Source organism: Thiobacter sp. AK1 (genome assembly GCF_039822265.1).
GTDB classification, from domain to species: domain Bacteria; phylum Pseudomonadota; class Gammaproteobacteria; order Burkholderiales; family Thiobacteraceae; genus Thiobacter; species Thiobacter aerophilum.
Map to the genome: position 1 here is coordinate 227,566 of NZ_JBAJEX010000003.1, position 42,291 is coordinate 269,856.

The window sequence follows — 42,291 nt, forward strand, 5'->3', positions numbered from 1 at the left end:
ATTGCCGCCAATCAGCATGTCCTGGCCACGGCCGCCCAGCAGGAGGTCACTTCCCGCGCCGCCGGTCAGTTGATCGTCGCCATCGCCGCCTTGCAGTCGATCCTTGCCGTCGCCCCCCTCGATCAAATCATTGCCCGCGCCCCCGAGCAGGACGTCATCGCCTTCGGCGCCATAGATGACGGTGTTGCCGTCCTGCGCCGCGATGTAATCGCTGCCGGTTGATCCCTGCAAACTGTCATTGCCGGGCGTTGCCGCCAGCAAGCGGGCAGCGATGTCTGCCGATTGCCATGTCGTTCCATCCGCGAAGTGGATGCCGGCAAGATTGAGCGCTGAACCGCTGCTGCCGTAGCCAGTGGCCCAGCCGTTCTCGATGCGGACTTGGCTGCCAGAACCCGGCACGTCGAGAACGAGGAAGTGCCGCCAGGGGAAAGCGGCTTCGTCGAAGCTGGATACGACCACATCCTCCGGGCGTATCCCCTCTCCGAATTCGATGACGTCGAGCGACTCCGCGTTGCTCTGCACCTCAATGGTGTCGCGCCCAAAGCCGGCTTCGAGACGATAGATATCGTGCCCCTCGCCGCCCACCAGGGCGTCGTCTCCAGCGCCGCCCACGAGAACATCATCACCGCTGCCACCGCTCAGGGTGTCATTGCCGGCGCCGCCGAAAAGCCGGTCGTCACCGGTGCCGCCCAGTACTACATCACTGCCGTCGCCCGCGTCGATGACATCATTACCGCTCGTGTCCAAAAGATAGTCGCTGCCTGCGGTGGCTGCCGGACGGTACAAGGTTTGCAACACATCCTTGCCCTCGATGACGGTTCCGTCGCCAAAGACCAGGCGGCTGGCGATGATCGGGTTACCGTTCTGATCGATCTTGAACCGGAAACCGCTCAGCGTGGCGGGAGATCCCTTGAGACCCAGCGAGAAGCTGCCGCCGTTTTCGTCGAACCAGACATCCTTGATCAGCACGTCACCGGGCTCAACGTTGCTTTCGAGGCGGATGGTTTGCGGCTGGTCAGTGGAGTAGCTGCCGTAGAAATAATCCTGCCCGGCGTTGAAGCCGAACACCAGGGTGTCGCTGCCGCCGGTCAGGTCATACGTGTCGTTGCCAGCGCCGCCATCGAGCACGTTGCGGCCAGAGCCCCCGGCAAGGAAGTCGTTGCCGTCGCCGCCGTGGATCACGTCGTCGCCATAACCGCCGTAGAGCCTGTCGTTGCCACCTTGCCCGTACACACGGTCGTCGAACGGGCTGGCCTCGACGTCGGTGATGCTGTCTGCCGCCTCACTGCCAATCACCACACCGGAGGGTGACGCCCGCAAATCGAGTTCGCTGCCATCCGCGAAGCGCAGGGTCGAGACTCTGTCCGAAGCATATACCCATCCGGAAATCCGCAGCATGTCGCTGCCGCCCGCCAGACGAATCTGCAGTTCACTGCCGGATACCTTGATCTCGACGTCCTGCGGGCGCACTCCGTCGCCCAGTTGGATCACATCGCGACTATCGCTGCTGGCCAGCGTGTCCTCGCCGCTGCCGAAGCCGAACACGATGGTGTCGGTCGAGGCGCCCGAGTCGTAACCCCTATCCCCGGCGGAGATGACATCCTTACCCATGCCGCCGTCCAGCAGGTCGGCGCCCGAGCCGCCATTCAGAGTGTCGTTGCCGTCACCGCCAAACAAGGCATCCGCACCGTTGCCTCCGTCGAGCTGGTCATTGCCATCGCCGCCAAAGAGCGCATCAGCGCCGTCTCCGCCGTTCAGATAATCATCGCCGGCATCGCCAAAGAGACGGTCGTCGCCCGAGGCGCCAGATAGATAATCGCCACCTGCAGCACCAGAGATGTCGTCGTTGCCGCCGTAACCCTCGATGCTCTCGCTTTGGTTGCTTCCGATCAGCGTGTTGTCGCGGAAATCGCCCAGCCCTTCGGGCAGCATGGCCAGCACGGCTTCGGTATGCCACACGGTGCCGTCGGCAAAACGTACCTCCAGCGCCGAGGCGGGTTGTGCCTGAGCCAGCCAATAGCTCATGTTGAGGGTGTCAGCGCCGCCGGCCACTGAGAATTGCAAGGAGGCGCCAATGCGTGCAACGGAAATATCCCCAGGCAGCACATCCGCGCCCATTTCAATAATGGTCAGCGGCGACTGCGCGCCATCGACGCCCGCGCTGAACGTATCGTAGCCCGAGCCCCGGCCGAAGCGGATGGTGTCGATGCCGGCACTGCCTTCGTAGTAATCATTTCCGGCGCCACCGTCGAGCACGTCGTTGCCATCGCCCCCATTCAGGGTATCGCTGCCTGCCCCACCAAAGAGCTGGTCGTCGAAGCCGCCTCCGGTCAGTTGGTCATTGCCGTCGCCGCCGAGGAGAACATCGTTGCCATCCCCGCCGAGCAGCGTGTCATTGCCGGCGCCGCCATCAAGGACGTCTGCACCCGCGCCACCCGCCACGTGGTCATCCCCTCCGCCGGCAGCAAGCAGGTCGTCTCCCGAACTGCCCAACAAAGTATCATTGCCGCTGGTGGCGACGGGTTGCGGCATCCGCGTTTGGGCCGCGATGTCCGCGGCCGACCAGACGCTGCCATCGGCAAAGACAATGCTGGCGGCACCGTTGATGCCCGTCAGACTTTCGCCGGTGGCCACGATACGCAGGGTCAGCGGCACTTCCAGGCCATCGAGCAAGCCGCCGACGATCTCGACCTCGGTCGCTTCTACATCGGTGCGGACGACAAAGCCCTGGGCATAGGCTGCGTTCTCGATCACATCGTTGCCGCTGCCCGTGCCGAACAGAATCACCGCGCCGCTGTTGACATTGAGGCGGTCATTGCCGGCGCCGCCGTCCAGAATCCCGTCGCCACTGAGGGCGTCATCGCCCGCTCCGCCCGACAGGTAGCCCCGGCCGCTCAGCGTGTCATTGCCAGCGCCGCCATTGATGAAGTTATCGCCCTCACCATCTTCGATGGTGTCATCGCCGGAATCGCCGAACAGGCGATCATTCCCTGTACCTCCGCGCAGCGAATCGCGCCCGGCCCCGCCATGGATCACGTCATTGCCGTCCCCCCCGTAGATGCTGTCCGGCCCCTGGGTGCCGGTCAGCACGTCCGCACCGGACGTGCCCGAGGTGGACGTCAGGCGATAGCGATCGAAGTCGGCGGCGGTGATGACGACGCCGTCGGCCGACTCAATTCGGTCAATGCGCGAGCCGACATCGACATAGACGGCGCCCGGGCCGAAATCGATCCTTGTCTGCCCGGAATGTCCCCAACCGCTTCCCGCCGAGATGATGACGTTTTCCGCCGACAGGCCCGCGCCCAGTACGATACGGTTGGCACCCTCGGTGTCCGAAATCTGGTCGTAGCCGCTGTCGGCATTGATGACGTAAGTGTCATCACCGGCGCCTCCCGCGAGGGAGTCGTGCGCGCTGTTGTACCAGTAACCCCAGTCGTAATCGCGCTCCTGATCCAGATCGCTGGCGGTCGATGCGCCGCTGATCAGCGTGTCGTTGCCGTCCCCGCCATAGAGTTGATCGGCACCGCTGCCCCCGTCCAGCACATCATCGCCGGCACCGCCTTCCAGCATGTCGTCGCCGCCCAGCCCCTGAATGGTGTCATTGCGTCCGGAACCGTAGATATGGTCGGCTCCGCTGGTACCCTCCGGCACCACCAGACGCAATTCGACGTCTTGGATAGTCCATTCGGTACCATCGGCAAACACGAAACGCTCGATGCGATTGGCGGTGTGCCCGAGGCTGAACTGGGATTCGATGCGGACGCGATCATCCGTGCCGGCAACCTCGAGGATCAGACTGTCATACTCGCGGCGCACGACCAGATCATCGGGCGCGATGCCTTCGCCGAAAATCAGGGCATCGCCGCCGCCATTGTTCCAATCGTCGTCGCGGATGGTCAGTTGTCCGTAGCCCGGCTTGAACACATAGCGATCGTCTCCCAGGCCGCCGCTCGCATAGTCGCTACCGCCGAGGCCATCGATGATTTCAGAGCGATCCGAACCGCGCAGCCAGTCAGTGCCGGTCGTGGGTTTCGTCATCGCGTAGCCGGTCACATCGTCGGCCGTCCATGTCGAGCCATCCGCAAACTCGATGGCTTCGATCAGCGGTCGCACGCTGATATCGCCCCATTGGTTCGAGACCTTGGCCGGGATGCGTACCCGGTCCTCGGTGCCGTAGCGTTGCAGCACGATGGCGCCGTCCGCGTCGGCGAACACCTGAAGGTCTTCCGGCGCAATGCCCTCGCCAAAGCGCAGGCGGTCATGCCCTTCGACATCCACGATCCGGTCGCTGCCGTCCCCGGCGTTGAACACATAGACATCGTCACCGCGCCCACCATCGAGCAGATCCGATCCCGTGCCCCCGACCAGGCTGTCGTTACCGTCCAATCCCTGGATGACGTCGTTACCGGCCAGGCCGTCGATGAATTCGTCGGCGCTACCGCCCATGATGAAATCGTCGCCATCGCTCGGGGTGTTCGCCAGCGTTGCGATGGCTTCGGCATCCCACGTCGTCCCATCGGCGAACTGCACGGCGCCCAGCCGGTTGGCCGCATCGCCAAACCAGTTCTCAACGGTAATCGTTTCGCCGTCGGGCAACTGTAAGTAAAGGTTGGCGGCATCGCGCTTGACGACCACCTGTTCCGGACCGATGCCCTCGCCCAGGCTGAGGCTGTCGGTATCGCCCCGGCCTTCGTCGGCGATGATGTCGCTGCCGTCGCCAAGCGCGTACTCGTAGGTGTCGTCGCCCGATCCGCCCGACAGCAGGTCGTTGCCCGGGCCGCCGGAGAGCACGTCGTTACCGGCCAGGGCGTGGATTTCGTCGTTGCCGGCCCCGGCCTCGATCACGTCGTCTGCATCGCTGCCGACGAGGAAGGCATCCCCGCCGCTCGGCGCCACCGGGGCCAGGGCCCAGGCCGTCAGCTCCGCCGGCGACCAGACCGTGCCGTCCGCGAAGACCACGGATTCGATGCTCGGCCCGGTGTTGCCGAACCAGCCCTCGACGATCACGCGTTCTCCGCTGCCGCGCAGCACCAGCAGCAAGTCGGATTCGTTGCGGGTCACCGCCACATCGGCCGGCAGAATGTCCGCGTCGAAGCGAATCACATCCTCGCCCGCCGTTCCACTGTCGGCGATGACGTCGCGGCCGTCGCCGCGCGCAAAGACGTAGGTGTCCGAACCATCGCCGCCATCGAGGCGATCGTTACCCGTACCGCCGGACAAGGTATCGTCCGTCGCATAGCCGATGATGTGGTCGTTGCCCTCGGTGCCGAGGAGTAACCCAGCACGCACCTCGTCCGCCGAGAGACTCCCATCGGAGAAGTCGAAGAACTCGACGACCGCCGCTTCATCGGCAAAGAAACGCCGAATGGTCAAGCGATCCTCCGTGTCGGCGATGCGCACCAGCAGGTCATCACCGGCCCGTTCAAACCGCACTTCATCCCGATACCCCTCCATGACGATGCGGTCGGCATTGCCGATGTCGTCGGATTCGACCACCACGTCGTCGCCGGAGCCCCGCCGGAACACGTAGCTGTCGTCGCCACTGCCACCAAGTAGCGTGTCGCGATCGGCGCGATAGCCACCGTCCAGCCGGTCGTCGCCCGCGCCGCCGTGGAGTTCGTCGTCGTCGGCAAAGACGGCGCTAAAGCCGCCCTCACCACCTCCGTAACCCTCGCCGCCGCCACTGCCTAACCACCAGGCGGGGTCGGTATAGGCGCCATACAGGCGGTCATCCCCCCGGCCGGCGATGATGACGTCGTTGCCGAAGCGGCCGATAGGGATGAAAAGATTGGATGCGACAAGGTAGATGAGACGGAAGGTCGCGGGAAGGGGCGGGATGGGGCGGGAAATTTCGGTAAATCAATGGGTTCGTTGGGTTGTCCACAAGGCGGGGCGTGTGCGCGGATTGCGTGCGACGAAATGCACGCGCTGACGGGGGGATCAGGCGGGTTTTTTGAGGCGCTCGACTTCGGCGCGGAGGTCGGCTAGCGCCCGGCGCAGCTCGGACGCTTCTGCCGCCGAGCGAGCGCGCGCGAAAACATCATCGAGGAAGGCCTCGGCCTCCTGTTCGGTCATATCGGCCAGCAGGAGGCCGATTTTTTCGAGGCGGCGAGCGTATGGGACGGCGGAAAAGTCGTTTTCCGGCGCGGGTTTACGCTCTTTCTGGCCGCGCCCGGTGGCCAGCCAGTCCAGCGAGACGCCTGCGGCGTCGGCGATGCGCGACAGCTTGTCGTAGACAGGCTTTTTCCCCTCAAGGTAAGACCTGATCGTTGCCTCTGGAAGTCCGACTTTTCGAGCGAACGCGGACACGGTGTCGTCACCGATGCACTCACGGAGCCTGGATGCGAGCGTGTCCGATTCCATGAACAACACCTCACGAATCGGACATGAGAATCGGACATCGGACGCGCGAATCGGACATAAATCGGACGCGAATCGGACGCGAATCGGACATGCAAAATGTTTCGCAACTTGTTGTTGACATCGCAACCTCTTGTGTTAGACTATCGCAAACAGTTACGAGGATAGCACTATGGAACGAGAGCGGAAACCTTTAGGTGATGCCACCGCCGTGCGCGGCAAGCTGGCGCTGGCAGGGTACCGGTCGATCAATGAGTGGGCGAATGCCCACGGCGTCAAGCCGGTGACGGCGCGACGGGTGATCTATGACTGGGCGAACCGCGCCGACCGCGAGCCGCACGGAGGCATCGCGCGGCAGGTGATGAAGATGCTGCGGGAGACGCTGGAGGCGAAAGATGATCAGGCTGCGTGACTACGCGAAAGCGCTTGGCGTGTGCAAGAAAACGGCTCTGGCACAAGCGCTGCGCGAAGGGAAGGCCTGCGAGAAGCGGCCTGTGCGCGGCGGGTGGGCGTGGTTCGTGGCGTCGCAGCCTGAGGCGGCGCAAGCGCACGTCGATACGGGCCGCCTAGAGCAGTGCATCTCTCTGGCGCTCAAGATTGACTCCAGCGCCAACGGGGCCGCGCGGCTGGCCGTGAGACTCTACGAGGTGCTGTGATGCAGACCTGGCTGACCCCGCAGCAGATCGCCGAGATGCGGCTGGCTGGCATGCCGACGACAGATCGTCGTGTGCGAACCTGGGCTGAAAAAAATTTCGCCACGATTCGCAACAGGTTGCGAGGTAAAGGCATCGAGATACTGCTCGAGAGCCTGCCGATCGAGGCGCAGCGGGATTACTACGCGCGGCATGCCGCGCAGCAGACCGAAGGAGACCGGATGAACAGTTTGCCCGCTACGCCAAAAGTAGCTGTTGCTACGCCAAATGTAGCTCCCCTCCCCGCCCTCGGCGGCGAGCCTATCCCGGCGGGGGGGTGCCCTCACCCTGCCGATACCAGCCCGGCGGCCACCGGTGCGGGTGGGCTCACCAGCGGGGGTGGGTTGCCGGTGCCGGTCAAACCCGGCCAGAACCTGCCAAAACCGGCCAAAACCGGCCAAAACTTGCCAAAACCGGCTGAAACCGACGCGGATTCCGTCTTGATCGGCCAGATCGTCAGCGCGGGGGTGCGGGATGATGATTTTGCGCGGGTGGAGCGGGCGCGAGCGCTGTATGCCCTGCTGAAACCCTTGATCGACCTGCCGGAGCGCCACAAGGGACGGCGGGCGATGGCGGAGGAGATTGCGCGCACTCTTAATAAGAGCGTGGCGCAGGTGTACCGGCTGGCGCAGATGGCCAGCGGCAAGGACGGGGTGATCCGCCTTGCGCGGCTGGGGCAGCGCAGCGACCGGGGGCAGGCGCGGGTTTTGATTTCCGGGCCGTGGCTGGCCTGGGCACAGGAGGCTGCCGCCGCGTGGGCGGGTGATGATGTGCCGGGGCTGGCGGCGCGAGTGCGCGATGCGGTGCGCATGGCCTGGGTGGGCGGCGCGCCGAGTGAGCGGCAGTGCTGGCTGAAGGCCACGGCGAAGGTGGCGCGCGATCTGATGGAGGCGGGCGCGCCGCGCGCGGTGTGCGCGGGGTTGCTGTCGGTGCCGTGCCCGCGCCGGTATGTGGCTGCCGAGGGGGTGCATTTCCGTGTGGCGGGCAAGAGCTTGCGCGACGGCAAGGCCATTTATGACAAGCATCTGACGCCGGTGCGGCGCACGGCGGCGGCGAAGTGGCCGGGCGATCTGGTGTGCGGGGACATCACGCCGCTGGACATTCCGGTGTTGAGAGACGACGGCAGCACGGCGTATGCGCGGCTGATTGCCTGGCACGATGTGGCGACGAACTGGCTGTGGGTGGACGCGGTGCTGCTGGACAAGGGCCAGGGTATCCGGCGCGAGCATGTGGCGGCAAGCTATGCGCGCATGTGCGAGAAAGCGCCGTTTGGTGCGCCGCGCAGGCTGTATCTGGACAACGGTTCGGAGTACCAGTGGGATGAAATGCTGGTGGCGTGCAAGCGGCTGGCGGAGTTTACCGGGGAGCAGTTCGGCGCGTCAGAAGCCGCGACCACGCCGCAAGAGCATCAGGTGGTGCGCAGCATTCCTTTCCGGCCCCGCGCCAAGCGCATCGAGGGGCTGTTTGGGAATCTCACCGACTGGCTGGGCTGGTGGTTTGGCTATGTGGGCGGAAACCGCATCACCAAGAAGGTGGCCACACTCGGGAAAGGCGTGCAGCCCGCGCGGTTCGAGGCGGTGAAGGACTGGCTGAACCGCACGCTTGCGGACTATCACGTCACGCCGCAGCCGGGGGCGGAGCACATGGGCGGCATGAGTCCGCAGCAAAAGCTCACGCTGGCGATGGAGAGCGGCTGGAAGCCGTGGAAGATTGACCGCATCACGCTGGCGCTGGCGTTTGCCGACTACGAGGCGCGGCGGGTGAACCGCGGCACGGTGAGCGTGGACGGCGTGACCTACTCGGGCGACTGCCTGATGGCGATCGAGGGGCGGGTGCTGGTGGCGGTGCCGCGCATCCTGGGCGAGGAAGGGGCGTACATCCTCGATGTGCGCGGCCAGCGCATTCTCGGCTGGGTGGAGCCGGAGCGGGTTTACGACATCACCGACCCGGCCGGGGCGCGTGAGGCCGGGCGCAGGCGGCAGGCGCTGAAAGTCTTGCTCGCCGAGCGCATCAAGGAAGCGGGCGGGCCGCTGGATGAGGCGCGGCTGGCGGGCACGCGGGCCGAGCTGCTCGGATTGGATGCGACGCTCGCCCAGGCCGAGGCGGCGGCACAGTGGGTGGAGCCGTCTGCCGAAGTGCTGCAACTGCACGAGGGCATGCGCGCTGCGCGGCAGCGGCAGATCGAGGAGATCAACCGGCGGCTTGAGGCGCGCAAGAGCGCCGAGCAGCTCAACCGGCTGGGCGTGGACGACGACCCGGATACCGCGATGGCGCGGGCGATGGGGCTGTGAAGATGGTTCCGGCCCGCCGTAGGCGCGGCAGGCCGGGTGTGTGAGGCAAGGCAAACGTGAAAGGAAGCACGAGCATTATGGCACGTGAGATTAGAAAAACCAAGGCAGTGACCGAGGCGATCAAGCTCGCCGAGGTGGTGATGGGCAGCGACAACGCCATCGGCGAAATCGTGGGGCCTGCGGGCACGGGCAAGAGCATGGCCGGGCGCGCGGTGTGCGAGGCGTACCGGGCGGCGCGCATCGTGGCCTTTGACGGCATGACGCGGCATCAACTGCTGCGCGCCGTGGCGCAGGCTGCGGGCATCGAGGGGCCGGGGGCGGTGGATAGGCTGCTGGCTGCGCCGGAAGGCGATACGCGGCGGCTGATCGTGGTGGATGAGGCGAACAAGCTGGGTTGGAGGCCGCTGGAAGCGCTGCGGTTTCTAGCCGATGAGCGCGGGTTTGCGGTGCTTCTCATCGGAACCGAACTCTACGAGCGGCAGTTTGCCGCCAGCCGCACGCGCGAACTGCTGCTGCAACTGGGCAGCCGCATCGGGGCCAAGCGCATGAGCACGCGGCACCTCGACCGCGCCGAGACCTATGCGCATGTGCTGCGCCCGGCCTTTGGCGATGTAGCGGACAAGGAACTGATCAACGCCTTCTGGATGGGCTGCCGAAAAGGCAACTACCGCGAGGCGGTGGAACTGGCCGAGGAGTGCCGCCGGATCATGGCGGCCAACCAGATGCAAAACCTCACCTCTGCGGTGCTGGAGCTGGCCCTGAAGTGGAGCGCCAACCGGCGCGTGGTAGGGAGAGACGGCCATGCGGCTTGAGGACGTGGCGCTGGTGCTGGGCTGCTCCAAGGCTGCGGCCTCGATGGTGAAAAACGGCAAGTACGACCGGCCCGGATCCGACCTGCCCGAGCGCTACGCGGCGCTTGTGCGGCTGGTGGATGCGGTGCGCGGGGCCGACCGCGACGCGGTGTTGCGGCAGGTGTGCATGGAGTGTGAACGGCAGGACTGCACTGGGTGCAGGCTGGCCGATATTTAAGCAGGGCAGGTGCCGCGTGGCCGCGCGGCGGGTGGTCAGGAATCTTTCTTTGGAGGTGTGTCGTGGCGATTCGAAACGTTGAGTATCTCGTCCATCTTGCGCGCGGTGACGTGCGCGAGTTCGCGGTCAAAACTCAAATCCTGTCTGAGGCGGTCAACGGCCTGGAGGCGCAGCTTGGCCTCGTGGCCATGATGCTTGCGTCCATGCGACGCGAGGAATTCGACTTCCCGGTCGAGATCCTTCGATCGATTGAGCAGCGCATAGAGCAGCGCTACCTTGGGCTCTTGAGCGCTTTTCGTCTCGCAGGCGGAAATGTCCTTCATGAGTTCGTCGATGGCGAACTCGAGTACGGCCATGCGGCTTTCAAGTAAAGCGAGACGCTGCCTGACTTCTTTGTCGTCCATCGGTAAACCATAGCACGAATCCACAAAGGGAAGTGTGAACCAGCAGGGCAAGTGCCGCGTGGCCGCGCGGCTGGCAATCAGGAGTGTGAAAAATGGCAAAAGCAGAAGCGAAGAAGGAAGAATCGAAGGTGAAGGCAGTGGCGGTGCCGGCAGGAGAAAAAATCGACCGAGACGGCGGTGAAATCACGGCGCTAGATGCCGCGACCATCCGGCTGGTGATGCAGGGCTGGGAGCTCAAGAAGCAGATCGACGAGCTCGATGCGCAGATCAAGGCGATCAACGCGCAGCTGATCGAGGCGCACGGGGCGGGCGCGAGCCTGATCGTGCGCGGGGTGTGCCGCGCCAGCATCACCGAGCGCGAGGCGGTGAAGATCAAGGACGCCGAGCGCCTGAAGGCGGTGCTGGGGGATCGATTTGGCGATCTGGTCAAGGTCGAGGTGGCCTACAAGCCAGAGCAGCGGCTGATCGACATGGCATGCGACGGCGACGAGCCGCTGCAACCGGCCATCGGCGCGTGCCTGACGGTGGGCAAGTCTGCTAGCGTGACCTGGAGGGCGGAGAAATGACGGGCCTGGTCGAGCGGATCGAGCGCGGCATGGCCGACTGCGAGGATGCGCTCATCGTGCAGCGGCTCATCGCCGCGCTGGCGAAGATGATGTGCTACGCGCCTCCAGACGTACGCAGGACAGAGGACTATGACGAGTGCGCGATCGCGCTGGCCGACGCGATGGCGCTGCGCCGCCAGCAGAACGACGAGTAACCCGGCCCATGCCCATGCGCGCGCGTGGGCATGCACAGGGTCACTCGATAGATGAGACGACGATGGACGCAAAAACCCGCCGCCGCGTGCTGCTGGGGCTGGCGCACAAGGCCGCCGCGCAGCTGGGCATGGACGAAGACACCCGCCGCGCCGCGCAGATGGCGTTTTGCGGCAAGGCGAGCCTTGCCGACTACAGCGACAGCCAACTGATCGGCTGGTGCTGGGAACTCAAGCGCCGCGGGGCGGAGATTGGCATCCCGGCCCCGCCGCCCAAGGGTGGCAGCGGCTGGGGGCGGCCCACCGAGGCGCAGCTCGCCGAGATCGAGCGGCTGGCGCTGCGCATTGGCTGGAGCGGGCTGGACGACGGCGCGCTGCGCGGCTTTGTGCGGCGCACCTGCGCGGCAGACGATGTGCGCTTCATCACCCGCGGCCAGGCCACTGCCGTCATCAGCGGGCTGCGCCGGTGGCTGGCGCAGCGCCAGCGCCATGCCGGGCAGGAGGTGGCCTGATGCGGCTGCGCTGCCCGGTGTGCCACGCGGAGGCTGCCCTCGAAGCCTGGGCCGAGGACGAGGCCGCGCGCGAGATGATGGCGATTCTGTCCGCATTGGATGCGACGCTGGGCCGCCCGCTGGTGGCGTATCTGGGTCTGTGGCGCTCGGCCAGCCGCGCGCTGGCGTGGGAGCGGGCGGTGCGCATTGCGCGCGAAGTGCTTGCGCTGGAGGCTGATGCGCAGCGGCTGGCTGCGGCGCTGTCGCAGACGGTGGAGCAGCTGCGCGTCAAGCGCGATGCGGGCGATGTGCGGCCTCTCACCGGGCACAACTACTTGAAGCGCGTGCTCGAAGGCATGCCGCAGACGGCAGGCGCGCTCTGCGTCGATGCGCAGCCGCAGCGCAGCGCGGCGACCAGGGTGCAGGCAAAGGCCCATTCGGCAACAGTGGACGGCGTGATGCGGCTGGAGGCGCTCAAGCGCCGCGCGCGTGGGGAGGCCGGGCATGAGTGAGTCTGTACCTGGCTGGCTGCTGGCCGAGGTGGCAGGCGGCATTCAGCGCCTGCTGGTGCTGCGGCTTGACGGCTGCCCGCCGGCGGACGCGGTGGAAGCGATGGCGCTGGCATGGGCAGACGCCCTGCTGGTGCGCGGCGGGGCGTGGGACGAGGCGCTGGATGCACCGCGCATCCGGGCGGCGTTCCGCAGCCTGGCCGCGCATGTGCAGCGTTGGCCCGCGCCGGCGGACATCTGGGCGCACCTGCCCGAGCGGCCCAGGCAGCCAAAGCTTCCGCCGCCGCCGATGAGCGCGGCGCAGCGCGCGCTGGCGCTCGATATGCTTCGCCAATTGCGCGAGAAGCTTTTATCATGATGGGGTTCTGGCATGGCGCGCTGCCATGCCAGAGCATATCGAGGGCGGCAAGGGCTGCGCGTGGCCGCGCGCGCCGGGCAAGGAGCCGCAATGCGTGCCGCACGACTGGACAACTCGCCGCGCCTGCAACGCGTGGCCGAACTGCTCTCCGACGGGCGCTGGTATTCGACGCTGGACATCATCGTCGGCGCGGGCGTGTGCGCCGTCAACTCCTGCGTAGCCGAGCTGCGGGCCAATGGCATCCCAGTGGAATGCCGCCGCGTTGGCAAAGACCGTTTCGAGTACCGCCGTACCGACCTGGCCGCCGATGCGCAAGAGGTGGCGCATGGCGCTGGCTGACACCGCCGAGCTCGAATCGTTGATTGGCCGCGAGGCGCTGGCCGCGCTCATCTCCACCTGCGGCGGGCTGGCGCTGCGCATCCCCAAGAACCCGCCGATGAGCGGGCCGCTGTGCGACCTGCCCCTGCCCGCGCAGCAGGCGCTAGCCTGGCGCTACGGCGGCACCATCCTCTACGTGCCCAAGTGCGACGGCGCAGCCCGCGCCGCGCGCGACGCAGCCATCCGCGCCGCCTACGACGCAGGCGAGCGGGTGCAGGACATCGCCCGGCGATACCGGCTCACCGAGCGCTGGGTGTATGACATTCTGGGGCGGGCAGAGGAGACGCCGCCTGCGCAGGCGGCGTTGTTTTAGCCACTGTCTGAACCGCATCGTGCTGCACGGCAGCGCGCGCGCGGACGATCATGGCGGGGATGAAACCGCCCCGTCTGCCCGCCACGCTGCTGATTGCATCCGCCATCGCGTTGGGCAGCATTGCGCTGCACGAGGGCTATTCCAGCCGCGCCTACGACGACGGCGTGGGCGTGCAGACCGTGGGCTTTGGCTCCACCCGCAAGGAAGACGGCACGCCGGTCAAACCCGGCGATACCGTCACACCGCAGCGCGCCGTCGTCATGCTCGCGCGCGACGCCAACCGCACCGGGCGCGAGATTGCGGCCTGCATCGGCGACGTGCCGCTCTACCAGCACGAGTGGGACGCACTTGTAAGCCTTGCTTACAACATCGGATCGACGGCGTTTTGCAAGTCCACCATCGTCAAGCGCCTGCACCAGACCCCGCCCGACTACGCCGGGGCGTGCGAGGCGATCAAGCTGTGGACCAAGGCCGGCGGGCGCGTGCTGCCCGGGCTGGTCAAGCGCCGCGAGGCCGAGTACCGGATGTGCATGGGGGAGGCCACGCCATGATCCCGCTGCCCATCCTGGCGAGGATCGCGCCCATCGCCCTCGCCGCCGCGGTTGGCGCGGCCATCGGCTACGGCTGGGAGCACCGCGCCCGCGTGGCCGACGTGGCCGCCATGCGCGAGGCCATCGCCCAGCGCGAAGCCGCGGATGCGCAGCAGTTGCGCCGCCGCATCGAGGCCGCCGCCGCAGCGGCAGACGCCGCCATCGCCGAGCGCGACGCCCGCATCGCCGCGCTCGATGCCACCACCCGGAGACTGCGCCATGATCTCAAGACTGCTACCACGGGCCGCGCTTGCCTGTCTGGCACTGCTCGCGGGCTGCTCCAGCAATCCCCCGCTTTCGGACTCAGTCTGCCCACGACCGCCTTCGGCGCTGCTCCAGCCCCTGCCGCCACTGCCGCCGATCCCGGCGAGCATGCCGAAAGCTCAGACGCCGACGTTGCCGGGTGGATCCTCGACGCCGCAAGCCTTTACGAGCAGTGCCGCGCCCGCATCGACGCCATCCGCCAGTGGGACGAGGTGACGCATGGAAGGTGATGTGCTGTTCCTGCAAGGCTGGCCGGTCATCGTCGCCGTCAGCGGTGCGGTGCTGGGCGGGGTGTTTGCCTTGCTGAAGTGGTTTGCCGCGCGGCTGCTGATCGACATCGAGCAGAAGCTCACCCGCATCGACGACGTGGCGCGTGAAGTCGGGCGCGTCGATGCCGAGGTCAAGCGGCTGATCGCCGAGCTGCCGCTGCACTACCAGCGGCGCGACGACGCCATCCGCGAGTACACCGTCATCAATGTCAAGCTCGACCGGCTCTACGAGCTGATCCTGCGGGAGGGAAAACATGAGTGAACGCGACCGCATCGCGGCAAGCATCGACATCCCGCGCGCCGAGCGCGAGGTGCTGCGCTGGACCATCCTGGTCGCGCTGTGGCATGCCCGGCCCTATGGCGCAGAGGAAACCCTGCTGCTGTCGGCCGCCCGCGACGCGATGCTGCGCACCACCGAGGCACAGCTGCGCGCGGAGATGCACAGCCTCAAGCTGCGCGGGCTGATCGACATCCATGACGAGCGCCCGGTGTGGTGGGCGCAACTCACCGCCGAAGGCGAGGCCGTGGTCGAGTACCGCGCCGAGGCCCCGGCTGGTGTGTTCCGGCCGCCGCGGTGGTGAGCATGCACAGCCCCCACGCGCGCATTCGCCCGCTGCCCCCCGAGGGGGCGCATGCCCCCCTTGGGGCGGCCCGGCAGGAGGCATGATGGCCCGCCGCAGCAAGGTCGATACCCTGCCGCCCGCGCTCAAGGCCGAGCTGGAGCGCCTGCTGGCCGACCGCACCCACGGCGGCTATGAGGCGCTGGCGGCGTGGCTCAAGGAGCAGGGGTACGAGATTTCCAAGAGCAGCCTGCACCGCTACGACAAAAGCCATGTGCAGGTGGTGATGGATCGCATCCGCGCCAGTGCCGAAGCCGCGCGGCTGATTGTTCAGGTCGCGCCGGACGAGGCTGACGAGCACTCCGCCGCCGTGCTGCGCATGGTGCAGAGCGCCCTGTTCGACGCCATGAGCCGGGTGACCGCAGCCGCCGAGGCCGCCGACCCCGCCGAGCAGGTCAAGGTGCTCTCCCAGGCCGCCCGCGCCATCGCCGAGGCCAGCCGGGCGTCCATTGGACAAAAGCGCTGGGCGGACGAGGTGCGCGCGAAACTCGACGAGGTGGAGCGCGTCGCACGCAATGCGGGCAAGACGCTGGACGCCGAGACGCTCAGGACGATCCGGGAGGGGTTGTATGGGGGGTGATGCCAGTGTCGACCGGCTACGCGGCTTGATGCGTGATGCAGAGTGCGTCATCGCATCTGGCGGCAGTTACGTGAACATCGTCTCGACACCGCGCGCGATGCGCGCCATGGGGCTACGTGGCAAGATCGTGTGCGAGCATTTTGATGGCCGGCGCGCCTACAGTGTGCTGGCGCACCGCGTCATCGAGCGGGTCTTAGGGGTGCTGGCCGAGTTAGAGCGCAAATGAGCCAGCCCATTCTCTACCCCTACCAGCGCCGCTATCTGGCCGACTCCGCCCGCTTCAAGGCCGGGATGTGGAGCCGCCAGACCGGAAAGACCTTCACGACCACGCTGGAGGCGGTGCTCGACGTGCTCGAGGCCGAGGCCGAGGGCCGGGCGAGCCGGTGGACGATTCTGTCGGTTTCCCGCGACCGGGCGCTCGATGCCATGGACAACGGCGTGAAGCTGCACCTGCGCGCCATCGGCGCGGCGTTCGAGGCGATGGACGTGCCCTTCGCTGCCGACGAACTCGCGCACATGGTGCGCATCGGCAGCCGGGGCAGCTACATCCGGGCGGTGGCGAGCAAGCCGTCCACCGCGCGCGGCATGAGTGACAACCTCATCCTCGACGAGTTCGCGCATCACCAGGACAATCGCGCGATCTGGACGGCGCTGCTGCCGGTCGTCTCCCGGCCTGATCTCAAGCTAAGGGTGATTTCCACGCCGAATGGCAGAGGCGACAAGTTCTACGAGATCATGACCAGCCCGGACGGGCTGTTTTCCCGCCATGTGGTCACGATCTACGACGCCGTGGCCGACGGCCTGCCGCGCAACATCGAGGAGTTGCGCCGCGCCATGGCCGACCCCATCGCCTGGGCGCAGGAGTTCGAGTGCCAGTTCGTCGATGAGGCCACCGCCTGGCTGCCGTATGAGCTGATCGACGCTTGCGAGGATGCCGCCTGCCCGGGCGAGTACCAGGGCGGACCGGTGTATGTTGGCATGGACTTCGCCGCGCGCGGCGACCTGACCGTGATTGCCGTGCTGGAGCAAGTGGGCGATGTGCTGTGGCTGCGCGAGCTGCTCGAATTGCGTGCGAAGAGCTTCGCCGTGCAGCTGGCCGAGCTTGACCGGGTGATGCGCAAGTACCGCGTCATCCGCGCCGCGCTCGACCAGACCGGCCTTGGCGAAATGCCGGTGCAGGAAGCGCAGCGCCGCCACGGGGCCTACCGGGTGGAGGGGGTGCTGTTCTCTCCCGCGAGGAAGCTCGACATGGCCACCGCGCTGAAAGAGCGCATGGAAGACCGCAGGCTGCGCCTGCCGGTGGGCAACGCTGCGCTTCGCGCCGATCTGCACAGCGTGCAGCGGGTGGCCGGGCCGAATGGAGCCCCGCGTCTGGTGGCCGAGCGCACCGAGGCCGGGCACGCCGACCGCTTCTGGGCGCTGGCGCTGGCGGCTTCTGCCGCCGCAGGCGAGCGGCTGGCTTACGGATATGAAGCCGTGGCGCGCCGCCGCTGGGCGGGCGGGCTGGATGTGGGCGCGGACGACCTGCCGCGCGACAAGTGGGAGGGCTACTGATGGACAAGACTACGCTCAAGACCGAATTCGCCGCCCCGGCGCTCACCGGCCTGCGGCAGGCGTGGACATGGCGTCCGCTGGCCAGCCTTACGCCCGCGCAGGTGGCCGAGGTGCTGCGCCGCGCCAGCATGGGCGATGCGCACGACTTTCTGATCGCCGCCGCCGACATCGAGGAAAAAGACCTGCACTACCGGGCCGTGCTGCAAACCCGCAAGCTCGCCGTGGCTGGCCTGCCGTGGGACGTGCAACCGGCGGACGAGAGCCGAGCGGCCCGCAAGGCCGCCGATCTGGCGCGGCAGGCGCTGGAGGCGCTCGACCTGCCGGAGCTTGCGGTGCAGCTGCTTGATGCGCTATCCAAGGGCTATGCCGTGGCGGAAATTCTCTGGGACACCGACGGCCCGCAGTGGCTGCCAGCGGCCATCGTGCCGCGCGAGGCGCACTGGTTCCGCTTCGACCGCGAGAGCGGGCGCAGCCTGCGGCTTTTCGATGGCAGCGCGGACGGCGCGGAGCTTCCGCCCTATAAATTCATCGTCCACACCCCGCGCATTGTGGCGGGCATTCCGCTGCTTGGTGGGCTGGCGCGCTCGGCCCTGTGGGCCTGGGTGTTCAAGTCCTACGCCCTGCGCGACTGGGCCGCCTTTGCCGAACTCTACGGCCAGCCCATCCGCATCGGCAAGTATGAGCAGGGGGCCACGCGCGAGGACATTGCCGTGCTCAAACGCGCGGTGTTCGAGCTGGGCTCGGATGCCGGGGCGGTCATCCCGGCAGGCATGGCGCTGGAGATTGTGGAGAGCGGAAGCAAGTCGGCATCCGCCGACCTCTACCAGCGCCTGATCGAATACCTCGACCGGCAGGTCAGCAAGGCCGTGCTGGGGCAGACGCTCACCACCGACCAGGGATCGAGCGGAAGCCTCGCCCAGGCGAAGGTGCATGACGAAGTGCGCGCCGACCTGATGCGCGCGGATGCGCGCGCGCTCGCTGCCACGCTCACTCGCGACCTGATTGCGCCGCTGGTGCGCCTCAACCTGCCCGACGCGCCGATGCCGCGCCTGCAGCTCATGGTGGAAGAACCGGAGGACATGGCCGCGCTGGCCGAGCAGCTCGCCAAGCTCGTGCCGCTGGGCATGCCGGTGCCGCAGGCGTGGATACGGGAGAAGTGGGGCATCCCCGAGGCCGCGCCGGGCGAGCCGGTGCTGGGGCAGGCTGGCGAACCCTTGGCGAACCCATTGGCGAACCCCGGCGAAACTGCGGGTTCGCCAGCGCCGCAGGCCGCATCCCGTCGCATGCAATCCGCGCACGCCGCGCAGGACGAGGCCGACCCCACGCCCATCACCGCCATGTCCGACCAGATGGAGGCCGAGACCGAACCGGCATGGTCGGACATCATGGCGCGCATCAAGGCAATCGTGGACAGCGCCGAGAGCCTGCCCGCGCTGCGCGATGCGCTGCTCGCGGCCTATGGCGACCTGCCCACCGACGATCTGGCCGAGGTGATGGCCATGGGCATGGCCGCCGCGCACCTAGCCGGGCGATTTGACGTGCAGCAGGAGGCCACCGGTGGATGAAGCCGACATCACCGCTGCGCGGCTGGAAGCCGAGATGGCGCGGCTTTTGACGCTGCGCCGCGCCGCCGGGCCAGAGCCGACCGGCGCGTGCCTGTGGTGCGGCGAGCCGGTCGAAAAGCCTCTGCGCTGGTGCTCGGTGGAGTGCCGCGACGACTGGGAGCGCGCCCATGCCCAACGCCGCTGATCCGAAACTCGCCGCCGTGCTGCGGCGGCCCTTTGCCGAGCAGGTGGCCTTCTTCCGTGCCAAGCTGGGCAACCTGGTGCCCACGGCCAAGTGGGACGACCTCTGGAAAAGCCAGCACGACCGCGCCTTCATGGTGGCTGGCGCGGGCAAAGCCGACCTGCTTGCAGACCTTGCCGCCGCTGTGGACAAGGCCATCCACGAGGGCGAGACGCTGCAAGCCTTCCGCGCGCGGTTTCTGGACATCATCCGCAAGCGCGGCTGGGTGGGGTTCACCGGGGATGACCGGCGCGACCCGTCAGACCCCACCGACAAGGGCGGCAAAGGGCTGGCCTGGCGCACGCGGGTGATTTACGAGACCAACCTTGCCACCAGCTACGCCGCCGGGCGGCTGGCGCAGCTCAAGGAAGCCGGGTTCACGCACTGGATTTACCGCCATTCGGACGCCGTGCTGCACCCGCGCCCGCAGCATCTGGCGTGGAACGGCCTGACGTTGCCTGCCGATCATCCGTTTTGGCAGAGCCACTACCCGCCCAATGGCTGGGGGTGCCGCTGCCGCGTGGTCGGTGCCTTCGGCCCGCGCACGGCCCGCGCGCTGGGCGGCAATCCCGACTACACCGAGCCGCCCGCCGGGTGGGATGCCATCGACCCCAAGACCGGCGAGCCGCCGGGGATCGATAAGGGGTGGGGGTATCAGCCGGGGGGGGCATGGCGACCGTGGGATGCGAACGCCTTTACGCCGGAGTGCGGCGCGGCGTCAGCGCATGGCAAGTCGGCCCGGTGTATACGCGCCGTGGAAGGTCAGCGCACGTTCGAGGATTTTTCGCGCCCGCGCATTCGTGACATTGCCGAATCGTTGCGCAGCGAAGCGCCGTTGCTACTGCCGAAGGCCGCCAACAGGCAGGATGCGCTGGAGCAAATGGCGAGCGCATTGGGCGTGTCCATCGAGCAGCCGCGACGATGGATTGAGACGGACATTCCGGTGCCGTCATTGTCGATGATTTTGGTCGTGCGCGATTATTTGGCGCATATGATCGAAAAAGACCGTGATGCGCGTGAGCGTTACGCCAACTTCATCATGCCAACGCTCATGCGCCCGTTCGAGGCGTGGGCCACCTTGTATGACGATGGCGCGATCAGGCCAAGGCTCATCAGCCTGTTTCGTGGAAAGCGCCAGATCGCCGTGATCCTTCGGATCAACCGGGATGGCAGTCTGTTCTACAACGTGATGAACGCAGACGACAGGCGTATCGACGACTTCCGGGTCGGCGAGCTGCTGTATGGGAAATAACCGCCGTCGCTTCCGCAGACATCCCCGTGCCAGGATGGGTGAAGCCTCGCTAACTCCGGGCGTCTGGTCCTGTCCAGCCCGGTTTCGCTCACGACGGCGGCATCTCAGTATAGCCTACCCCGCCAGCGCGGCAAACCGCGCGGCCTCCTTCGCCCGCACGGCTGCCAGCTGGCCGCGGTCAGCCGCTACGAGGAGACGACCACATGCTCATCATCACCATCGATGACCGCGAAGTCACTGAAGCCCTCGCGCGCCTCTCCAGCCGCGTCTCCGACATGCTGCCCGCCATGCACCAGATCGGCCAGGCGCTGATGGAGGGCAGCCGCGAGCGCATCGCGCAGGGGCGCGACTGGACGGGCGCGACCTTCGCGCCCAACAGCCCGGTCACACTCTCGCGCAAGAAGGGCAGCCGGCCGCTGATCGACCGCGGCAACCTGATGAGCAGCCGCCTGCACTACCAGGCCAGCCGCGATGCCGTGGTGGTGGGATCGAGCGCCATCCAGGCCGCCGTGCTCCAGTTCGGCGCGAAGAAGGGGCAGTTCGGCCAAACCAGGCGCGGCGGCAAGATTCCCTGGAGCGACATCCCGGCGCGGCGCTTTTTGCCGGTTACCGAATCCGGCCAGCTCGACCCGGCGGCGAAAAGCCTGATTCTGGACACCATCACCCGCTATCTATCCGACCTCGACGGGCGCTGAAAAACATCTGGCGCGTTTTAAGGCCCGTAGAGCGATTTTTTCTCCGAGTGGCTACCCCAATATAGGCAGACCGGAAATAACGCAACAGCGGGCCGAGTGAATGGGTGTAAACGGGGGGTTTGTCGTCCTCCCAGACCCAGCTTGGACGCCCACCCGAAAAATCCACCCCAGTCTGGGATTCTGAAGCCCTTCCGGCTACAAGCGACCGCCGCTTCTGCCCATCATGCGCGGCATGACGTACAGCCATCCAAGTCTTGCCGCCGATCACGCCGCCGCGCAGCGCGGGCAGGCCCTGGCGCGCGATGCGTTTTCCGTCGAACTCCAGCCAGCCGCCGACGCCCCTGATGGGGCGCTTACCCCGCCGGAGTGGGTGCACCTCATTCCGGCGGGGACTTTTTCCGGGCGGGACGGACGCGGGCCGTACCGGCTGGATGCGCGGGCCGTGCTCGATGCCTTTGCCGCGCACGGGGCCGACCTGCCGGTGGACTACGACCACCAGAGCCTGGAGGCCGAGGCCAAGGCCGGCCCGGTGCCCGCTGCCGGGTGGATCAAGGAACTCTCCGCACGCGAAGACGGCATCTGGGCGCGGGTGGAGTGGACGCCAGCCGCCGCGCAGCACCTGACTAATAAAGAGTACCGCTACCTCTCACCGGTGTTCCGCTACGACCGAAAAACCGGCCGCGTCGTCGCCCTGGACGGCGCTGGACTGACCCACAACCCCAACCTGTATCTCAAGGCCGCTGCCTCACGAAAGGAGACCCACGCCGTGGAAGACGACATCCTCGAACGCCTCATTGTCATGCTCAACCTGCCGGTGACGGCCACTGCCGACGACGTGGCCGCCGAGCTGCAAAAGCTCATCGACCGCCTGACTGCCGCCGAGGCCGCCGCGCAGGCGGCACAGAGCCGCCAGCCCGACCCCGCCGAATACGTGCCGGTCGCCATGCACCGCCAGGTGGCCGAGCAGCTCGCTGCCTTGCAGGCCGAGGTCGCCCGCCGCGATGCCGAGGCCGCCGTGAGCGAGGCCATGAGCGCGCGCAAAATCGCCCCCGCGCTCAAGGACTGGGCGCTGGCCTACGCCAGCCGCGACCTGGAGGGCTTCAAAGCCTTCGTTGCCGCCGCCCCGGAGATCGTGCCCGAGGGCGAGCTGCGTCGCACGCAATCTGCGCACGCCGCGCTGCTGACCGACGAAGACCGGCTGGCAGCGAAGCTGCTGGGCATCGACGAAGCGGCCTTTGCCGCGCACAAGCAAACCTTGATCAAGGAGTAACCACACATGGCCATCATCACCCCCGCCCTCATCGCCAGTCTGCGCACCGGGTTTTCCAAGGCGTTCCAGGATTCCCTGACCGCCACGCCCACCGACTGGGCCAAGGTCGCCACCAAAGTCCCGTCTTCGTCCGCCTCCAACACCTACGGCTGGCTCGGTCAGTGGCCGGGTTTTCGCGAATGGGTGGGCGACCGCGTGGTCAAGGACATGGCCGCGCAGGCGTACCAGATCCAGAACAAGCTGTTCGAGTCCACCGTGGCGGTCAAGCGCACCGACATCGAGGACGACAACGTGGGCATCTACACGCCCATGTTTTCCGAGCAGGGCCGCGCCGCAGCCGCCTTCCCCGACCAACTGGTGTTCCAGCTGCTGGCCGCTGGTGAGACCACCCTGTGCTACGACGGGCAGAATTTCTTCGACACCGACCACCCGGTCTACCCGAACGTGGACGGCACGGGCACGGCGACGCTCGTCTCCAACCTGCAAGCGGGCACGGGCACGCCGTGGTATCTGCTCGATACCAGCCGCGCGCTCAAGCCGCTGATCTTCCAGGAACGCACCACCCCCGAGCTGGAAGCTATGACCGCCACCAACGACGAAGGCGTGTTCATGCGCGACGAATACCGCTACGGCATCCGCTACCGCTGCAATGCGGGCTTCGGCTTCTGGCAGATGGCTTATAAGAGCAAGGCCGCGCTCGACGCCACCAACTTCAACGCCGCGCTCGCCGCCATGCAAAGCCTCAAGGCCGACGGCGGCCGCCCGCTGGGCATCACACCCACGGTGCTGGTGGTGCCGCCCACCCTGCGCGCTGCGGCCATCGAGCTGGTGAAGAACGAGCGCCTGGCCAATGGCGCGAGCAACCCCAACTTCGGCGTGGTCGACCTGATCGTCTCGCCGTGGCTGGCCTGATCGGGGGATTGAGTGATGGCGAGCAAAAAGCCTGAGGCCGCCGCCACCGTGCGCCTGATGGTGCGCACTGTCGCCGCGCATGGCGAACGCACCCGCTACCGGGCGGGGCTTGGCCCCTTCACCCGCGAGGCCGTTGCGGTGCAGGCCACGCCCGAGCAGGCCGAGGCACTGCGCGCCGACCCGGCGCTGGACGTGACCGAGGCCGCGCAGGAGTAAGCCGTGCCCTATGCCACGCTCGCCGAGCTCAAGCTGCGCTACGGGGCAGATCGCATGAGCGACCTGACCGACCGCGATGGCGACGGCATCGGCGACGACCCGCAGATCGCGCAGGCGCTGGCCGATGCCAGCGACGAGATCGACGGGTATCTGGCTGCGCGCTATCAGCTCCCTCTGCCGACCGTGCCGAGTCTGCTTGTGCGCATCGCCTGCGACATCGCTGTCTACCGGCTGCTCTCGCTGCGCCGCATGGGTGACATCGAGGATGCGCGCCGGCGCTACGAGGATGCCAGGCGATTGCTGGAAAGCCTGGCGAAGGGCACCGTGGCGCTGGGGCTGCCAGCAAGCCTGCCCGATGCCGCGCAGCCGCAGCCGAGTCTGGCGGCAGCCGCCGTCGGTGCGGCGCGGACGTTCTCGCGTTCCGGCACGGAGGGCTACTGATGATTCTCGCCGCCGAGCAAGCCATTGTCGCGCGCCTGAAAGCGGCGCTTGCGCCGCTGCCGGTGGAGGCGCTGCCCTCGCGCGGCTATCGCTTCGCCTCCGGCAAGGGAGCGGCGGTGGTCTCGGCGATGGCGCTCGATGCTGGCGGCGTGGAGGATACCGGCGCGTCGGTGCAGGGCGCCGTGCTCACCATCGAGGTGGCGTTGTTTGCCCGCTCGTTGCGCGACGGCGCGGGGGTGTGGGATTTGTTCGAGGCGGTGCGGCGCGCGCTGCTGTCGTTCAAGCCCGCGCCGGGGGCTACGCCGCTGATGCTGCGCTCGGCGCGGCTCATGGATGCCGAGGCAGATACCTGGACGCTCGCCACGCAGTGGCAGACGCGCCTGCCGCTGGCGCCTGATCTGGACTACGACGGCGGGCCGCTCTTGACCCGCGTCACCTTCGAAGGAGACACCGCATGAAATACCTATACACCGGACCGCTTACCAGCCTGACGCTGCAAGGGCAGGATGTGATCCTGCGCCCGGGCGGCGTGGTCGATCTGCCGGACTGCGAGGTGACCGAGACGCTCAAGGCGCTGGGGCGCATCGCGCCTGTCGCGGAGCCAAATCCCACCAGCAAACCTAAAGGAGAGTGACATGCCCGCGAATTTTTTGCATGGCGTCGAGACCATCGAGATCGACAAGGGGCCGCGCCCGATCCGCACGGTGAAGACTGCCGTGGTGGGTCTGATCGGCACCGCGCCGACCGGCCCGATCAATACGCCAACCATTGTGACCAGCGTCAAGGATGCCGCCGCCTTCGGCGACATCACGGCGGCCAACACGGCCAATCACACCATCCCGCAGGCGCTCGACGCCATCTTCGACCACGGCGCGGGCACGGTGATCGTGGTCAACGTGTTCGACCCGGCCATCCACACCGTCACCGGCGAGTCCGGCAAGACGCCGATCGCCGCGAGCCACATCATCGGAACGGTCGATGCAGCGGGCAAGCGCACCGGCATGAAGGCGCTGGAGGACACTTATAACCTCTTCGGCTTCAGCGCCAAGCTCTTGATCGCGCCTGGCTACGCAACGCTCACCTCCGTCACGACCGAGCTGATCGCGCTGGCGGGCAAGCTACGCGCAATGGCGCTCATCGATGCGCCGTCCGGCATCACGGTGCAGCAGGCGATCGAGGGCCGCGGGCCGTCCGGCACCATCAACTTCAACACCAGCTCCGAGCGGGCGATCCTGTGCTACCCGCACCTCAAGGTCTACGATCCGCGTGCTAACGCCGAACGGCTCGAACCCATGAGCCCGCGTCTGGCCGGGTTGATGTGCGCGACGGACGTCGAGCGCGGCTACTGGTGGAGTCCGTCGAACCAGGAGTTCAAGGGCATCGTCGGGGCGGAGCGTCCCATTACTGCGCGCATCAATGACCCGCAGTCGGAGGCGAACCTGCTCAACGAAGCCGGGATCGTCACCTACTTCAACAGCTTCGGCACAGGCTACCGCGCTTGGGGCAACCGCTCAGCGGCCTGGCCATCGGTGACCCACCCGAAAAACTTCATCAACGTGCGTCGCACGGCGGACGTGCTGCATGAGTCGGTGGAGTACTCGATGCTGCAGTTCATCGACCGTCCGATCAACGACGCGTTGATCGACGACATCCGGGGCAGCGTCAATGCCTTCATCCGCACCCTGGTCGGGCGCGGCGCGCTGGTCGATGGCAGCTGCACCTACGACCCGGCGAAGAATCCGCCAACCGAACTGGCGCTGGGGCACCTCACGTTCGACATTACCTTCATGCCGCCCACGCCAGCCGAGCGCATCAGCTTCGAGAGCTTCATCGACATCTCGTTGCTGAAAAACCTCGGCGGCCAGCAATAAGGAGTGAGTCATGGCAAAGATTGAAATCCACCGCATCACCAACGCCAACGTCTATCTGGACGGCCAGTCGCTGCTGGGCCGCGCTGAAGAAGTGCAGCTGCCGCAGATCAAGGCCAAGATGGTCGAGCACAAAGCGCTGGGCATGGTCGGCACCATCGAAGCTTTCGCCGGATTCGAGAAGCTCGAAGGCAAGATCAAGTGGGCGAGCTTCTATGCCGACGTATTGAAGAAGGTGGCCAACCCGTTCAAGGCCGTGCAGCTTCAGGTGCGCGGCTCCATGCCGATCATCGTCGGCGGCTCGGTCAACCGCGAAGCGCCCATCGTGGCGATGCTCACCGTGGTGTTCAAGTCGCTACCGGGTGGCACCTTCAAGCAGCACGAAAACGTGGAGCTGGAGACCGAGTTCACGGCCTACTACATGAAGCTGACCGTGGACGGCCAGGACGTGACTGAAATCGACGTGCTGGAAAACATCTACAAGGCTGGCGGCGTTGACCTGCTGGCGCAGTACAGCGCGAACATCGGGAGCTAAGCGGTGGAGGTCAAGCTCAAGCACCCGGTCAAGCTCGCCACTGGCCAGCTGCTGGAAAAGATCACTCTGCGCCGCGCCACGCGCGGCGACATCAAGCGCGCGCAGAAGGCCGCGAGTGACCCGGTGGACCAGGAAGATTTTCTGCTGGCCGCCTTGACCGGGCTGACCATCGAAGACCTTGACGCGCTGGACATCGCCGACAGCCGCGTGCTGTCGGATGCCTTTCGCGCTATGGTGGATAGCTGAGGACGACCTATGGGCGGCCGACGCCTTGCTCGCGCGGTGGTTTCGCTTCCAGCCGTCGGAGATCGACGCACTGGAGATGGAGGACTACCTGCGCTGGGTGAAGGAGGCCGAGCGGCAGATCAAGGAGTTGAGTCGTGACTGATCTGTCCATCGGCATCCGGCTAGGCGTGCTCGGGGCGGGCGCGGTGGGCGCGGCCATCGGGTCGGTCAAGGGCGCGATGGAGGGGCTTGGCCGCGTGAGCGCCGAGCTCAAGCGCCGGCAGGACGAGCTGGGCGCAGCAATCCGCCGCCACATGGGGACGCTAGCGCCGCCCACGCTGGCCGCGCTCAACCGCGACTACGAGCGCCTCGGGCGCACCATCGAGGCAGTGACGCAGCGGCAAGAGAAGCTCGCTCGCGCCATGCAGCGCCGCGCCGATCTGGCCGCAGACCGGCAGCGCATCGGCGGCGAGATCATGGGCGCATATGCCACGGCGATTTCCGTGGGCGCGCCCGTCATCACGTCGGTGCGCGAGGCGACAGGGTTTGCCGATGCAGTCAAGGACATCGCCATCGTTGGCGAGCTCACGCGCGAGCAGGAGCGTGTGCTGGGCGATTCGCTGCGCGAGGTGGCGCGCGCCACCAACCAGACCGCGCGCGACATGGCCGCTGGCGTCTCGATGCTGATTGCCAATGGCATGGAGGCAGGCAAGGCGGCCGAGCAAGCGCGGCTGCTGGGCAAGTTCACCACCGCCACGCGCGCGAGCATGGACGATGCCGCCAAGATGATGGTGAGCTTCGACCTGCTGGGCGTCTCAGCCAAGGACATGGAGCTGGCCTTTGCGCAGGCGGCCAAGGCAGGCAAGCTCGGCTCGTTTGAAGTGCGAGACATGGCTAAATGGTTCCCGCAACTCGGCGGCTACATGAAGGCCATCGGCATCACCGGCAACGAGGCCGTGGTCAACATGGCCAGCCGCTTGCAGATCGCCATGCGCACGGCGGGAAGCACGGACGAGGCGGCCAACAACTTCCGCAACTTTCTCGCCAAGCTCACCAGTCCGGACACGAAGAAGGATTTCGAGAAGCTCGGCATCGACCTGCAAGGCTCGATGCTGCGCATGGCGCGTCAAGGTCTCGACCCCATCGAGGGCGCGGTGGGGATCATCATGACGCGTCTGGGTCAGCAATCGCCGCAGGTGGCCGCAGAACTCAAGGCGCTGGCGGCAGAGCTCGACAAGATCAAAGACCCGGCGGCGCGTGCCGCCGAGATGGAGCGTCGCCGCACCATGATCGAGGCGCTAGGTGCCCGCGCGGGTCTCGGCGAGATGTTCCAGGACATGCAGGCCATGAGCTACCTGCTCGCTGAGATTCAGAACCGCGGCGACTTGAAGAAGATTCGCGAGGAGACCGCCACCGGCAAGGGGGCATCCGGCAAGAGCGCGCTGGACGAGGACTTTGCCAAACGCATGGAGTCGCCGCTGGAGCAGTTCAAGCGCTTCAAGATCGAGCTGCAAGACCTGGGGATCACCGTCGGCGAGGCGCTGCTGCCGCCGCTGCTGGAGCTGGTGCAGGCAGTCAAGCCCGCGGTCACGGCCTTCGCGGCCTTCGCGCGTGAGCATCCAGGCTTGATCAAGGGTGCGGTGGGCTTGGCGCTAGGCATGGTGACCCTCAAGGCGGCAACGCTTTCGCTCGGCTGGGTGCTCAATTTCTTTGTCAAATCGCCGCTGGCGCTGCTCGCCGCAGGATGGCAGTCGGTCATGGCGCGCATCCTCATCGGGCGCGCGACGCTGGCCGCTGGTGGTGGCGCGCTGCGCGCCATCGGTGCTGCTGCGGGGTTGTCTGGGGGCGTGATCGCGCGGCTGGGTGCGGCGATGGCCGCATTCCGCGGGATTGCCGTGGCCGCGCTCACTGGCGTGGGCCGCGCCGTGCTGTGGCTGGGGCGCGCCGTAATGCTCAATCCCATCGGGCTTGTGCTCACCGCCGTTGCCGGCGCGGCGTATCTCATCTGGCGCAACTGGGACAAAATCGGCCCGCTGCTCGGCCGCGTGTGGGAGGGCGTCAAGTCCGGATTCGCCAGCGCGTGGGCCTGGCTCAAGGGGCTGCCCGCACAGCTACTGGGCATCGGCCAGCAGATCGTCCAGGGCCTGATCGACGGCATCAAAAGCCGCATCGCCGCGGCTGGTGATGCGATCAAGGGTCTGGGGCGGTCGGTGGTGACGGGACTCAAGAACCTGCTGGGCATCCGCTCGCCATCGCGCGTGTTCGAGGGGCTGGGCGGCTTCGTCGCGCAGGGCTTTGCGGGGGGCATCGGCGCTGGACTCGATGGCGTCAAGCGTGCCGCCGGGGCGCTCTCAGCTGCCGCGCTGATCGCTGCGCCTGCCGCACCAGCGCTGGCCGTGCCCGCATTGCATGCGACGCAAATCGGCGCGGGCGGAGCGGCATCCATGCAGATCACCTTCGCGCCGCAGATCACCGTGACCGGCAGCGCCAGCCCGGAGGCCGCGCGCGAGCAGGTGCAGCAGGCGGTGCAGATGAGCTTTGCCGAGTTCGAGCGGCTGATGCGCCGCTACCAGCATGAACAGCGGAGGGTGCAGCCATGAGCCTGTATGCGGTGCTGGGCGAGACTGAGCTGGAGATCATCACCTGGCTCGATGGCCTGACCATGCGCTATGCCGCTGACTACGCCGAGCAGGGGCTGATCGGCGGCAAGAGCCTGCTGCAATACACTGGGCACCGCCCAGACGAGGTGACCATCGAGGCGCGGCTGCACGCGGCCTGGTGCAATCCCGCCGACGAGGTGCGCGCCATCAAGGAGCGCATGGACGCGCGCGAGCCGCTCGCCTTCGTGCTGGCCAGCGGTGAATACCGCGGCGTGTTCGTGATCACCGAGGCCGAGGTGACCACGGCGCAAACCGATGGCGCGGGCCGCGCAATCGCCTTCGAGCTGCGCTTGTCGCTCAAGGAGTACATCGGCGATCCGGCCGAGCCGAACCCGCCTGGCGTGGTGACCGCAGGCTACCGCATCCCGGTGGGCGCGGCGACGGTGGACGACTTCGACCTGATCGACGCCGCGCCGGTGGCTTCTCCCGGCGGGCTGGCGGCGGCTGTGGCCGACGGCATCGCCGCGATCGGCCGCGCGGTGACCGTGGCGGCGGATGTGGCAAGCCTTGCCAGTCTCGCCGCGCGCGCGCCGGATGCTGCGCTGCTGGCGCTGCCCGGCGTGGTTGGTAGCGTTACGACGCTTGCCACTGGCATGCCCACGCAGGCGTTCGATACGCTGCGCAGCGTTGCACAGGTAGCAAGCGATGCCGTCACGTTTTACGGTGCGTTGAACACGGCAAAAAGCCAGTTCGAAGCCTGTGCTGGCGCGCTCGGGTCTGGGTTGTCCGGGATGTCCAGCGCGCTCTACTCGATGCGCTACGGTCTCGACACGCTCCAGGGCGCGCGTGGCGCGCTCGACCGCATCGGCGCGCAAGCCGCCGCGCGTCTGCCGCTCGATGAGGTGTGGGTATGAGCGCGCTGCTGCACACCACGCGCGAGGGCGAGCGCTGGGACGCCATCGCCTGGCACTACTACCGCGACGTGCGCGAGATGGCGCGGCTGATCGCCGCCAACCCGCACGCGCCCAGAAGCGGCCGGCTGCCCTCCGGGCTCACGCTCGCCATCCCCTTGATCGGGCGGCCGCTCGCCGTCTCTACCGCAGGACTGCCGCCATGGAAGCGCTGACGCCTGCCGTGAAACTCATCTACAACGGTCGCGATATCTCGGCGGACATCGCGCCGTATCTCATGCGCGTGGTCTATGCCGACCGCCTCTCGGGCGAGGCGGACAGCCTTGATGTGGAGTTGGCCGAAACCGACGCGGTGGCGAGCCGCTGGCTGTCCGACTGGTACCCAGATAAAGGCATGGAGCTCAAGCTCTCTTACGGCTACGCCGGGCGGGCGCTGATGGACGCTGGCGGCTTCGACGTGGATGAGATCGAGATCGACAGCCCGCCGCTGACGATCCGCATCCGCGCGCTGGCCACGGGCATCTCGCGCGCGGTGCGCACGCGTATCGGCAAAGCCTACGAGCGCACGACGCTGGCCGCGATCCTCGACCAGATCGCCAAGCGCATCGGCGCGAAGCGCCGCGGCGAGGTGGCGGCGATCCCCATCGACCGCGCAACGCAATACCAGGAGACCGACTGGGCCTTTGCCGTGCGGCTGGCGCGCGAATACGGCTACGCGCTCAAGCTGACCGACAACAACAAGACGCTGGCGGTGCTGAAGCTGGGCGAAGCGCAGGAGCCGGTGCGCAGGCTTGCCCCCGGTGACATCTCGCGCATCGCCTATCGCGACCGCATCACCGAGGTTCCGCAGCGCACCGAGCTGCGGCACCACGACGCCAAGACCGGCAGGCTTATAGTCTACGGCGTGCAGCACGGCGTCATTGTGCCGGAAGGTGAGGTGGTCGCCGCCGATACGAAAAAGCGCCATGTGCGCGCCAAGACGCCGGAGCAAGCCAAGGCCATCGCCGAGGCCGAGCAGGCGCGGCATGAGATCGACAAGACCGGGCTGGAACTCGCGCTGCCCGGCGATCCGCTGCTGGTAGCGGGTGCCTGCGTGGATGTGACAGGCTGGCAGCGCATCGACGGGCGCTATCTCATCACCGAGGCGCGGCACGAGATCACCCGCGACGCGGGCTATGCAACGACCATCCAGCTCAAGCGCATCAAGGAGGCGGCATGAACGAGACAATCCGTGAGGCGCTGGCCACCCTCAAAATCGGCTTCGTCGCAGCACTCGATGCGAGCGCGCACCGCGTGCGTGTGCGCCTGCCCGATCTGGACGATCTGGAAACCGATTGGCTGCCGGTGCTCGCCATGCGCACGCGCCGCGACCGTATCGAGCATCTACCAGATGTGGGTGAGCATGTGGCCGTGCTGCTCGATGCGCACGGCGAAGACGGCGTGGTGCTCGGCGCGCTTTACTCCGCGCGCGATCCGGCGCCGGGCGGCGGATCCGACATCACCGCGGCGCGCTTTGCCGACGGCACGACCGTCGAATACGACCGCGCGGCGCACCGTCTGCGCATCTCCGTGCGCGGGCCGGTGGAGATCGATGCCGACGGGCCGGTAACGCTCAAGGCGCCGGCAGTCACGATCGACAGCCAGCAGGTGACGGTGACCGGGCATCTTGCCGTGCAAAACGGTCTGTCCGTCACTGGTGGCGCTGGCGCGGCAGCGACGATCGCCGGCAACGTGCATGTCACCGGCAGCATCGATGCGACCGGCTCGATCATGGACGCGGGCGGTAACTCCAACCATCACAGCCACTGACCATGACGACCTTACCCGCATCCGCCCACTGGCAGCCGGCACTTGGCGGCGATGGCTTCGTCGAGGGCATCGACGACATCCGCCAGGCGATCGCCATCATCCTGCGCACGCCGGTCGGTTCTGATCCGCTTCGGCCAGACTTCGGCAGCCGGGTCTGGCAGTATCTGGACTGGCCCATCGACCGCGCGCGCCCGCACGTGGTGCGCGAGACGGTGGAGGCTATCCGCCGCTGGGAGCCGCGCGTGAAGGTCACGCGCGTGGTGGTTGCGCTCGATGCAGAGGCCGCACTCAAGATCACCGCGTATTTCCGCCTGGCATCGAGCGGCCCTGAAATCAGCGCCGAGGTGCGACCGAAATGACCGAGCTGCTCAAGGTCATCCCAGACGATCCGGCGCAGGTGACTGCCGAGCTGGTTGCGGCCTACGAGGCCGCCACCGGCAAGACGCTCTACCCGGCGCAGGTCGAGCGACTGCTGATCGACCTCATCGCCTACCGCGAGACGCTGCTGCGCGCCGCGATCAACGATGCCGCGCGGCAGAACCTGGTGCGCTTCGCGCGCGCGCCGATGCTCGACTACCTGGGCGAACTGGTCGGCGTGGCGCGCCTGCCGGGCGAGGATGACGCGCGGCTGCGTTCGCGCATCCTCGAAGCGCCGGAGGCGTTTTCGGTGGCCGGGCCGCGTCTCGCTTACCGGCATCACGCCATGCGCGCGCACGCCTCCATCGTCGACGTGGCCGTGGTCTCTCCAGAGCCTGGACTGGTGCGTCTTTATCCGCTCACCGACACCGGCCTGCCATCCGCAGAAATCAAGGCGCTGGTGCTCGCCGCCTGCTCGGCTGAAGATGCGCGTCCGATCTGCGACACGGTCGAGGTGGCCGACCCGCAAGACATGCCGTTTGCTGTCGACGCGCGGCTGACCGTGCTGCAAGCCTATGACGCAGAGGTCGTGCGCCAGGCGGCGCTGTCCAGCGTCACCGCGCACTGCGAGGCGATCCGTCGCCGCCTGGGGGCGGACGTGACTCGCTCGGCGCTAATCGCCGCGCTGCATGTGGAGGGGGTGCACTCGGTGCAGCTTGTCGCACCGAATGCGGACATCATCGCGCCGGTGATGGCCTGGACGCATGCCAGCGCCATCGCCGTGACCGTGACGGGAGTTGCCGATGGCTGATCCGATCGCCCCGGACGTGCTCGCGCTCGACCCGCGCTTCGGGCCGCTGGCCGAGGCGACGCAGCGCATTGAGCGCCTGCCGCTGGGTGGCCTGCTCACCTATCTGGTGGCCGCCGTGCCGAGCGGCTACCTGCCTGAGCTGGTGCGGCAGTTTCACATCGCGGGCATCGAGGGCGGACGGTTCGCCGCCACCGACGACGAGCGCCGCCGCCTGATCCGCGAGTCCATCGCGCTGCACCGCAAGAAGGGCACGCCCTGGGCGATCCGGCGCGCGCTGGCGCAGATCGGTGTTGAGGCCGAGCTGATCGAGCCGCGCGATGTGCGCCGCGCCTATGCCGCGCTCAACCCGCTGCGTCTCGATGGCGCGTGGCGTCTCGATGGCGCAGGCCATGTGCTCAAGGCGGTCGAGATCGCCAGCGGCCTGCCGTACATCGAGCACTGGGCGACCTTCCTTGTGCGCATCAACCTCGATCTGGCGCGCGGCTACGACATGGCCGCCGTGCGCGAGGCCATCCGCGAGTGGGCGCCTGCGGCCCGCCATCCGGTGCTGTTCTACTGGCTGGCGCAGGACTACCGCCAGCCGCTGGCCGCCGACCAGCATCTGCTGCTCGACAAGCGCATCTGCCAGCCCTATCGCTGGCCTGGTGCGGCGCTGCACGGCTGCCCTGGCATGGCCTGGCGCATCGGGCGCGCGCCGGCGCTCGATGGGCGGGCCTTCGGCTTTCGGCTGGGCGCATCGGCCACGCCCACCCAGCGCCTTCGCGCCCGGCGCTGCGGGTCTGACGCGCGGGTCGTCAAGAGCGCATCGGCGCGCGTGTGGCCGGCAGCGCGCCTGCCCGCGGTGCGCGCGCGCCGTCTCGATGGACGCTGGCGCATCGGCGCGGAATGTCATATCGGGCGCTTCACGCTCGATGGGCGGCCTCTGGCGCACGCGCGCTTTGCCGCACCAAGCAACGGCCTGACAGTCTCTGGCCGCTGGCGCATCGGCGGCCCCATGCAGCCTGATTTCGAGATGAGGAGCATCCATGTCTGAAGCCACTACCCTGGACGCCTTTCGCGCGCGGCTTGCTGCTGCCGTGGCGGGCGAGGCCGCCTGCCCGGTCGTCACCCACATGGCATTTGGCCGCGGCGGGCACACCGCCAGCGGTGCGGCCAAGCCGGTCGACGCCAGCCGCACTGCGTTATACGACGAGCGGCTGCGCAAGGCCGCCACGAGTATCGATCGACCTAGCCCCACCGAGGTGCGTGTCAAGGGCGTCATCACCGAGGCCGAGCTTGTCGGCGAGACCGTCTCCGAGGCCGCGCTGGTGGACTCCAGCGGCCAGCTTATCGCCATGAAGACCTTCGCGCCGAAAGTGAAAGAGGCAGACGAGCGCATCGAGATCACCCTGACCCTGCGATTCTGACAAGGAGTACATCATGACCCTGCCCAATCCGACCATCACGCCGATTCCGAATAACGAGCCCGAGGCCGTGCCCAGCCTGTGGAACACGCGCTACGCCGAAATCGACGCCAACTTCGCCAGCCTCGACACGCGCACCACGGCGGTGGAGGGCGAGATCAGCGGCGCGCGCGCGGGTCGACCGAATCTCGGCGCGGCGATTACCGACATCATGAACAGCCTGGGCATTCTGTCTGGCACCGTCTCCGGGCTGGCCAGCCCGGCATCGGTGCAGCAGGCGGTAAGCCTGGACTGGCTCTACCGCAACCGCAAGATCGTCTTTGAGCTGTTCGCTGACGGCTACCGGCTGCGCAACATTGGCGAAGTCGCCGTCACGAACGGCGTGATGGGCGACGACTCGATCGACGTGGCTGACACCAGCGGCTTTCGCGTGGGCTGGGACTACCTCATCAAGGACGGCGCGAATATCGAGACGGTGCGCATCGCCGCCATCCTTTCGCCCACGCGCCTGCGTCTCACCAGCAACCTGACTCGCAACTACGGTTCTACCGCGCGCTTCGTCGGCCAGACCGCCCCGGCGCGCACCGGCGGCGGCATCAGCGCGGCGGTGGGTGACCGCTGGATCAGCAAGGTGATCAACCTCGGCGACGACAACGACACGCGCTCCGTGGTGATTCGCCGGACGCACAACGCGTCCAATGTCAGGCTGTATTTCCGCGATGCCTACACAACCGCCTGGACGGAGCGGCCGTGGATTTATAAGCGCGTCGGCGCGCCAGATACGCCTATCCCGGACGGCTTCGCCGATTACGAATACACCGTGCCCATGCGGGGAGACGGCTTCCTGCGCCTGGTCGTCGAAGACGATGCATGCGACATACTGCACATCGTCGGCCTGGGCACGGTCACCGGCTTGACCGGGCTCATGAACCCCGGCCTTGCGCCGGATGCGCCCGCCATCTCCAACCCGGCCAACGGCGCGACCAACATCGGCGAGACGCCGACGCTGGCCATTGCCGGCTACAGCTCGCCCGCTGGCAACCCGTTTGCGGCAGCCGAGTTCCAGGTCTCGACCAGCAACACTTTCGCCACGGTGCTGCATTCCAGCGGCTGGACGAGTGCGCAGAGCTACACCATGCCAGCCGGTGTGCTGGACGCTGGCACCACCTACTACGTGCGCGCGCGGGTCAAGGACAGCGCCGGGCTCGTGTCTGCATTCGGCGCGACATCGAGCTTTACCACCAAGGCGAGCTTCGCGTACGTCAACACGCCGGCGATCACCAGCCCGACCAATGGCGCGACAGACATCCCCGAGACGCCCACGCTCTACAGCAGCGCGTTTGCCGCCACCGGCGGCAGCGACACGCATGCTGCCAGCCAGTGGCAGATCCGCTTGGCAAGCGGCACCTGGGCGAGTCCACTGCACGATTCCGGCGAGACAGCAACGGCCAAGACAAGCTATCAAGTGCCGTCCGGCATCCTGCAAGCAGGCCAGACGCAATATGTGGCGCGCGTGCGTCACAAAGGCGCAACGCTGGGCTGGTCGGAGTGGAGCGCAGACGTGCGCTTCACCACCAAGCAGCAGTTCGCTCAAATCATCGGCCTGGTGCTGGTCACTCCAGGCGGCGGGGCTGGCACCTGGCAGCGCGTCGACGAAAACTTCAATGCCATCTCCAACCCGGGCGCAGCGTGGTTCAACAACCACCCGACATATGCTGGCATCGTAACGCAGACCATTGACGGTCAGGCGATGGTCAAAATCCCGAAGTTCTACTTCAAGGCCGGGACCGTGCCGTCGGGGACTTATGCCGGCAAGACCTACTGGATGATCTCTGACCAGCCGGTCAGCGGATTTGCTGTCCACCCGGCTTTCAAGACAGCCTCAGGAACGGAGGTCGATCAAATCTGGGTCGGGAAATATCAGGCGAGCTACGACGGGTCGAGCAAGGCGCAGTCCGTCGCAGGCGTCGCGCCGATGGTCTCAATGGACTTCCCCACCGCGCGCGCACGCGCCTATGCCCGCAATACCGGCGGCGTGACGGGCTTTCGCTTGTGGTCGGTCTACGACCTCTCGGCCATCCAGATGCTCGCATCCATTGAGATGGGCGGCGCGGACATGCAGTCGCTCATCGGCCAGGGCCGCGTGAGCCAGTCCAGCGCGGCCAACGTGGATGCTTCCGACGTGGCACAAGCCACATGGCGCGGCATCGTGGGGCTGTGGGGGAACGTGTGGCAGATGGTAGACGGCCTGAAACGTAATGGCGGGTCGTGGTGGAAATGGACTTATAACGCTCCTGGAAACGCGACGACGAATGATTTTTCGACTGGGTATACCAACACCAATGTCTCTTGCCAGACGTCATTTGGCTACACCGTGAATTTTGACGCGACGCTGCTGTCTGCCGGAATATTCGCAACATCGACAGTCGATGGCACTGCTAGCAATGGCTCGACAGGGGACTATTTCTGGAGCGACGCTGACACCGTTGATCAAATCGCCTACCACGGCGGCGCCTGGGGCGACGGCGCGGGCGCCGGGCTGTTCTGCCTGTACGTCTACTACGCGCCGTCGAACGCGGACAGCTACTTTGGTGCCCGCCTGGCGAAGGTGTAATGCGTCAAGACATGACGAATCACGACTCAAGCGCCGCGCCGACGCGCGGCGCGTCGCCCAGCCACGACGGGCGCTTGCCGCAGGCATATGTCGAGCTGCTCACGCTGCTCGAGGACATGGATGTTTACGTGCACCAGATCACCCAGCATTGGCCGAAGGCGGAGCGGCACGGACTGGCCGCAGATGCGCGGGCTCAGGTGACAAAGCTTCACCGGCTTGCGGCGATCGCCTGGAAGCGCAAGAGCAAGGCGGGCGCTCTATTCGATCTCGATGTCGAGGTGTATGTGCTCAAAGTACTGATCCGCAAGGCATATCGGCTTGGCTACATCAACGCCAACCGGCTGGATGTATGGAGCCGTCATGCGGCGGAACTGGGTCGTCGTGTCGGCGCGTGGCTACGCTACGAGTCGGCCAAGACGAAGGGGAGCGACCTGTGAACGGCGGCAACTGGGGCAACGGCGCGTACGCCGGGCTGTTCTGCCTGGGCGTCGACGGCGCGCCGTCGAACGCGTACAGCAACATTGGTGCCCGCCTGGCGAAGGTGTAATGCGTTAAGACATGACGAGTCACGATTCAAGCGCCGCGCCGACGCGCGGCGCGTCGCCCAGCCACGACGGGCGCTTGCCGCAGGCATATGTCGAGCTGCTCACGCTGCTCGAGGACATGGATGTTTACGTGCACCAGATCACCCAGCATTGGCCGAAGGCGGAGCGGCACGGACTGGCCGCAGATGCGCGGGCTCAGGTGACAAAGCTTCACCGGCTTGCGGCGATCGCCTGGAAGCGCAAGAGCAAGGCGGGCGCTCTATTCGATCTCGATGTCGAGGTGTATGTGCTCAAAGTACTGATCCGCAAGGCATATCGGCTTGGCTACATCAACGCCAACCGGCTGGATGTATGGAGCCGTCATGCGGCGGAACTGGGTCGTCGTGTCGGCGCGTGGCTACGCTACGAGTCGGCCAAGACGAAGGGGAGCGACCTGTGAACGGCGGCAACTGGGGCAACGGCGCGTACGCCGGGCTGTTCTGCCTGGGCGTCGACGGCGCGCCGTCGAACGCGTACAGCAACATTGGTGCCCGCCTGGCGATGGAATCTTGGGCCAGAAGCGGCGCGGTCAAGGCTGCGCCGACCGCGCCATATCCTTCGGGGTTGCTCTCCTGCCCGGCGACGGGCGAACATGAACAGGGCGCGGCGGGCATAACGCTGGCCGCACCCGCCATTTTCGAGCGCATCACTTCTTGGGAAAACCTTGTGTCCGCCTGGCGCGAGGCCAGAAAGGGCAAACGCAAGTCAGAAGAAGTGCGCCGTTTCGAAGCCGATCTGGAGGCCAATTTAGTCAGCCTGCACGAGCATTTATTGCGCGGCACATGGCAGCCGGGACGTGCGCGCCGCTTCTGGGTACGCGACCCGAAGTGGCGTGAAATCACCGCACCGCCATTTGCCGACCGCATCGTCCACCATGCCATCGTGCGCGTCATCGAGCCTCTGTTCGAGCGCCGGTTCATCCATGACAGCTACGCCTGCCGCCGTGGGCGCGGCACACATGCGGCTGTCATGCGTGCGCAGGCATTTCTCCGCCGCGCCAAGCGGCGCTGGGGCGAAGGTGCTTACGTCGTCAAGTGCGATGTCAAGAGCTACTTCGCGAGCATCCGACATGATGTGCTCATCGAGCGTATCGCACGCGTCATCGACTGCACGCGCACCCTGTCCATGCTGCGCGCGGTCTACTCGGGTTACGGCTTCGATGGCGTCGGCCTGCCCGTCGGCGCGCTCACCAGTCAGCTTGCCGCCAACATCCTGCTGGACGCGCTCGACCATCGCGTCAAGGACGACTGGGGTGTGCTCGAGTATCTCCGCTACATGGACGACTTCGTGCTGGTAGCTCCGGACAAGGCGACCGCGGCGCGTTGGCTTGACGCGATCGACGCCGAGATCGCTGCACTCGGCCTTCGGCTCAACCCCAAGAGCGGCTATTGGCCGATTCGGCGCGGTGTGGACTTTTGCGGCTACCGCATCTTTGCAACACACATCCGCCTGCGTCGGCGGGCGATCCGCTCGTGGAAAGCGCGATTCCGCGTCCTATCGTCCAAGTGGCGCAACGGCTTGACAACGCTGTCCAAGTGTCGCGCAGCCGTCATGTCCATGCTCGCTGTCATGCGCTGGGCCAGCGCCAGGCGCACGACGCGCTCAATCCTGCAAACTCTTGTCCTTAAAGGAGCCTGACATGCGCATTGAAAACCATCAGCTCATCACCGACACCGCCACCATCGATCTTCCGCATCTGCCGACACAGGCGCGTGTTCGCGTCTGGCGCGTGCCGAACGACTACCGCCAAGACGGCCTGTTCGTCTCCATCCAGCTTCCGTCCGATCCGGAAGAGCTGCCCGCCTGCGATCTGGCGCAATGCGAACTCGCGCTCGATGCAGAACTTCCCGCGCATCCAGATGCGCTGCTCGCCGAGACCAAGGCCGCAAAAAAGCGCCAGATCGAAGCCGAGCGAGACGCCGCAGCCACGGCCAATGTCACCATCAATGGTCACGTCTGGCAAGCCGACAAGCGCAGCCAGGACCTGCTCGGCCAGGCGATCGCCCTGGCCCAAGCCGGCCTTCCGCTGCCGCCGGTATGGCGCGACGCAGACAATAACGACATGCCGGTCACGTCCATCGCCGACCTGCTCGCCATCGCTGCAGCGATTGCCGCGCAGGTGCAGACGGCTTATCAAACCGCATGGGCGCGCAAAGCAGCGGTCGATGCGGCGACGACGCTCGATGAGATTGAGGTCGCATGAAACGCCGCATCCTCAACATCCTCATTGCCGTTGATCAGCTCATCTGGGTGCTGGCCACTCTCGGCAACGGCCAGCCAGACGAGACCATCAGCGCCGCCTCATGGCGCATGGAACGTCAGGGCAAGATCGCCGGACGCCTCCTGCGCCCGCTTATCGACGCGCTGTTCTGTCCGCTAGAGCGCGACCACTGCCGCCTGAGCTACGAGTCCGAGCTGCGTGGCGCGCAGCTACCGGACGGCTACCGTGAGCACAGTACATGCGACGTTGAGCGTCGCATGTAATTCGAGCACGTCGCATGTAATTCGAGCACGCGTCGCAAATAATTTGCGCAAGCCTACCGACGACGGTGTCGTCCCCGTCCTGATCCGTCAGGACATCATCGCCATCCGTTCCCTCGATGTATTGCGGGTCCGGCGCCACGAATTCGGCGCGCGCCGCCAGTTCATCCGCCAGCCAGGTCGTGCCATCGGCAACCTCCACCTGTTCGATGCCGCGGCCTTCGCCATCGAGTTGGCCGACCAGGGTAACCGAGCCGCCATCGATGAACGTCAGAGTGATGTCGTGGTAGTTGCGCGTGACCGTGACTTCATTGCTGCGGATGCCGACGCCCAGACGCAGGCGGTCCCGGTTGTCCGTCGTCGTGTCGTCATCGAGCACACGGTCGTGGCCATCGCCGAGCTGGTAGAAATAGCTGTCGTCGCCCGCCCCGCCCTGCAAGTCGTCGTTGCCGGCATTTCCCGTCAGGCGGTCAGCGATGTTGGTGCCGCGAATCGCATCGTCGCCTGCGCTGCCTTCGAGATCGAAGCCGCGCTGGAGCAGTTCCTCATAGGTCAGCACCGTGCCGTCGGCAAACTCGAACGTGCCGATGGAAGGATTGGCAAATACGTCGGCAGGGTTGAAGTGGTCGATATAGATAACGTCGTTGGCATCGGAACCCACTTGGATCGCCAGCGGGCTCAAGTGCAACGTCAGCATGTCGGGCGTGATGCCTGCGCCGAACACGATGCGGTTGGGCGCCGGGTTGCCCGATGCATCCACATGGCCGCCCGTGTCGATGATGTGGTCGGTGCCGTCGCCCAGTTCGTACAGGTAGATGTTGCCGCCACCGTCGCCGGTGAGGCTGTCGTTCCCCTGTCCGCCGGAGAGCACGCTGTGGCCGCCGGTGGCGCTGAGGGTGTCGGCGCGCTTGCCGCCGGCGATGTAGGCGCCCGCCGCACTGGTGGCCGAGGAAACTGTGTCGTCGAGGGCGCGCCCGAGCAGTTTGGCCCAGCTCACGGTTTCACCGCCGGCGAAGCGGTACTCGCGAACCGCGCCGGCCAGGCCGTTCACGATCACCACGCTGTCCTGGGCGCTGTAGTCGATCTGGATATGCCCCTCCTCCGTCCGCGTCACCTTGAGCGTGGCGGCGTCGATGCCCGCGCCGCTCTCAGTGTCCCGTTGGCGGTGCCGGTATACCATTCGAGCCAACGCCCCGCGCCAGGAATCCACGTGGCACGACTCAAATCGAGCGGCGTTGCAACAAGCCGATATTGGGTCACCGCCATAGCGGCCAGGTTGCTCACGCGCTGCCACCAGTTCCACATGGCGACAATCTGGTCGTAGCCGACACCGGCGGTGGCTATGCTGGAATCGGTGGGTACGAAATCCCCTGCTTCCAGTGTGCCGCGGATCGCCAGCGTGAGATTGCCATATGCGTCGGCAAATACCGTCGCGGAGAAACTCGTGCCCAAACCACCTTCAGCAACTGTGTCGGTGAATTGGGTGACGACTGTGTAGTGAGCCGCGAACTCTTCTGCCTGCCTTGCACTCATTCCCTTCCCTTGGTCTTGCAATGCAGTTTGGTTCGGGACCCCGGGTTGCAGGTTAGCGTAGGCAGCGAGCGCGAATTCTGCTTGCTTCGCGAGTATGGATGCATCCATTCGATGTCTCCTTATTGAATTGTATTTCGCATAAATATTTCATTGATTAGTTGTGACTCGCCTTCGTTTTCTGGGCAGACGAACCTAGATGGATACGCAAAGGTAGGGAAATCACCCCCACTTCTGCCGTAGATGACAGATTCACCAAGGAGTACTGAATCGCTTCGACGCATCACAGTAATATGGTATCGATATACAGCCAGATCACCTTCTTTGATTTTTTGTGTCTCCACCGAATAGCTAAAGAGGTCGTTACTATCGGCCTTATTCGAGGAGGGGATGCGAATAACGCCACCTGCATCTAAATATCTTTTTGGCAGTGGCACTCGTTGGTATAACTTCATGCCCCCATCCTTCTCACACATCTTCCGCACCTGATAATCCCAGTACGCCTTCCTGCCCTCGAAGAAGCTGATAGCCAG

General features: G+C 66.4%; 52 protein-coding genes (1 of these 52 only partly in view). 46 read left to right on the plus strand and 6 right to left on the minus strand.

Going from position 1 to position 42,291, the window contains the following annotated elements; translation table 11 throughout:
• Both V6E02_RS05980 and V6E02_RS05985 read right to left on the minus strand, forming a co-directional pair.
• Window positions 1–5,499: the 5' portion of a putative Ig domain-containing protein gene (locus V6E02_RS05980; RefSeq protein ID WP_347307866.1), read on the minus strand. It extends 7,785 nt beyond the left edge of the window; the window shows 5,499 of its 13,284 coding nt (coding positions 1–5,499); it begins with the start codon at window positions 5,497–5,499; the stop codon falls past the left edge of the window.
• A gap of 441 nt (window positions 5,500–5,940) precedes the next feature.
• A complete protein-coding gene (locus V6E02_RS05985; RefSeq protein WP_347307867.1) occupies window positions 5,941–6,363 on the minus strand; it encodes a helix-turn-helix domain-containing protein in 423 nt (140 codons plus the stop codon).
• A gap of 169 nt (window positions 6,364–6,532) precedes the next feature.
• Here V6E02_RS05985 and V6E02_RS05990 point away from each other — a divergent pair, with 169 nt between their 5' ends.
• From V6E02_RS05990 to V6E02_RS06010, 5 genes are all read left to right on the plus strand, one after another.
• Window positions 6,533–6,772 (plus strand): hypothetical protein, encoded by a 240-nt coding sequence (locus V6E02_RS05990; RefSeq protein WP_347307868.1) that lies wholly within the window; start codon window positions 6,533–6,535, stop codon window positions 6,770–6,772.
• On the plus strand, window positions 6,756–7,016 hold the full coding sequence (locus V6E02_RS05995) for a hypothetical protein (RefSeq protein ID WP_347307869.1): 261 nt from the start codon (window positions 6,756–6,758) through the stop codon (window positions 7,014–7,016). Before V6E02_RS05990 ends, V6E02_RS05995 begins: the two co-directional genes overlap by 17 nt.
• Window positions 7,016–9,343 (plus strand): integrase catalytic domain-containing protein, encoded by a 2,328-nt coding sequence (locus V6E02_RS06000; protein WP_347307870.1) that lies wholly within the window; start codon window positions 7,016–7,018, stop codon window positions 9,341–9,343. The genes V6E02_RS05995 and V6E02_RS06000 overlap by 1 nt, the downstream gene beginning before the upstream one ends.
• 77 nt (window positions 9,344–9,420) lie before the next feature.
• Window positions 9,421–10,155, plus strand: a complete 735-nt coding sequence (locus V6E02_RS06005; protein ID WP_347307871.1) for an AAA family ATPase — start codon at window positions 9,421–9,423, stop codon at window positions 10,153–10,155.
• Window positions 10,145–10,372 carry a hypothetical protein gene (locus V6E02_RS06010; RefSeq protein ID WP_347307872.1) on the plus strand — a complete coding sequence of 76 codons (228 nt, stop codon included), beginning with the start codon at window positions 10,145–10,147 and terminating at the stop codon, window positions 10,370–10,372. The genes V6E02_RS06005 and V6E02_RS06010 overlap by 11 nt, the downstream gene beginning before the upstream one ends.
• 35 nt (window positions 10,373–10,407) lie before the next feature.
• Here the strand turns inward: V6E02_RS06010 and V6E02_RS06015 are convergent, their stop codons facing one another.
• Entirely contained in the window at window positions 10,408–10,776 is a 369-nt protein-coding gene (locus V6E02_RS06015; protein ID WP_347307873.1) for a hypothetical protein, read from the minus strand.
• A gap of 92 nt (window positions 10,777–10,868) precedes the next feature.
• Between V6E02_RS06015 and V6E02_RS06020 the strand changes: the two genes are divergently transcribed.
• The 41 genes from V6E02_RS06020 (at window position 10,869) to V6E02_RS06220 (ending at window position 39,950) form a co-directional block, all read left to right on the plus strand.
• Entirely contained in the window at window positions 10,869–11,342 is a 474-nt protein-coding gene (locus V6E02_RS06020; protein ID WP_347307874.1) for a hypothetical protein, read from the plus strand.
• A complete protein-coding gene (locus V6E02_RS06025) occupies window positions 11,339–11,536 on the plus strand; it encodes a hypothetical protein (RefSeq protein WP_347307875.1) in 198 nt (65 codons plus the stop codon). Before V6E02_RS06020 ends, V6E02_RS06025 begins: the two co-directional genes overlap by 4 nt.
• 62 nt (window positions 11,537–11,598) lie before the next feature.
• Entirely contained in the window at window positions 11,599–12,045 is a 447-nt protein-coding gene (locus V6E02_RS06030) for a phage protein GemA/Gp16 family protein (RefSeq protein WP_347307876.1), read from the plus strand.
• Window positions 12,045–12,536: a hypothetical protein gene (locus V6E02_RS06035; RefSeq protein WP_347307877.1), complete on the plus strand. Its 492-nt coding sequence runs from the start codon at window positions 12,045–12,047 to the stop codon at window positions 12,534–12,536. The genes V6E02_RS06030 and V6E02_RS06035 overlap by 1 nt, the downstream gene beginning before the upstream one ends.
• On the plus strand, window positions 12,529–12,891 hold the full coding sequence (locus tag V6E02_RS06040) for a hypothetical protein (RefSeq protein WP_347307878.1): 363 nt from the start codon (window positions 12,529–12,531) through the stop codon (window positions 12,889–12,891). The genes V6E02_RS06035 and V6E02_RS06040 overlap by 8 nt, the downstream gene beginning before the upstream one ends.
• A 90-nt stretch (window positions 12,892–12,981) precedes the next feature.
• A complete protein-coding gene (locus V6E02_RS06045; RefSeq protein WP_347307879.1) occupies window positions 12,982–13,230 on the plus strand; it encodes a hypothetical protein in 249 nt (82 codons plus the stop codon).
• The gene (locus V6E02_RS06050) at window positions 13,217–13,582 is read left to right on the plus strand and encodes a Mor transcription activator family protein (protein WP_347307880.1); all 366 of its coding nucleotides are present in this window, start codon (window positions 13,217–13,219) and stop codon (window positions 13,580–13,582) included. Before V6E02_RS06045 ends, V6E02_RS06050 begins: the two co-directional genes overlap by 14 nt.
• Window positions 13,583–13,641: 59 nt before the next feature.
• Window positions 13,642–14,133: a lysozyme gene (locus V6E02_RS06055; RefSeq protein WP_347307881.1), complete on the plus strand. Its 492-nt coding sequence runs from the start codon at window positions 13,642–13,644 to the stop codon at window positions 14,131–14,133.
• A complete protein-coding gene (locus V6E02_RS06060) occupies window positions 14,130–14,666 on the plus strand; it encodes a hypothetical protein (protein WP_347307882.1) in 537 nt (178 codons plus the stop codon). The genes V6E02_RS06055 and V6E02_RS06060 overlap by 4 nt, the downstream gene beginning before the upstream one ends.
• Window positions 14,656–14,967 carry a hypothetical protein gene (locus V6E02_RS06065; RefSeq protein WP_347307883.1) on the plus strand — a complete coding sequence of 104 codons (312 nt, stop codon included), beginning with the start codon at window positions 14,656–14,658 and terminating at the stop codon, window positions 14,965–14,967. The genes V6E02_RS06060 and V6E02_RS06065 overlap by 11 nt, the downstream gene beginning before the upstream one ends.
• Window positions 14,960–15,286, plus strand: coding sequence for a cytoplasmic protein (locus tag V6E02_RS06070; protein ID WP_347307884.1), 327 nt, complete (start codon window positions 14,960–14,962; stop codon window positions 15,284–15,286). Before V6E02_RS06065 ends, V6E02_RS06070 begins: the two co-directional genes overlap by 8 nt.
• 82 nt (window positions 15,287–15,368) lie before the next feature.
• Complete coding sequence (locus V6E02_RS06075) at window positions 15,369–15,905, plus strand: DUF3486 family protein (RefSeq protein ID WP_347307885.1); 537 nt, start codon at window positions 15,369–15,371, stop codon at window positions 15,903–15,905.
• A gap of 28 nt (window positions 15,906–15,933) precedes the next feature.
• Window positions 15,934–16,131 carry a hypothetical protein gene (locus tag V6E02_RS06080; RefSeq protein WP_347307886.1) on the plus strand — a complete coding sequence of 66 codons (198 nt, stop codon included), beginning with the start codon at window positions 15,934–15,936 and terminating at the stop codon, window positions 16,129–16,131.
• Window positions 16,128–17,459 carry a phage terminase large subunit family protein gene (locus V6E02_RS06085; protein WP_347307887.1) on the plus strand — a complete coding sequence of 444 codons (1,332 nt, stop codon included), beginning with the start codon at window positions 16,128–16,130 and terminating at the stop codon, window positions 17,457–17,459. Before V6E02_RS06080 ends, V6E02_RS06085 begins: the two co-directional genes overlap by 4 nt.
• Complete coding sequence (locus V6E02_RS06090) at window positions 17,459–19,024, plus strand: DUF935 domain-containing protein (protein WP_347307888.1); 1,566 nt, start codon at window positions 17,459–17,461, stop codon at window positions 19,022–19,024. The genes V6E02_RS06085 and V6E02_RS06090 overlap by 1 nt, the downstream gene beginning before the upstream one ends.
• The gene (locus V6E02_RS06095; protein ID WP_347307889.1) at window positions 19,017–19,208 is read left to right on the plus strand and encodes a hypothetical protein; all 192 of its coding nucleotides are present in this window, start codon (window positions 19,017–19,019) and stop codon (window positions 19,206–19,208) included. The genes V6E02_RS06090 and V6E02_RS06095 overlap by 8 nt, the downstream gene beginning before the upstream one ends.
• Window positions 19,192–20,496: a PBECR2 nuclease fold domain-containing protein gene (locus tag V6E02_RS06100; RefSeq protein WP_347307890.1), complete on the plus strand. Its 1,305-nt coding sequence runs from the start codon at window positions 19,192–19,194 to the stop codon at window positions 20,494–20,496. Before V6E02_RS06095 ends, V6E02_RS06100 begins: the two co-directional genes overlap by 17 nt.
• Before the next feature lie 203 nt (window positions 20,497–20,699).
• Complete coding sequence (locus V6E02_RS06105; RefSeq protein ID WP_347307891.1) at window positions 20,700–21,191, plus strand: phage virion morphogenesis protein; 492 nt, start codon at window positions 20,700–20,702, stop codon at window positions 21,189–21,191.
• Between the two features lie 232 nt (window positions 21,192–21,423).
• A complete protein-coding gene (locus tag V6E02_RS06110) occupies window positions 21,424–22,461 on the plus strand; it encodes a phage protease (RefSeq protein ID WP_347307892.1) in 1,038 nt (345 codons plus the stop codon).
• A 6-nt stretch (window positions 22,462–22,467) separates the two neighbouring features.
• A complete protein-coding gene (locus tag V6E02_RS06115) occupies window positions 22,468–23,373 on the plus strand; it encodes a Mu-like prophage major head subunit gpT family protein (protein ID WP_347307893.1) in 906 nt (301 codons plus the stop codon).
• A 15-nt stretch (window positions 23,374–23,388) separates the two neighbouring features.
• Window positions 23,389–23,589, plus strand: coding sequence for a hypothetical protein (locus V6E02_RS06120; protein ID WP_347307894.1), 201 nt, complete (start codon window positions 23,389–23,391; stop codon window positions 23,587–23,589).
• Between the two features lie 3 nt (window positions 23,590–23,592).
• The gene (locus tag V6E02_RS06125) at window positions 23,593–24,030 is read left to right on the plus strand and encodes a gp436 family protein (protein WP_347307895.1); all 438 of its coding nucleotides are present in this window, start codon (window positions 23,593–23,595) and stop codon (window positions 24,028–24,030) included.
• A complete protein-coding gene (locus V6E02_RS06130) occupies window positions 24,030–24,488 on the plus strand; it encodes a Gp37 family protein (RefSeq protein WP_347307896.1) in 459 nt (152 codons plus the stop codon). The genes V6E02_RS06125 and V6E02_RS06130 overlap by 1 nt, the downstream gene beginning before the upstream one ends.
• The gene (locus V6E02_RS06135) at window positions 24,485–24,664 is read left to right on the plus strand and encodes a hypothetical protein (protein WP_347307897.1); all 180 of its coding nucleotides are present in this window, start codon (window positions 24,485–24,487) and stop codon (window positions 24,662–24,664) included. The genes V6E02_RS06130 and V6E02_RS06135 overlap by 4 nt, the downstream gene beginning before the upstream one ends.
• Window position 24,665: 1 nt before the next feature.
• Entirely contained in the window at window positions 24,666–25,901 is a 1,236-nt protein-coding gene (locus V6E02_RS06140) for a phage tail sheath subtilisin-like domain-containing protein (RefSeq protein ID WP_347307898.1), read from the plus strand.
• A 10-nt stretch (window positions 25,902–25,911) separates the two neighbouring features.
• A complete protein-coding gene (locus V6E02_RS06145) occupies window positions 25,912–26,433 on the plus strand; it encodes a phage major tail tube protein (RefSeq protein ID WP_347307899.1) in 522 nt (173 codons plus the stop codon).
• Window positions 26,434–26,436: 3 nt separating this feature from the next.
• Entirely contained in the window at window positions 26,437–26,679 is a 243-nt protein-coding gene (locus V6E02_RS06150; RefSeq protein WP_347307900.1) for a phage tail assembly protein, read from the plus strand.
• Between the two features lie 134 nt (window positions 26,680–26,813).
• On the plus strand, window positions 26,814–29,258 hold the full coding sequence (locus tag V6E02_RS06155) for a phage tail tape measure protein (protein WP_347307901.1): 2,445 nt from the start codon (window positions 26,814–26,816) through the stop codon (window positions 29,256–29,258).
• Window positions 29,255–30,172 carry a phage tail protein gene (locus tag V6E02_RS06160; protein ID WP_347307902.1) on the plus strand — a complete coding sequence of 306 codons (918 nt, stop codon included), beginning with the start codon at window positions 29,255–29,257 and terminating at the stop codon, window positions 30,170–30,172. The genes V6E02_RS06155 and V6E02_RS06160 overlap by 4 nt, the downstream gene beginning before the upstream one ends.
• On the plus strand, window positions 30,169–30,384 hold the full coding sequence (locus tag V6E02_RS06165; protein WP_347307903.1) for a tail protein X: 216 nt from the start codon (window positions 30,169–30,171) through the stop codon (window positions 30,382–30,384). Before V6E02_RS06160 ends, V6E02_RS06165 begins: the two co-directional genes overlap by 4 nt.
• Window positions 30,372–31,388, plus strand: a complete 1,017-nt coding sequence (locus V6E02_RS06170) for a phage late control D family protein (protein WP_347307904.1) — start codon at window positions 30,372–30,374, stop codon at window positions 31,386–31,388. The genes V6E02_RS06165 and V6E02_RS06170 overlap by 13 nt, the downstream gene beginning before the upstream one ends.
• Window positions 31,385–31,978 carry a phage baseplate assembly protein V gene (locus V6E02_RS06175; protein ID WP_347307905.1) on the plus strand — a complete coding sequence of 198 codons (594 nt, stop codon included), beginning with the start codon at window positions 31,385–31,387 and terminating at the stop codon, window positions 31,976–31,978. Before V6E02_RS06170 ends, V6E02_RS06175 begins: the two co-directional genes overlap by 4 nt.
• Window positions 31,979–31,980: 2 nt before the next feature.
• On the plus strand, window positions 31,981–32,337 hold the full coding sequence (locus V6E02_RS06180) for a GPW/gp25 family protein (protein WP_347307906.1): 357 nt from the start codon (window positions 31,981–31,983) through the stop codon (window positions 32,335–32,337).
• Window positions 32,334–33,146 (plus strand): baseplate assembly protein, encoded by an 813-nt coding sequence (locus V6E02_RS06185; RefSeq protein ID WP_347307907.1) that lies wholly within the window; start codon window positions 32,334–32,336, stop codon window positions 33,144–33,146. Before V6E02_RS06180 ends, V6E02_RS06185 begins: the two co-directional genes overlap by 4 nt.
• Window positions 33,139–34,179, plus strand: a complete 1,041-nt coding sequence (locus tag V6E02_RS06190; protein WP_347307908.1) for a phage tail protein — start codon at window positions 33,139–33,141, stop codon at window positions 34,177–34,179. The genes V6E02_RS06185 and V6E02_RS06190 overlap by 8 nt, the downstream gene beginning before the upstream one ends.
• Window positions 34,172–34,552, plus strand: a complete 381-nt coding sequence (locus V6E02_RS06195) for a phage tail-collar fiber domain-containing protein (protein ID WP_347307909.1) — start codon at window positions 34,172–34,174, stop codon at window positions 34,550–34,552. The genes V6E02_RS06190 and V6E02_RS06195 overlap by 8 nt, the downstream gene beginning before the upstream one ends.
• A 13-nt stretch (window positions 34,553–34,565) precedes the next feature.
• Entirely contained in the window at window positions 34,566–37,163 is a 2,598-nt protein-coding gene (locus V6E02_RS06200; protein WP_347307910.1) for a hypothetical protein, read from the plus strand.
• An 11-nt stretch (window positions 37,164–37,174) separates the two neighbouring features.
• A complete protein-coding gene (locus V6E02_RS06205) occupies window positions 37,175–37,600 on the plus strand; it encodes a four helix bundle protein (RefSeq protein WP_347307911.1) in 426 nt (141 codons plus the stop codon).
• A 121-nt stretch (window positions 37,601–37,721) separates the two neighbouring features.
• On the plus strand, window positions 37,722–38,147 hold the full coding sequence (locus V6E02_RS06210) for a four helix bundle protein (protein WP_347307912.1): 426 nt from the start codon (window positions 37,722–37,724) through the stop codon (window positions 38,145–38,147).
• Entirely contained in the window at window positions 38,144–39,385 is a 1,242-nt protein-coding gene (locus V6E02_RS06215; RefSeq protein ID WP_347307913.1) for a reverse transcriptase domain-containing protein, read from the plus strand. Before V6E02_RS06210 ends, V6E02_RS06215 begins: the two co-directional genes overlap by 4 nt.
• A gap of 1 nt (window position 39,386) precedes the next feature.
• Complete coding sequence (locus V6E02_RS06220) at window positions 39,387–39,950, plus strand: DUF4376 domain-containing protein (RefSeq protein ID WP_347307914.1); 564 nt, start codon at window positions 39,387–39,389, stop codon at window positions 39,948–39,950.
• A gap of 150 nt (window positions 39,951–40,100) precedes the next feature.
• On the opposite strand, the gene V6E02_RS06225 is transcribed toward V6E02_RS06220, so the two are convergent.
• The 3 genes from V6E02_RS06225 to V6E02_RS06235 all read right to left on the minus strand — a co-directional run.
• Window positions 40,101–41,408 (minus strand): hypothetical protein, encoded by a 1,308-nt coding sequence (locus V6E02_RS06225; RefSeq protein WP_347307915.1) that lies wholly within the window; start codon window positions 41,406–41,408, stop codon window positions 40,101–40,103.
• Complete coding sequence (locus V6E02_RS06230; protein WP_347307916.1) at window positions 41,339–41,869, minus strand: hypothetical protein; 531 nt, start codon at window positions 41,867–41,869, stop codon at window positions 41,339–41,341. The genes V6E02_RS06225 and V6E02_RS06230 overlap by 70 nt, the downstream gene beginning before the upstream one ends.
• Before the next feature lie 11 nt (window positions 41,870–41,880).
• Window positions 41,881–42,291: hypothetical protein (locus tag V6E02_RS06235; protein WP_347307917.1), on the minus strand; the 411-nt coding region annotated here is incomplete at its 5' end.

Bases quoted from the DNA above. Each gene is read 5' to 3' on its own strand.
- V6E02_RS05985 (WP_347307867.1), bottom strand. From the start codon at position 6,363: ATGGAATCGGACACGCTCGCATCCAGGCTCCGTGAGTGCATCGGTGAC.
- V6E02_RS05990 (WP_347307868.1), top strand. From the start codon at position 6,533: ATGGAACGAGAGCGGAAACCTTTAGGTGATGCCACCGCCGTGCGCGGC.
- V6E02_RS05995 (WP_347307869.1), top strand. From the start codon at position 6,756: ATGATCAGGCTGCGTGACTACGCGAAAGCGCTTGGCGTGTGCAAGAAA.
- V6E02_RS06000 (WP_347307870.1), top strand. From the start codon at position 7,016: ATGCAGACCTGGCTGACCCCGCAGCAGATCGCCGAGATGCGGCTGGCT.
- V6E02_RS06005 (WP_347307871.1), top strand. From the start codon at position 9,421: ATGGCACGTGAGATTAGAAAAACCAAGGCAGTGACCGAGGCGATCAAG.
- V6E02_RS06010 (WP_347307872.1), top strand. From the start codon at position 10,145: ATGCGGCTTGAGGACGTGGCGCTGGTGCTGGGCTGCTCCAAGGCTGCG.
- V6E02_RS06015 (WP_347307873.1), bottom strand. From the start codon at position 10,776: ATGGACGACAAAGAAGTCAGGCAGCGTCTCGCTTTACTTGAAAGCCGC.
- V6E02_RS06020 (WP_347307874.1), top strand. From the start codon at position 10,869: ATGGCAAAAGCAGAAGCGAAGAAGGAAGAATCGAAGGTGAAGGCAGTG.
- V6E02_RS06025 (WP_347307875.1), top strand. From the start codon at position 11,339: ATGACGGGCCTGGTCGAGCGGATCGAGCGCGGCATGGCCGACTGCGAG.
- V6E02_RS06030 (WP_347307876.1), top strand. From the start codon at position 11,599: ATGGACGCAAAAACCCGCCGCCGCGTGCTGCTGGGGCTGGCGCACAAG.
- V6E02_RS06035 (WP_347307877.1), top strand. From the start codon at position 12,045: ATGCGGCTGCGCTGCCCGGTGTGCCACGCGGAGGCTGCCCTCGAAGCC.
- V6E02_RS06040 (WP_347307878.1), top strand. From the start codon at position 12,529: ATGAGTGAGTCTGTACCTGGCTGGCTGCTGGCCGAGGTGGCAGGCGGC.
- V6E02_RS06045 (WP_347307879.1), top strand. From the start codon at position 12,982: ATGCGTGCCGCACGACTGGACAACTCGCCGCGCCTGCAACGCGTGGCC.
- V6E02_RS06050 (WP_347307880.1), top strand. From the start codon at position 13,217: ATGGCGCTGGCTGACACCGCCGAGCTCGAATCGTTGATTGGCCGCGAG.
- V6E02_RS06055 (WP_347307881.1), top strand. From the start codon at position 13,642: ATGAAACCGCCCCGTCTGCCCGCCACGCTGCTGATTGCATCCGCCATC.
- V6E02_RS06060 (WP_347307882.1), top strand. From the start codon at position 14,130: ATGATCCCGCTGCCCATCCTGGCGAGGATCGCGCCCATCGCCCTCGCC.
- V6E02_RS06065 (WP_347307883.1), top strand. From the start codon at position 14,656: ATGGAAGGTGATGTGCTGTTCCTGCAAGGCTGGCCGGTCATCGTCGCC.
- V6E02_RS06070 (WP_347307884.1), top strand. From the start codon at position 14,960: ATGAGTGAACGCGACCGCATCGCGGCAAGCATCGACATCCCGCGCGCC.
- V6E02_RS06075 (WP_347307885.1), top strand. From the start codon at position 15,369: ATGATGGCCCGCCGCAGCAAGGTCGATACCCTGCCGCCCGCGCTCAAG.
- V6E02_RS06080 (WP_347307886.1), top strand. From the start codon at position 15,934: ATGCGTGATGCAGAGTGCGTCATCGCATCTGGCGGCAGTTACGTGAAC.
- V6E02_RS06085 (WP_347307887.1), top strand. From the start codon at position 16,128: ATGAGCCAGCCCATTCTCTACCCCTACCAGCGCCGCTATCTGGCCGAC.
- V6E02_RS06090 (WP_347307888.1), top strand. From the start codon at position 17,459: ATGGACAAGACTACGCTCAAGACCGAATTCGCCGCCCCGGCGCTCACC.
- V6E02_RS06100 (WP_347307890.1), top strand. From the start codon at position 19,192: ATGCCCAACGCCGCTGATCCGAAACTCGCCGCCGTGCTGCGGCGGCCC.
- V6E02_RS06105 (WP_347307891.1), top strand. From the start codon at position 20,700: ATGCTCATCATCACCATCGATGACCGCGAAGTCACTGAAGCCCTCGCG.
- V6E02_RS06110 (WP_347307892.1), top strand. From the start codon at position 21,424: ATGACGTACAGCCATCCAAGTCTTGCCGCCGATCACGCCGCCGCGCAG.
- V6E02_RS06115 (WP_347307893.1), top strand. From the start codon at position 22,468: ATGGCCATCATCACCCCCGCCCTCATCGCCAGTCTGCGCACCGGGTTT.
- V6E02_RS06120 (WP_347307894.1), top strand. From the start codon at position 23,389: ATGGCGAGCAAAAAGCCTGAGGCCGCCGCCACCGTGCGCCTGATGGTG.
- V6E02_RS06130 (WP_347307896.1), top strand. From the start codon at position 24,030: ATGATTCTCGCCGCCGAGCAAGCCATTGTCGCGCGCCTGAAAGCGGCG.
- V6E02_RS06135 (WP_347307897.1), top strand. From the start codon at position 24,485: ATGAAATACCTATACACCGGACCGCTTACCAGCCTGACGCTGCAAGGG.
- V6E02_RS06140 (WP_347307898.1), top strand. From the start codon at position 24,666: ATGCCCGCGAATTTTTTGCATGGCGTCGAGACCATCGAGATCGACAAG.
- V6E02_RS06145 (WP_347307899.1), top strand. From the start codon at position 25,912: ATGGCAAAGATTGAAATCCACCGCATCACCAACGCCAACGTCTATCTG.
- V6E02_RS06160 (WP_347307902.1), top strand. From the start codon at position 29,255: ATGAGCCTGTATGCGGTGCTGGGCGAGACTGAGCTGGAGATCATCACC.
- V6E02_RS06165 (WP_347307903.1), top strand. From the start codon at position 30,169: ATGAGCGCGCTGCTGCACACCACGCGCGAGGGCGAGCGCTGGGACGCC.
- V6E02_RS06170 (WP_347307904.1), top strand. From the start codon at position 30,372: ATGGAAGCGCTGACGCCTGCCGTGAAACTCATCTACAACGGTCGCGAT.
- V6E02_RS06175 (WP_347307905.1), top strand. From the start codon at position 31,385: ATGAACGAGACAATCCGTGAGGCGCTGGCCACCCTCAAAATCGGCTTC.
- V6E02_RS06180 (WP_347307906.1), top strand. From the start codon at position 31,981: ATGACGACCTTACCCGCATCCGCCCACTGGCAGCCGGCACTTGGCGGC.
- V6E02_RS06185 (WP_347307907.1), top strand. From the start codon at position 32,334: ATGACCGAGCTGCTCAAGGTCATCCCAGACGATCCGGCGCAGGTGACT.
- V6E02_RS06190 (WP_347307908.1), top strand. From the start codon at position 33,139: ATGGCTGATCCGATCGCCCCGGACGTGCTCGCGCTCGACCCGCGCTTC.
- V6E02_RS06195 (WP_347307909.1), top strand. From the start codon at position 34,172: ATGTCTGAAGCCACTACCCTGGACGCCTTTCGCGCGCGGCTTGCTGCT.
- V6E02_RS06200 (WP_347307910.1), top strand. From the start codon at position 34,566: ATGACCCTGCCCAATCCGACCATCACGCCGATTCCGAATAACGAGCCC.
- V6E02_RS06205 (WP_347307911.1), top strand. From the start codon at position 37,175: ATGACGAATCACGACTCAAGCGCCGCGCCGACGCGCGGCGCGTCGCCC.
- V6E02_RS06210 (WP_347307912.1), top strand. From the start codon at position 37,722: ATGACGAGTCACGATTCAAGCGCCGCGCCGACGCGCGGCGCGTCGCCC.
- V6E02_RS06220 (WP_347307914.1), top strand. From the start codon at position 39,387: ATGCGCATTGAAAACCATCAGCTCATCACCGACACCGCCACCATCGAT.
- V6E02_RS06225 (WP_347307915.1), bottom strand. From the start codon at position 41,408: ATGGTATACCGGCACCGCCAACGGGACACTGAGAGCGGCGCGGGCATC.
- V6E02_RS06230 (WP_347307916.1), bottom strand. From the start codon at position 41,869: ATGGATGCATCCATACTCGCGAAGCAAGCAGAATTCGCGCTCGCTGCC.